At 41.4% G+C, this 57,671-nt stretch carries 52 protein-coding genes, 3 pseudogenes and 1 riboswitch (1 of these 56 running past the window's edge); of the genes and pseudogenes, 15 read left to right on the plus strand and 40 right to left on the minus strand.

The annotated features are described in order from the left end of the window. Nucleotides 1-202: pseudogene (locus H540_RS31960) on the plus strand (transposase); the annotation flags it as partial. Between the two features lie 147 nt (nt 203-349). On the opposite strand, the gene treR reads toward H540_RS31960, so the two are convergent. From treR to H540_RS0108555, 4 genes are all read right to left on the minus strand, one after another. Further along, nucleotides 350-1,054, minus strand: a complete 705-nt coding sequence (treR, locus tag H540_RS0108540) for a trehalose operon repressor (protein ID WP_028400276.1) — start codon at nt 1,052-1,054, stop codon at nt 350-352. A gap of 85 nt (nt 1,055-1,139) precedes the next feature. Then, entirely contained in the window at nt 1,140-1,955 is an 816-nt protein-coding gene (locus H540_RS0108545; protein ID WP_028400277.1) for an ABC transporter ATP-binding protein, read from the minus strand. Nucleotides 1,956-1,977: 22 nt separating this feature from the next. After that, nucleotides 1,978-3,036, minus strand: coding sequence for a FecCD family ABC transporter permease (locus H540_RS0108550; protein WP_028400278.1), 1,059 nt, complete (start codon nt 3,034-3,036; stop codon nt 1,978-1,980). Continuing rightward, nucleotides 3,033-4,037: a FecCD family ABC transporter permease gene (locus H540_RS0108555; RefSeq protein ID WP_028400279.1), complete on the minus strand. Its 1,005-nt coding sequence runs from the start codon at nt 4,035-4,037 to the stop codon at nt 3,033-3,035. Before H540_RS0108555 ends, H540_RS0108550 begins: the two co-directional genes overlap by 4 nt. Before the next feature lie 174 nt (nt 4,038-4,211). On the opposite strand from H540_RS0108555, the gene H540_RS0108560 reads away from it, so the two are divergent. Both H540_RS0108560 and H540_RS0108565 read left to right on the plus strand, forming a co-directional pair. Continuing rightward, the gene (locus H540_RS0108560; RefSeq protein ID WP_028400280.1) at nt 4,212-5,180 is read left to right on the plus strand and encodes an ABC transporter substrate-binding protein; all 969 of its coding nucleotides are present in this window, start codon (nt 4,212-4,214) and stop codon (nt 5,178-5,180) included. Between the two features lie 997 nt (nt 5,181-6,177). Beyond that, nucleotides 6,178-7,563 (plus strand): peptide MFS transporter, encoded by a 1,386-nt coding sequence (locus tag H540_RS0108565; RefSeq protein WP_028400281.1) that lies wholly within the window; start codon nt 6,178-6,180, stop codon nt 7,561-7,563. Between the two features lie 91 nt (nt 7,564-7,654). Here H540_RS0108565 and H540_RS0108570 read toward each other — a convergent pair whose 3' ends face one another. The 5 genes from H540_RS0108570 to H540_RS0108590 all read right to left on the minus strand — a co-directional run bounded on the left by H540_RS0108570 (nt 7,655) and on the right by H540_RS0108590 (nt 9,999). Beyond that, nucleotides 7,655-7,834, minus strand: coding sequence for an H-type small acid-soluble spore protein (locus tag H540_RS0108570; RefSeq protein ID WP_028400282.1), 180 nt, complete (start codon nt 7,832-7,834; stop codon nt 7,655-7,657). 246 nt (nt 7,835-8,080) lie between these two features. Continuing rightward, nucleotides 8,081-8,344: a metal-sensitive transcriptional regulator gene (locus H540_RS0108575; protein ID WP_028400283.1), complete on the minus strand. Its 264-nt coding sequence runs from the start codon at nt 8,342-8,344 to the stop codon at nt 8,081-8,083. A 133-nt stretch (nt 8,345-8,477) separates the two neighbouring features. Then, nucleotides 8,478-8,765, minus strand: a complete 288-nt coding sequence (locus H540_RS0108580; protein ID WP_028400284.1) for an ArsR/SmtB family transcription factor — start codon at nt 8,763-8,765, stop codon at nt 8,478-8,480. A gap of 21 nt (nt 8,766-8,786) precedes the next feature. Beyond that, nucleotides 8,787-9,101: a thioredoxin gene (gene trxA / locus H540_RS0108585; protein ID WP_028400285.1), complete on the minus strand. Its 315-nt coding sequence runs from the start codon at nt 9,099-9,101 to the stop codon at nt 8,787-8,789. A 124-nt stretch (nt 9,102-9,225) separates the two neighbouring features. Continuing rightward, entirely contained in the window at nt 9,226-9,999 is a 774-nt protein-coding gene (locus tag H540_RS0108590) for a nucleotidyltransferase domain-containing protein (protein ID WP_028400286.1), read from the minus strand. A gap of 206 nt (nt 10,000-10,205) precedes the next feature. On the opposite strand from H540_RS0108590, the gene H540_RS0108595 reads away from it, so the two are divergent. After that, nucleotides 10,206-11,831 carry a lactate permease LctP family transporter gene (locus H540_RS0108595; RefSeq protein ID WP_028400287.1) on the plus strand — a complete coding sequence of 542 codons (1,626 nt, stop codon included), beginning with the start codon at nt 10,206-10,208 and terminating at the stop codon, nt 11,829-11,831. 205 nt (nt 11,832-12,036) lie between these two features. On the opposite strand, the gene H540_RS0108600 is transcribed toward H540_RS0108595, so the two are convergent. The 4 genes from H540_RS0108600 to gloA2 all read right to left on the minus strand — a co-directional run bounded on the left by H540_RS0108600 (nt 12,037) and on the right by gloA2 (nt 15,593). Continuing rightward, complete coding sequence (locus H540_RS0108600; RefSeq protein ID WP_028400288.1) at nt 12,037-13,179, minus strand: acyl-CoA dehydrogenase family protein; 1,143 nt, start codon at nt 13,177-13,179, stop codon at nt 12,037-12,039. 306 nt (nt 13,180-13,485) lie between these two features. Then, nucleotides 13,486-14,814, minus strand: coding sequence for a hemolysin family protein (locus H540_RS0108605; RefSeq protein WP_028400289.1), 1,329 nt, complete (start codon nt 14,812-14,814; stop codon nt 13,486-13,488). A gap of 145 nt (nt 14,815-14,959) precedes the next feature. Beyond that, nucleotides 14,960-15,217, minus strand: a complete 258-nt coding sequence (locus tag H540_RS0108610; protein WP_034670626.1) for a hypothetical protein — start codon at nt 15,215-15,217, stop codon at nt 14,960-14,962. Then, nucleotides 15,207-15,593, minus strand: coding sequence for an SMU1112c/YaeR family gloxylase I-like metalloprotein (gloA2, locus tag H540_RS0108615; protein WP_028400291.1), 387 nt, complete (start codon nt 15,591-15,593; stop codon nt 15,207-15,209). The genes H540_RS0108610 and gloA2 overlap by 11 nt, the downstream gene beginning before the upstream one ends. Nucleotides 15,594-15,681: 88 nt before the next feature. Between gloA2 and H540_RS29270 the strand changes: the two are divergent. From H540_RS29270 to H540_RS0108630, 3 genes and pseudogenes are all read left to right on the plus strand, one after another. Next, nucleotides 15,682-16,236: pseudogene (locus tag H540_RS29270) on the plus strand (Na+ dependent nucleoside transporter N-terminal domain-containing protein); the annotation flags it as partial. A 238-nt stretch (nt 16,237-16,474) separates the two neighbouring features. Further along, a complete protein-coding gene (locus H540_RS0108625) occupies nt 16,475-17,488 on the plus strand; it encodes an LCP family protein (RefSeq protein WP_028400292.1) in 1,014 nt (337 codons plus the stop codon). Nucleotides 17,489-18,142: 654 nt separating this feature from the next. Beyond that, a complete protein-coding gene (locus H540_RS0108630) occupies nt 18,143-19,402 on the plus strand; it encodes a VanW family protein (protein WP_028400293.1) in 1,260 nt (419 codons plus the stop codon). A 1-nt stretch (nt 19,403) separates the two neighbouring features. On the opposite strand, the gene H540_RS29275 is transcribed toward H540_RS0108630, so the two are convergent. Together H540_RS29275 and H540_RS0108640 are read right to left on the minus strand one after the other, a co-directional pair. Further along, nucleotides 19,404-19,676 carry a hypothetical protein gene (locus H540_RS29275; RefSeq protein ID WP_034670628.1) on the minus strand — a complete coding sequence of 91 codons (273 nt, stop codon included), beginning with the start codon at nt 19,674-19,676 and terminating at the stop codon, nt 19,404-19,406. 1 nt (nt 19,677) lies between these two features. Continuing rightward, nucleotides 19,678-20,178, minus strand: coding sequence for an RNase A-like domain-containing lipoprotein (locus H540_RS0108640; RefSeq protein WP_028400294.1), 501 nt, complete (start codon nt 20,176-20,178; stop codon nt 19,678-19,680). Nucleotides 20,179-20,409: 231 nt separating this feature from the next. Between H540_RS0108640 and H540_RS0108645 the strand changes: the two genes are divergently transcribed. From H540_RS0108645 to H540_RS0108655, 3 genes are all read left to right on the plus strand, one after another. After that, nucleotides 20,410-20,955 carry a TVP38/TMEM64 family protein gene (locus H540_RS0108645; protein ID WP_028400295.1) on the plus strand — a complete coding sequence of 182 codons (546 nt, stop codon included), beginning with the start codon at nt 20,410-20,412 and terminating at the stop codon, nt 20,953-20,955. 187 nt (nt 20,956-21,142) lie between these two features. After that, nucleotides 21,143-22,612, plus strand: a complete 1,470-nt coding sequence (locus H540_RS0108650; protein ID WP_028400296.1) for a nicotinate phosphoribosyltransferase — start codon at nt 21,143-21,145, stop codon at nt 22,610-22,612. 445 nt (nt 22,613-23,057) lie between these two features. Beyond that, nucleotides 23,058-26,084: an efflux RND transporter permease subunit gene (locus H540_RS0108655; protein WP_028400297.1), complete on the plus strand. Its 3,027-nt coding sequence runs from the start codon at nt 23,058-23,060 to the stop codon at nt 26,082-26,084. A 263-nt stretch (nt 26,085-26,347) separates the two neighbouring features. Here the strand turns inward: H540_RS0108655 and H540_RS0108665 are convergent, their stop codons facing one another. The 3 genes from H540_RS0108665 to H540_RS0108675 all read right to left on the minus strand — a co-directional run bounded on the left by H540_RS0108665 (nt 26,348) and on the right by H540_RS0108675 (nt 29,146). Continuing rightward, the gene (locus tag H540_RS0108665; RefSeq protein ID WP_028400299.1) at nt 26,348-27,289 is read right to left on the minus strand and encodes a sporulation protein; all 942 of its coding nucleotides are present in this window, start codon (nt 27,287-27,289) and stop codon (nt 26,348-26,350) included. A 43-nt stretch (nt 27,290-27,332) separates the two neighbouring features. Then, nucleotides 27,333-28,652 (minus strand): hemolysin family protein, encoded by a 1,320-nt coding sequence (locus H540_RS0108670; RefSeq protein ID WP_028400300.1) that lies wholly within the window; start codon nt 28,650-28,652, stop codon nt 27,333-27,335. 74 nt (nt 28,653-28,726) lie between these two features. Next, entirely contained in the window at nt 28,727-29,146 is a 420-nt protein-coding gene (locus H540_RS0108675; RefSeq protein WP_081415070.1) for a MerR family transcriptional regulator, read from the minus strand. A 213-nt stretch (nt 29,147-29,359) separates the two neighbouring features. Between H540_RS0108675 and ytvI the strand changes: the two genes are divergently transcribed. Then, nucleotides 29,360-30,391, plus strand: a complete 1,032-nt coding sequence (ytvI, locus tag H540_RS0108680) for a sporulation integral membrane protein YtvI (protein ID WP_028400302.1) — start codon at nt 29,360-29,362, stop codon at nt 30,389-30,391. 31 nt (nt 30,392-30,422) lie between these two features. Here ytvI and H540_RS29280 read toward each other — a convergent pair whose 3' ends face one another. The 17 genes and pseudogenes from H540_RS29280 to kdpDN all read right to left on the minus strand — a co-directional run bounded on the left by H540_RS29280 (nt 30,423) and on the right by kdpDN (nt 44,763). Next, nucleotides 30,423-31,259 (minus strand): hypothetical protein, encoded by an 837-nt coding sequence (locus H540_RS29280; RefSeq protein WP_051317038.1) that lies wholly within the window; start codon nt 31,257-31,259, stop codon nt 30,423-30,425. Nucleotides 31,260-31,353: 94 nt separating this feature from the next. After that, nucleotides 31,354-31,913, minus strand: a pseudogene (locus H540_RS29285) (C39 family peptidase); the annotation flags it as partial. A gap of 356 nt (nt 31,914-32,269) precedes the next feature. Further along, nucleotides 32,270-33,553 carry a sensor histidine kinase gene (locus H540_RS0108705; protein ID WP_028400304.1) on the minus strand — a complete coding sequence of 428 codons (1,284 nt, stop codon included), beginning with the start codon at nt 33,551-33,553 and terminating at the stop codon, nt 32,270-32,272. 3 nt (nt 33,554-33,556) lie between these two features. After that, nucleotides 33,557-34,228, minus strand: coding sequence for a response regulator transcription factor (locus H540_RS0108710; protein ID WP_028400305.1), 672 nt, complete (start codon nt 34,226-34,228; stop codon nt 33,557-33,559). A 70-nt stretch (nt 34,229-34,298) separates the two neighbouring features. Then, on the minus strand, nt 34,299-35,489 hold the full coding sequence (locus H540_RS0108715) for an ABC transporter permease (protein WP_245592198.1): 1,191 nt from the start codon (nt 35,487-35,489) through the stop codon (nt 34,299-34,301). Further along, nucleotides 35,419-36,156 carry an ABC transporter ATP-binding protein gene (locus H540_RS0108720; RefSeq protein ID WP_028400307.1) on the minus strand — a complete coding sequence of 246 codons (738 nt, stop codon included), beginning with the start codon at nt 36,154-36,156 and terminating at the stop codon, nt 35,419-35,421. Before H540_RS0108720 ends, H540_RS0108715 begins: the two co-directional genes overlap by 71 nt. Continuing rightward, nucleotides 36,156-37,121, minus strand: coding sequence for an efflux RND transporter periplasmic adaptor subunit (locus H540_RS0108725; protein WP_028400308.1), 966 nt, complete (start codon nt 37,119-37,121; stop codon nt 36,156-36,158). Before H540_RS0108725 ends, H540_RS0108720 begins: the two co-directional genes overlap by 1 nt. Nucleotides 37,122-37,141: 20 nt before the next feature. Then, nucleotides 37,142-37,351, minus strand: a complete 210-nt coding sequence (locus H540_RS0108730) for a hypothetical protein (RefSeq protein WP_028400309.1) — start codon at nt 37,349-37,351, stop codon at nt 37,142-37,144. A gap of 119 nt (nt 37,352-37,470) precedes the next feature. After that, nucleotides 37,471-37,710 carry a hypothetical protein gene (locus tag H540_RS0108735; RefSeq protein ID WP_028400310.1) on the minus strand — a complete coding sequence of 80 codons (240 nt, stop codon included), beginning with the start codon at nt 37,708-37,710 and terminating at the stop codon, nt 37,471-37,473. 69 nt (nt 37,711-37,779) lie between these two features. Further along, nucleotides 37,780-38,361 carry a K(+)-transporting ATPase subunit C gene (gene kdpC / locus H540_RS0108740; protein WP_028400311.1) on the minus strand — a complete coding sequence of 194 codons (582 nt, stop codon included), beginning with the start codon at nt 38,359-38,361 and terminating at the stop codon, nt 37,780-37,782. Between the two features lie 22 nt (nt 38,362-38,383). Next, nucleotides 38,384-40,492, minus strand: coding sequence for a potassium-transporting ATPase subunit KdpB (gene kdpB / locus H540_RS0108745; protein ID WP_028400312.1), 2,109 nt, complete (start codon nt 40,490-40,492; stop codon nt 38,384-38,386). 13 nt (nt 40,493-40,505) lie between these two features. Next, nucleotides 40,506-42,173, minus strand: a complete 1,668-nt coding sequence (gene kdpA / locus H540_RS0108750; RefSeq protein ID WP_028400313.1) for a potassium-transporting ATPase subunit KdpA — start codon at nt 42,171-42,173, stop codon at nt 40,506-40,508. An 18-nt stretch (nt 42,174-42,191) separates the two neighbouring features. Beyond that, nucleotides 42,192-42,269: a K(+)-transporting ATPase subunit F gene (kdpF, locus tag H540_RS31965; protein WP_081415074.1), complete on the minus strand. Its 78-nt coding sequence runs from the start codon at nt 42,267-42,269 to the stop codon at nt 42,192-42,194. After that, nucleotides 42,266-42,370 (minus strand): hypothetical protein, encoded by a 105-nt coding sequence (locus tag H540_RS0108755; RefSeq protein WP_028400314.1) that lies wholly within the window; start codon nt 42,368-42,370, stop codon nt 42,266-42,268. The genes kdpF and H540_RS0108755 overlap by 4 nt, the downstream gene beginning before the upstream one ends. Nucleotides 42,371-42,465: 95 nt before the next feature. Beyond that, nucleotides 42,466-42,607: riboswitch (cyclic di-AMP (ydaO/yuaA leader) on the minus strand. 142 nt (nt 42,608-42,749) lie between these two features. Then, nucleotides 42,750-43,001, minus strand: a complete 252-nt coding sequence (locus tag H540_RS0108760; protein WP_028400315.1) for a hypothetical protein — start codon at nt 42,999-43,001, stop codon at nt 42,750-42,752. Between the two features lie 16 nt (nt 43,002-43,017). Beyond that, nucleotides 43,018-43,332: a hypothetical protein gene (locus H540_RS34465; protein WP_245592199.1), complete on the minus strand. Its 315-nt coding sequence runs from the start codon at nt 43,330-43,332 to the stop codon at nt 43,018-43,020. Between the two features lie 279 nt (nt 43,333-43,611). After that, the gene (gene kdpDN / locus H540_RS0108770; protein WP_028400316.1) at nt 43,612-44,763 is read right to left on the minus strand and encodes a KdpD-like non-kinase potassium sensor; all 1,152 of its coding nucleotides are present in this window, start codon (nt 44,761-44,763) and stop codon (nt 43,612-43,614) included. A 327-nt stretch (nt 44,764-45,090) separates the two neighbouring features. Here kdpDN and H540_RS29295 point away from each other — a divergent pair, with 327 nt between their 5' ends. Both H540_RS29295 and H540_RS0108780 read left to right on the plus strand, forming a co-directional pair. Continuing rightward, a complete protein-coding gene (locus H540_RS29295) occupies nt 45,091-47,418 on the plus strand; it encodes a transglycosylase domain-containing protein (RefSeq protein WP_081415072.1) in 2,328 nt (775 codons plus the stop codon). Nucleotides 47,419-47,904: 486 nt separating this feature from the next. Next, nucleotides 47,905-49,728 carry an APC family permease gene (locus H540_RS0108780; RefSeq protein ID WP_028400317.1) on the plus strand — a complete coding sequence of 608 codons (1,824 nt, stop codon included), beginning with the start codon at nt 47,905-47,907 and terminating at the stop codon, nt 49,726-49,728. A gap of 404 nt (nt 49,729-50,132) precedes the next feature. Here the strand turns inward: H540_RS0108780 and H540_RS0108785 are convergent, their stop codons facing one another. Beyond that, nucleotides 50,133-50,903 (minus strand): DODA-type extradiol aromatic ring-opening family dioxygenase, encoded by a 771-nt coding sequence (locus H540_RS0108785; RefSeq protein ID WP_028400318.1) that lies wholly within the window; start codon nt 50,901-50,903, stop codon nt 50,133-50,135. 42 nt (nt 50,904-50,945) lie between these two features. Next, nucleotides 50,946-51,365 carry a DoxX family protein gene (locus H540_RS0108790; RefSeq protein WP_028400319.1) on the minus strand — a complete coding sequence of 140 codons (420 nt, stop codon included), beginning with the start codon at nt 51,363-51,365 and terminating at the stop codon, nt 50,946-50,948. A 152-nt stretch (nt 51,366-51,517) separates the two neighbouring features. Here H540_RS0108790 and H540_RS0108795 point away from each other — a divergent pair, with 152 nt between their 5' ends. Beyond that, complete coding sequence (locus tag H540_RS0108795) at nt 51,518-52,063, plus strand: helix-turn-helix domain-containing protein (RefSeq protein WP_028400320.1); 546 nt, start codon at nt 51,518-51,520, stop codon at nt 52,061-52,063. Between the two features lie 809 nt (nt 52,064-52,872). Continuing rightward, entirely contained in the window at nt 52,873-54,279 is a 1,407-nt protein-coding gene (gene bcaP / locus H540_RS0108805) for a branched-chain amino acid transporter BcaP (protein WP_028400321.1), read from the plus strand. Nucleotides 54,280-54,584: 305 nt separating this feature from the next. On the opposite strand, the gene H540_RS0108810 is transcribed toward bcaP, so the two are convergent. The 3 genes from H540_RS0108810 to H540_RS0108820 form a co-directional block, all read right to left on the minus strand. Further along, complete coding sequence (locus H540_RS0108810; RefSeq protein WP_028400322.1) at nt 54,585-55,553, minus strand: carbohydrate kinase family protein; 969 nt, start codon at nt 55,551-55,553, stop codon at nt 54,585-54,587. Between the two features lie 18 nt (nt 55,554-55,571). Continuing rightward, on the minus strand, nt 55,572-57,044 hold the full coding sequence (locus H540_RS0108815; protein ID WP_028400323.1) for a glycoside hydrolase family 32 protein: 1,473 nt from the start codon (nt 57,042-57,044) through the stop codon (nt 55,572-55,574). Between the two features lie 65 nt (nt 57,045-57,109). Then, nucleotides 57,110-57,671 carry the 3' end of a sucrose-specific PTS transporter subunit IIBC gene (locus H540_RS0108820; protein ID WP_028400324.1) on the minus strand. The gene runs 887 nt beyond the window's last position, so 562 of the gene's 1,449 nt are visible here — the last part of the coding sequence; the start codon falls outside the window, past its right edge — the gene reads right to left on this strand; it ends in the stop codon at nt 57,110-57,112.

The following is a 57,671-nucleotide window of genomic DNA, read 5'->3' on the forward strand; positions in this document are numbered from 1 at the left end:
AGTCCGAGCCAATAAACGAACCAAAACAGGAAAGCGACTGTACAAGGTTCGCTGTTCCACGATTGAGCGGAGCTTCGCTGATGCCAAAGAGCTCCATGGCTATCGTTATGCTCGATTTCGCGGGCTGAAGTCTGTCCAAATGCAGGCATACCTCACAGCTGCCTGCCAAAACATGAAAAAAATAGCCCTTAACCTTACCAAAATAGGTAAGGTGAAGGACTATTCCTCACAATTTCTTCTGTATGTTATTCTATTTTATTATTTTGAAACAAATCGTTCTTTTAAGAAACGAGAAACCCTTTGGGTTTCTCGTCACTCTGAGCATACTCATCTATTGATGAGTATGCTCCTAACGGCGAGCTACGTCGGAAAAATAAAATTTATCTAGGCGGTGACGCGACTCTGTGTATTCAAATTGTCTTCCATCATATAAATGCGTATAGTTTTTGACAACAATTACATGATCCGTACCGTTCAAGTCCAAATATTTTCGATCCTCTTCTGTACAAGGCTGTGCTTCAATGACACGATGCGCATAGCTGATATGCAAACCGAGCTTTCTCTCTATATATTCGTAAATGGAGCTTTCCGCGACTTCTTTCGTCAAACCAGGAACGAGATCTGAAACGAAATAGTTCACATCCAAAATAACGTTCTCCCCGTCAATATTACGAACACGTTTAATAGTGTCTACTTTTGTTTTTGTTGTTACGTTTAGAAGCTTTGCTATCGAACGATCGGCGGATATATTATTCATTTCAATGACATGCGTAGCAAATTCACGGTTCAAGCGTCTGTTCTCCTCTTGAAAGCTCACAATGCCGCCAAGACGAAATTCAATCGTTTTCTTACCTAGCACAAATACGCCTTTTCCGTGTATCTTCTGTACGTAACCGCGCTCTTGCAGCAAATCTACAGCCTTACGCACCGTACCTCTGCTTGCTTCAAAATCTCTCATGAGCTCCGTTTCAGAAGGGATTTTATCTCCTTCTTGTAAGCTGCCCATTTCGATTCGCTTCATCACTGCATGATAAACTTCTTCGTACTTGCTCATTCGTAAACCCCTTTTTTTCAGTCGATACACTCATTATACTACCAACATGCCCAACAAAAAAAGACGACAACCAAAGTCATCGTCCTTACTTCACTAATACAGCCTTCTGCTTTACAACACAGCGCCCTTTTCCCTGCGGAATGCAAAGCGGCGTTCCGAATAGAGGGTCTTCTGTAATTTGACATTCCATACGGAACACATCGCGAACAAGCGCGCAGTTGATGATATCTTCCGGTTTTCCTTGTGCATAAATGTTCTTTTCGCGAATTGCCACAATATGATGCGCATAGCGGCACGCTAGATTCAAATCATGAAGCACCATGACAACTGTTCGCTTCTCTTTCTCATTCAGCTCAAACAGCAAATCCAAAATTTCGATTTGATGCGTCATATCTAAGTATGTCGTAGGCTCATCCAATAAAATAATATCCGTCTCCTGCGCCAATGTCATCGCAATCCATGCCCGCTGTCTCTGACCGCCGGATAAAGAGTCTACCTGCCGATCCGCAAACTCAGTCATTCCTGTGGACGCTAAGGCTTGCTGCACAACCTCTTCGTCGTGCTGTGACCATTGCTTGAACCATTTTTGATACGGATAGCGGCCTTGTTTCACAAGCTGCAGCACCGTTAAACCTTCAGGTGCAATCGGTCCTTGCGGCAAAATCGCAAGCTTTTGTGCCACTTCTTTCGTCGGAAGCTTTTCAATCGCTTCTCCTTCTAGTAAAACAGCACCCGCGGAAGGCTTTAATAGACGGGCAAGAGAACGAAGAAGCGTAGATTTCCCGCAGCCGTTTCCGCCGATAAAAACCGTGATTTCCCCTTTTGGGATCTCAAGGTTCAGTTCATCTATAATAAGAGCATCGCCATATGATAACTTTAAATCATTTGTTTTTAATTGCATAAGCTCATCTTCCTTTTCTTCATTATACATTTCGGCTCTTATACAGCAAGTAAATGAAGTACGGCGTACCGATCGCTGCCGTGAATACACCTGCTGGGACTTCAAGCGGTGAAAATGCCATACGTCCGATTAAATCGGCAATTAATACAAGTATAGCACCAATAAGAGCTGATACGGGCAATAAAGCACCAAAAGCCGAACCGACCAATCTTCGTGCAATATGAGGTGCCATCAGACCGACAAATCCAATGGCGCCCGCAAATGCGACCGCCCCGCCAATTAACGCTGTACAAAGAAGCAGCAAAAACAAACGTTGTCTTTGTACCTGGCTGCCAAGCCCGATTGCAAGCTCATCGCCAAACTCCTGCACATTTAATTTTCTCGCTGAAATTAATGTTATCACAACAAGAATGAGTGTCCAAGGTGCCAGGATCGCTATATTTTTCCAGCTCGATCCGTATACAGTCCCCGTCAGCCAAATGTTTGCCTTACTCGCTTGTTGAATCGTTCCTAAAATCATAAACAATGTAGTTAAAGCTTTCGCAAGGGCAGACATCCCAATTCCAATCAAAACGAGGCGAAGCGGAGGCACTCCGCCATCCTTCCAAGAAAGCGAATAAACAATGAGTGCAGCTATCGTCGCTCCTGCAAATGCTCCAAGCGGCAGCCACTCGATGCTGATAGTCAATGCACCGCTTCTATCGCTGAAGATGGCAAGAAATAATACAACCGCAACTCCGGCCCCGCCCGTGATACCGAGAATTTCAGGAGAAGCAAGCGGGTTGCGAATGAGTCCCTGCAAAATGCTTCCCGCGACAGCAAATGCAATCCCTACAAGAAGAGCTGCCACAATACGCGGCATTCGAAAGGACATGACAATTAAAGTATCTGTTTCTGTTCCGTTTCCAATAAGAGCTTGAAAAACAGCCCAAGGCGAAATATTCATGTCCCCCATTCCTGCGCTTGTAAGGAGAACAACTGTCGTTATTGCCAGCAAACTTAAAATTGTAAGGAGCGCTTTTCTGTCAAACAGGAAAGAAGCAAAATCCTTCCCGATTCGAACTGGAATGTATTTTTTCATTTCGCAAGCCCTCCTTTACGCGCAATGTAAATGAAAAACGGAGTTCCGATGAACGCTGTCATCACACCGACCGGCACTTCCTGCGGCATTAAGATATACCGGGCGCTGATATCAGCGGCCAACAGTAAAATCCCCCCAAATACTGCGCTGTAAGGAATGACCCAACGATAATCTGTACCGATAAACGCACGGGCAAAATGCGGAACAATAATACCGATGAATGCAATAGGACCCGCTACCGCTACGGAACTGCCTGCAAGAAGCACAACTAAGAGCGCCAATATTCCTTTTACAAGCAGCGTCCGCTGACCGAGACCGCGAGATACGTCATCTCCCATCATCAGGATATTTGTTTTTCCTGACATGATAAAGGTACCGATCCAAGCAACCACTAAGTATGGAAAAACACTCTCCAGCATTTCCAATTTTCGGCCTTGAACAGAGCCGGCCAGCCAGAATAAAACCTGATCCAGTGCCGTTTCATTCAGTACAAGCAATCCTTGTGTAAAGGAAGCAAAAAATGCGCCCATGGCAACTCCGGCAAGCGTAAGTTTAATCGGCGTCAGCCCTTCGCGACCGAGAGAGCTTATCATATATACTATAACAGCTGCTACAGCTGCTCCGGCAAACGCAATCCATGTAAATGCTTGAAACGACTGCACTGAGAATACCGCAACTGCTACTACGATAAAGAATGATGCTCCCGCATTGATCCCCATAATCTCCGGAGACGCCAGCGGATTTTTCATCAGTACTTGCAAAATCGTCCCCGCTAAAGCAAGACTTGCTCCTATAGCCGCTGCAATAAGAGCACGAGGCAAACGCACAGTTGTAACGATAATATGTTCGTTCGATCCATTATAATGCGTGAAAGCATCTAAGGCAGTTTTCGTGCTTGTATCTGTATAGCCGTAAATGATACTTGCCCAAATGCTATATAGCAGTAAAATCATGCATACTAATAATCCAACTGCTTTTGCCCTGTTCGTTTTTAAAATCATTCATGTAAACCCCTTCTATATATCCTACATTCAGTCTAACGAAGAATAGAACATGCGTCAATGAGAATGATAATATTTTTCATTTAGATGTTGACATCTTTATCCAAACACTATAATATTTTCGTTGTAAATGAAAATGATTATCATTAACATTTTTTTGGGGGGGGTACATACATGAAGAAGATTTCATGGAGCTTATTAATGCTGGTTCTATCTCTTGTCCTTATCGTAAGCGCTTGCGGCAAGAAGGAAGTAGCGAAGAAAGAAGAAGAAAAAGATGCGAAAGCAACGGAAACGTATACTGTACAGCATGCAATGGGTACAACTGAAATTAAAGGTACTCCAAAGCGAGTTGTTATTTTAACTAATGAAGGTACAGAGGCATTGCTTGCAATGGGCGTTAAACCTGTCGGCGCTGTAAAGTCCTTTACAAACACAACCGATTCATGGTATGCACATATTAAAGACAAAATGAACGGTGTCGAAGTAGTAGGAACAGAACATGAAGTCAATTTGGAGAAGATCGCTTCTTTAAAGCCTGATTTAATTATCGGCAACAAAATACGCCAGGAAAAAGTGTATGAGCAATTAAAAGCAATTGCACCTACTGTCTTCGCGGAGACACTGCGCGGTGACTGGAAAGTAAATTTCAATTTATATGCAAAAGCGTTAAATAAAGAAGCTGAAGGCAAGAAGGTAATGGATCAATATGAAGCTCGTATTAAGGAGCTAAAAGGTAAACTGGGCGACAAAGTGAACCAAAAGGTTTCTATGGTTCGTTTCATGCCCGGCGATGTGCGCATGTATCATAAAGACACTTTCTCCGGAGTTATTTTAGACGAGCTTGGCTTTAAGCGCCCAGAATCTCAAGATAAGCCTGACTTTGCTGAAAGAGGAGTTACGAAAGAACGCATTCCTGCGATGGACGGTGATATCCTGTTCTACTTCACATATGAAGAAGGTAACGGCAAAGCTACCAATGCCGAAAAAGACTTTGTTAACGATCCGTTATTCCAAAACTTACAGGTATCTAAAAATAAGAAAGTATACAAAGTAAGCGACACAATTTGGAATACTGCCGGCGGTGTATTGGCTGCCAACTTATGCTTAGATGAAATGGAAAAGTACTTTTTGAAAAAATAATCTCCTCCTATCCTTAAAATATGTACTCTGTCCAACGAAAAGTTCCCGTGCAAACGGGAGCTTTTTAATTTTAAATAAACCTCACCCACTCTCCCTTAAAGCGGGAAACTCTTGCTTAAATTGCAAAAACCCTTATAGGATGACTAAAATAATTATGTAAACAAGAAATAAAAAAGCGTAAAAGAAGTTGAGAAACTGATTGAAAGAACGGCAAAAGATTACGGTGTGGCAGGATTTGATAACCTGTACGGCAACGGTGAAGCGAATATCTACAACGCTTTGGTTAGAAAACGAATCAACAATTAATTTATGAAATGAAAAAGCAATAACATTTTTTTACAAAAATAAATTAGTTTTAATTTCATTATTCCCAGAAAATTTAAATAATAAAAATACATAAATTTATCACACTTTTCTAATAATCCATATAGGTAGAATAGTCAAAAAAATCAACATTCACGGCATTATATCAAATAAATTTAAATAAATGGGTACACTAAATTTGAATTTAATATTAATCTTCATGTTATTCCCATATAATTCTATTGACTTCTAAATATTTAGTAAATTAAAATAATGACTGTAGGAATTCTTAGAGAATTTATCAATTATGAGAATTCTCGGAAAATTTATAAATTGTGAGAATTATTAGAAAATTTATATGAGTCCAATTTAAAAATTCGATATACGAAACAAGCATGATCGTGTCCATTCCTGGATGAAAAAACCTATTTTTGCGGGAGGGGCTAAAGCATCCGCATGTAGAAGCGGTCAGACCCTTCAAGATACCCGCTGTACGGTTGCATGTTATGGATATCGTGTAAACGAGGAACTACCATTTTCACAGAACATGTTTACCTGTGTTGCATGCGTATATGGGACGAGCTTGGATATGTCGGAACATTAAGATGGATTTACATATAAATTGTGAGAATACTTAGAAAGTTTATAAATTGTGAGAATTCTTAGTAAATTTCACGAAATAGGGGGAAGAGAAATGGATGCAGCTTTAAAAGTACAGCAAGAGCAACACCCGACAAAGAAACATCCTCCAGGATTATATTTGTTGTTCTTTACTGAAATGTGGGAAAGATTTAGTTACTACGGAATGAGAGCGCTTTTAGTGCTTTATTTGACAACGCAAATGGTGAGCGGCGGCCTTGGTTTCAAGGACAGCTTCGCACTGCAGCTTTACGGAATATTTACTATGCTTGTATACTTCACTCCGCTGCTGGGAGGCTACCTCACTGACAAATTTATTCCAAGACGCCTTGCTATCACAATCGGCGGTATTACGATGGCAGCTGGGAACTTTACACTGTTCGCTTTGGATAATAGAACAGGTTTATGGGTTGGTCTAACCCTTCTGATTCTTGGAAACGGTTTCTTTAAACCGAATATCTCTACTCTTGTAGGCGAGCTTTATGGTGAGAACGATAAGCGTCGTGACAGTGCCTTTACTATTTTCTATATGGGGATTAACACCGGCGCACTATTTGCACCGCTTGTTTGCGGATATCTTGCGCAAACTTACTTTAAAACAACTATAAATGGTGTTGTACAATATGGATTTAAGTATGGTTTCTTGGCTGCTTGTATCGGTATGATTGTCGGTCAAATTATCTTTAATCTTCTTGCACCTCGCTATCTTGGAGAAGCAGGAACAAAGGTAACCGCAAAACAAGTAAAAACAGTTGCGAATAAAGCAGCTGCCAACACTCCTTTAACAAAGCAAGAAAAACAAAGAACATGGGCTATTTTAATTTTGACTTGCTTCGTGGTATTCTTCTGGGCTGGTTTTGAACAAGCCGGAAGTTCTTTAACACTTTATACAGACAGATTTGTAGATACTACAATATTCGGTTGGACAGTTCCTTCTTCTTGGTTCCAATCTGTTAACCCAGCATTCATCATTCTTTTGGCACCTCTTGTGTCTATGTTATGGACGAAGCTTGCTGCTAGAAAACAAGGTGACTTAAAAGTTCCTACGAAAATGGGCCTTGGCATGATCTTGCTTGGTTTAGGATTCTTGGTATTACTATTCGCTGTTATGCAAACAGGCAGCGATGAACATCATATTACAACAAAAGCGAATCTCATGTTTATTGTCGTAACGTATTTGCTTCATACGCTTGGAGAATTGTTCCTTTCTCCAGTCGGATTATCTATGGTAAGCGCAATCGCACCGGTAAAACTTGCTTCGCTCTTGATGGGTGTATGGTTGGCTGGTTCCGGTTTAGCAAACTACTTGGCGGGTGCGTTGGCTTCTTATACATCATCCTTAGGATACTTCGAAGTATTCTCATTAATTGGCTGCGCAACAGCTTTTATGGGAGTCATCCTGCTTCTTCTTTCCAAGAAGATTTCTCGTATGATGGCATAATCCAAAAGGGTGGGATGTTTAATTCCCATCCTTTTTCATTTATATTTTTGTAAAAAAACAGCCAGACAGATTCATTCTGTCTGGCCGTTTTTTATTGCTCTTCTAACTCCGTAATCTTCACCTGTACCGACTCTTTCGGATTCGCCACATCATGCACATTCGCGATTCCGTTTCCTTCATCGCAGCTTTCAATCCAAACCGGCACGCCATGATACTCCACACGAATGTTGGCAGGAGATGATAAAATTTGTTTTACTCGATTTGCGTCCATATGTATCCTCCTCTTTATTGAATCCTTCTTATCATTCCTTATTCTGCAGGAATTATAAGAAAACAAACAACAAATGAACAAGCCTAAACCTAGTTCCAGACTAAGCTTAGGCTTGTTAAACAGTTGAGTAATACTTAATATATGAACGTGCCGATAAAAGGTGAATCATTTTTGATAAAACACTTTCAATTTACCCTTGCAGATATTTGATAATCCTAAAAAAATTTGTCAATTCATTTTGACAAATTATCGGCTCTTAACAAGAAGCTGTACAGCTTCTTTTACGAGATCACGTTCCTCGTACTTACCCTTTTCCATTTGATCACGCAAGCACTGCTCCAAATTTGAACCCACAATAACGCCTATCGTGCGATCAATAGCTGAACGGGCAGCACTTAATTGCGTCACGACTTCTTTGCAATCCTTCTCTTCCTCTAGCATGCGAAGAACACCGCGGATTTGCCCCTCAATGCGCTTTAAACGATTCTTCATCTCTTGTGTATATTCCATACAATACCTACCTTTTCCGATACCTTTATAGGTATATTAATATACTTTATTCTAAATGTCAAAAAAGGGAAGAAATACAAACAGAAGCAGCCTAAACTCTCTTAGGCTGCTTCTGTCCGATCCTTCTTTTCAATTAAGCAAATAAAGTCCCCATCAAGTAGTTTACTTTATCATCCTGCACTTTATAATATACTTCTAAGCCGCGTCTTTGAAATTGCACGACTTTTGTTTGTTTTAATTTTGTTAAATGCTGAGATACAGTAGATTGCGGAATTTGCAGTACTTCCTGCAGCTGAGAAACGTTGCAAGTTCCTCGCTTTATCAGTTCCTTTACAAGACGCAAACGCAAAGGATGCGCTAATGCACGAAGCATTTGTACATCATCTTCAGAAATATTGTAATTAAATTGTTTTGGACACATGATTTTTTCCCCTCATTCTCTTTATATATGTTGTTGTAAAATTTCCGCTAATGCTTCTTTCGGCTGGAAGCCTACAATTTGCCCAAGAGGCTCACCGTCTTTGAAAAGAATCATTGTCGGGATGCTCATAATCCCAAATTGCGCAGCTGTTCCTTGATTTTCATCTACATTAACTTTTACAATTTGCACACTCTCGCCCATTTCGCTGTCCAGCTCTTCCAATACCGGTGCAACCATACGACAAGGACCGCACCAAGGAGCCCAAAAGTCTACAAGAACTAATCCGTTTTGTACGGAAGCTGCAAAGTTTGCATCTGTAGCGTTTAAAATAGCCAGCTCTGTTCCACCTGCTTTCTTCCGGGATTATCTTGTTATCCCTTTATTACATTTTCTGTTTATTATACTATACAGGGTATAAAATTGCAAAAGATATAAAGAGAAGAATATTGCTCTCCCTTGATTAACTTTGCCATACTTCCTGTAAAGCTGCTCTGAACAATTCATTGAGCTTATCTGTACTGACTTCTCCTCTGTCGGCCACCTCTTTTACATACTTTGGATAATACGCGAGCCTTTCTTCTATAAAATCATGAAGCGCCGTCCTGCGCGGCTCTAGATCTAGCTCCTCTCCAGCTTTCTTTCGCTGAAGCAGTTCATGAACTTCACAAAGAAAAGACGAAGACAGCCCTTCCATATGAAGAAGCTTCTCAAATTCTACAGGAGGCACTGTGTCTTCTTTTTCAAGCCACATACAGGCAAGCAAGGGCCGCAGCACATAAAAATACTTCTTGATTTTTACAATATCTCCTTGCAAATAATCCCGAAAATTCCCTTGTGCCATATGCAAATAATGATATATGCTCGCTTTCTTTGATATATAAGAAGTGCTAATTTCCCGCAGTTGTTCTGCTGTTGTATACTGCTCCTTATATATAATCGGTGAACGAAGCCATTCTATCAGTGCAGGATTAGATTTTAGCAGCAGCTGCAGCGATTTTCGAATGTCCCAGCCGCTTACATCCAACTGATTGCTGACAGGGTACTCCAGCACATCTCTCTTTTGATCAATAGATAAATACCATTCCGGCCGGTGCACATACAAAAACCGAACGTCGTAATCACTATCTTTGGATGGGAATCCCCATGCACGGCTTCCTGACTCCACAGCGTATACAATTTTCACATCGTTTTCTTTTTCAATGCGCTGCAATACATTTTGTATTTCAGTATACATACTTTTCCCTCTCTTCCATATATACCCTAAATTATAGCGATTTCGTTACACATCGTAAAACGCTGTATAAATTTACCTTTGTTACATTGACAATCCTGTTTAACGGAGATTATACTAAAAATGTAAATTTATTGTGAAGTTTTTCACAAATAAATATTCTTCTCTTAGAGGAATATAAAATTCTTTTACAAAGAGAGGTCCTTACAATGAATACGTGGACACAAATTTATGATCCGCTTCAAAACATTTGGCTGTCTGCTCTTGTAGCTGCAGTTCCCATTTTTTTCTTCATTCTTTGTTTAACTGTACTTAAGATGAAAAGTTATGTATCCGGCCTTTATAGTGTGATTTTAGCTGTCATATTAGCTGTATTTGTGTACGATATGCCGGCTGCAACAGCTGTATCAGCAGCCGCGTTTGGCGCAGCATACGGGTTCTACCCCATTTGTTCAATCGTAATTGCAGCCATTTTCCTTTATAAACTAACTGTAAAAACCGGTCATTTTAATGTGATTCGCAATAGCATTGCTACTATAACGAGCGACTCTCGTCTTCAGGTATTGCTGATTGCCTTTTCTTTTGGGGCATTTTTGGAAGGTGCAGCCGGCTTCGGGGTTCCAGTAGCCATAACAGCAGCTCTTTTGGTAGGCATGGGCTTTGACCCCCTTAAGGCTGCAGCAGTTTGCCTAGTAGCAAACATTGCCGGCGGCGCCTTCGGTGCGATGGGAATTCCAGTTACAGTTCCTGCGCAATTAACAGAACTCAATGCGCTGTCAGTAGGACGCCACACTGTTTCTATTCTTCCATTCATCAGCTTTATCGTACCATTCCTGCTTGTGTTCATGATCGACGGCTTTAAAGGAATCAAACAAACGTTGCCAGCTATTGTAGTAAGCGGCGGTTCTTTTGCAGTTACTCAATTTATCGTATTGTACTTCCTTGGTGCTGAACTTGGCGATATTTTCTCCGCAGTTGTGAGCATGGTTTCACTGGCCCTATTCTTGCGAGTATGGAAGCCGAAAGAAATCTATCATTTAGCAACAGATAAAACAGAAAAAGCAAAGAAATATACAATTGGACAAATCCTGTATGCTTGGTCACCATTTGCTTTCTTAACAGCATTAGTAACAATTTTCAACTTAAAACCGGTAAAAGCTTTATTTGCACCAGGCGGTTCCTTAGAAAGTCTTGTATTTAACCTTCCAGTGCCTGGATTAAACAATGCGGTAGTAAAAACTGTACCGATTGTAAAACAGAATATACCGTTTGCCGCAGTATTTAAACTTGATGTGTTCTCATCTACAACTACAGCCATTGTGCTCGCAATCATTATTTCTTTGATTATGTTCCGCGCGAAAGGAAATTTGGTTAAAGCGTTAACAATTGAAACTTTAAAAGAATTGAAAGCACCTATTTATACAATATGTAGCGTAATCGCATTGGCTTACGTTACAAACTACTCTGGTATGTCTTCTACTCTTGGGTTGGCGCTTTCTTCTACTGGCAATACGTTTCCGGTATTATCCCCAATCTTAGGCTGGATCGGTGTATTCTTAACAGGGTCTGTTGTATCCAGCGGTTCCTTGTTCGCTCCGCTGCAAGCTGTAACAGCAGCACAAATTGGTATGACACCGGCCAATTTAGTAGCATTGAACGTAGTAGGCGGCACAATGGCAAAAATGGTATCTCCGCAATCTATCGCAGTTGCATGTGCGGCAGTTGGACTTGTAGGGAAAGAATCTAATCTGTTTAAAACTGCGGTGAAATACAGCTTGGTGCTTCTTCTTTTCATTAGCTTACTGCAATTGAATGCAGTGTTCCACTTTATGTAAAACAACAGGAGGTTATGAGCTTTGGCTCATAGCCCCTTTTGTTTTACACATAATCAAATCTAAAAAGCTTACTGAAATGAAGTCATGCTTTGTTTCGTGTACCGCTTTTGACAATTTCTTCAAGATATTGTCAAGAGCTTCTGTATTTGTTGTTGCAAGATAACCGGTGGCATTCGTTATAATTCGTTTGTTAAGTTATAAAATTTCACTCGACCATTACCGCCCGCTCCGCTAACAGCGCCATTGTCATATCATCCATCGGCGGATTATGCAATCCTGCCCGCACATGCAAATAATAGCGTTGCAGCGGATTTTTCTTAGACAGACTTCTTGCGCCCACTATACGCATTGCCTTATCTACTACTGAAATTGCCGCATTTGTTGCCGTATATTTTACCCCAGCCAGTTCACCTTTTAGTTCTTCCCGATTTTCTGAACAGTCATATTTCTCTGCTACACTGTACATAAAATGCCGTGCTTTCATAAGCTCCAATTCCATTTCTCCGATCAGACGCTGCACATTTGGCAACGATGCAATTGATTTTTGAATACTGTTATTCTTATATGTTTTTGCATATTGCACTGCGTAATTTCTTGCCGCTCTTGCGATTCCTAAGTAACAAGCCGGTATGTGCAGAAGCCAGCCGCTGTTTTTCGGTTTGCCGCCTTTTTTCTCTACTAAGTACTCCAGTCGAACTTCTGCATTATGTAGGACCAAATCATGACTTGCCGTTCCGCGCATTGCCACACTGTCCCATGTTTCTTCAATGGAGACGCCTTCCGTATTGCGCGGAATCAAAAACTCTCCTGCTTCTCCAGTCTCTTCTATTGTTGCAGACACAAGAAAATAATCCAGTACAGGCGCCATTGTCGTAAATGTTTTGCGCCCGCTAATCAGCCAGGTATCGCCGTTTTTTTGTGCAATCGTCTCCGGCTTGCCGCCGCGTGTCGGACTTCCCGTCCCTCGCTCTGTTGCCGCGCGGTTTAAAAGCGCCCCTTTCTTTACTTCTTTGCACATCCACACAAACCGTTTTTCATCCCATTGGCGGTTTTCCGTTAACTCCTGCAATATTCCCATATGCCAGCCGATGGATAATGCAGTGGCACCGTCCCCTTCTGCAATTTTTTCCTGAAATAACAAAAAATCATATAAAGAAATTTCTTCTCCACCGTACTCCTTCGGTAGAGATAAAGACGTATATTCTATTTCTTTTAGTTCTTTTATGTTTTGAAACGGAAACGCTCCAAGCTCATCCAGCTCCGATTCCCGTTCTACAAAGTTTTTCCGCAAACCCTCCAATTGCTGGAGAACACTCCGCTGCAGCTCTGTTTTTATAAATACATCCATATCCTTCACCTTCTTCGTACGTCTTTCTTACTATTGTATGGAATATGATCGAAATTTTCAAAAAAAGTTTATAAGAAAAACCGCCCGCTCCTTTTTAAATGGGCGTAGAGCATCTGCAGAGTATGGTAGCGGTCAAACCCTTTAAGACACTCTCCCCTATGTCTTTTCACTAAGCACATAGGTTTACTGCATACCGCGAACAGAAGGAAGAAATAGACAGTATTATCGATGAATTTTATAATTCCTAAAAAAAAGATCGGCATATACCGATCTCTCTTGCGTTCGTTTCTGTTTGCCTGCTTTTTTCTATATAATCGGCACTTGCACCGATTCTTCTTTTTTGGTCTTTTTCTTAATCTCAATTTGCTTGATTTGGTGTGAATCTTTTTCCAGCACTTGAAATGTCCAGCCGTCTTCTTCAAATGTTTGACCTTCTGTAACTGTTGAATCCTGCATCATGATCCAGCCGCCGATTGTATCGACATCTTCCTCCTCCAAATGAATGCCGAGAAGGTCATTCACTTCACTTACAAGCACTTTCCCGTCAATCACTATATGCGCTTCGTTAACGTGTTGAATCGGCGGCCGTTCATCTTCATCATACTCATCTCGTATTTCCCCTACGATTTCTTCTAAAATGTCCTCAAGCGTAACAAGTCCAGCTGTGCCGCCGTACTCATCATACAAAATAGCAAGAGGAATTCGCTTTTTTTGCATTTGCAGCAGCAAACTATGAATCGGCATCGTCTCCATCACTTCAATAACGGGACGCATAAAATTTGTGACACCTTCAATTTTTTCTCCTCCTTCGCTTATATAACGGGAAAAGAAATCCTTTACGTTTACCATGCCGAGCACATCGTCTTTATCTTCTCCGAATACTGGATAACGCGTATACTTTTCTGTCCGGATTGTTTTCATATGCTCTTCCATCGGTTCATCTGCATACAAACCGATGATCTCTGTACGGGGCACCATGATTTCTTTAGCAACGCGATTGTCGAATTCAAAGATGTTGTTCACATACTTAAATTCCGTTTGGTTAATTTCACCGCTTTCATAGCTTTCTGAAAGAATAAGACGAAGCTCTTCCTCTGAATGAGCCACTTCATGCTCGGATGCAGGCTTTAAGCCGAACAAGCTTGATACGAGACGCGCTGAGCTGTTTAACATCCATATAAAGGGAAAGGCGATTTTATAAAAGTAAATTAAAGGCTTTGCACATAAAATTGTAATTTGCTCAGCCTTTTGAATTGCTAAAGTTTTCGGCGCCAGCTCCCCCACTACAACATGCAAAAACGTGATAATGGAAAATGCAAGAATAAGCGCAATTGTACTGGATAAGGCCGGAGCTATGTGCAGGCCTTCAAACAAAGGCTCCAGCAAATGGCTCACTGCAGGCTCTCCCAGCCATCCAATACCAAGCGATGTAATGGTGATACCCAGCTGTATGGCAGACAAATATTCATCCAAATTCGAAATCACTTTTTTCGCTGCAAGAGCACCGGGCTTTTTCTCAGCGACAAGTTGATCGATCCGACTGGTGCGAACCTTAACAATGGCAAACTCTGTTGCGACGAAAAATCCTGTGATGGCGATTAAAATAATAATCAATAGTAAGTTCCAAAGTTCCAACAAAGTCCCTTAGCCCTTGAACTAAGGTTCCACCTCCTATCGTGTTCAGTATTTATATTCTTTCTCATCTATTGTAAAGAAAATCATTATAAATTTCACCAATTGAAGCTGTATTGTAATGCACATGATTTTTTTAAAGCAATAATCAATGCTTTAAGCGGAAGTGACAATAGCCGTATGTTTTAAGATTCTGCAGCAAATCTCCCCATACATTATCTAAGCTGCAAAACAAAGGCATAATCTCTGAAGCATCATGTGCACGAAAGAAGTTATATATAGAAGGTTTATCAACAATCCAATGCTGATTCGTATTCACAATTTCTTTATAGTGCGCTTGGCTGTTTCTAAACGTTTCTTTGTTTACTTTCCTTTTTACCCCTTTTGCCGACCTTTTATTTCCCATAAATTTCCAAAGGTAACCCATCAGGATCTTGAAAAAACGTAAACTTCCTTCCAGTAATAGGATCTATCCGAATTTCCTCGACAGAAACACCCTTTTTACACAATTCTTCCGCTACCTCTTCTACATTATCTGCTTCAAAAGCTAAATGACGCAATCCTGCCGCCTCAGGAAAACTTGAGCGCTTCGGCGGATCAGGAAATGAAAATAACTCGATTTGATATGTTTCGCCTACGGCTAAATCCAGCTTATAAGAGTCTCGCTCTTCTCGATATACCTCATTTATGATTTGCAGTCCAAGCACATCTGCATAAAAGCTTTTTGATGCTTCATAGTCTTTGCAAATAATTGCAACATGATGAATCCGGTTCAGCCTCATTTTCTCCATCTCCTTTCTTTACATATTCTCATTGTAAATGCTCAACCTATAAAAAGGAATTTACCATGCTTCTAGGAGGCTACATAAAGTGAAATTTTTAATCTTTTTGCTCGGGCTTGTTGTGGTCTTTTTCCTTGCTTTTCTGGCAAGCAACAATAGACGCCATATTAAAATTAAACCTATGCTCATCATGCTGGTAATCCAGCTTATTCTGACATACTTGCTGCTAAATACAGAAGTTGGATTGATTTTAATCAGAGGCGTTTCAAACTTATTTGGAAAGTTGCTTGAGTACGCAGCGGACGGCGTGAATTTCGTATTCGGAGGTCTTGCCAATAAGGGAGCCATGGTATTCTTCCTTAACGTATTGCTTCCTATCGTGTTTATCTCCGTGCTGATCGGCATCCTGCAGCACTTCCGCATCCTGCCTTTTATCATCCGATATATCGGATTCGTATTAAGTAAAATTAACGGTCTTGGAAAACTGGAGTCTTATAACGCGGTAGCATCTGCCATCGTTGGCCAATCCGAAGTTTTCATTACCGTCAAAAAACAGCTTGGCAGAATTCCGCCGCCTCGTTTGTACACGCTTTGCGCATCTGCCATGTCTACAGTATCGATGTCTATCGTCAGTGTTATGCTTTAATATTTCCTAAGCAGGTGTTTGTGTAAACACCTGCTTATTATTTTGAAACCCCCTTTATGCAACAAAGGGAAATGATAAAAAAAGAGAATAGAGCCTTAATATTTCAATTTCATTTCAAATCAAAAATTTTAGTGAAATCAAACTTTATTTATGTAAAATAGAGAATGTGCCTATTCCATTTATTGTATAGACAGATGATAAGGTTGTAAGGATATTGCAAAAAGGAGACAAATAGATGAAAGCTAACTTACGGCAGGAGCGAAACGGCAACAACCGTTCAAAAAAACGACGCATCCTTTGGTTTATAGTTTTCCCTCTTATATTAATGATAGCCGGAGGGATTGGATATAGCTCTTATTTATATAGCAAAGCAAAAGCGGTTGCAAATGATGCATTTACAGAACTGAACCGCGGTGATAAATCAAAAAAGCGTGAAAAAACAGTGCAGCCTTTAAAAGACAACGTTTCTATTTTAATTATGGGCGTAGATGAAAGTGAGAAGCGAAAGAAAGAGTATGGAGAAGCAGTCCGTACAGATGCGCTTTTACTTGCAACGATTAATAAAAGCGATAAATCTATTAAACTCTTAAGTATTCCTCGTGATTCGTATGTGTATATCCCTTCCCGCAAAAAGAAGGATAAAATTAATCACGCTCACGTATTTGGAGGAGTAGACAGCACCATTACAACAGTGGAGGATTTTTTGGATGTTCCTATAGACTATTACGTAAAGTTTAACTTCGAATCATTTATGAAAATCGTGAACACGCTGGGCGGTATTGACATGAACGTGCCTGTAGCCTTTACAGAGCAAAACAGCAGCGACCAAGCGAAAGCTATTCATCTTGAAAAGGGTTATCAGCATTTAAATGGCGAACAAGCTCTTGCCTTGGCAAGAACTCGTCATATCGACAGCGATTATATGCGCGGCCAACGTCAACAGCTTGTTTTAGAAGCAATCGCCAAAAAAGCTTTATCTGTAGAATCTGTAAGCAAGCTTGGAAAGCTGATTGATGCAGTTGGAACGAACATGAAAACGAACTTAACGTTTGACGATATGATGGCTATTACAAAGAATATGATGGGAACACAATTAAATATGGAAAAAACGCAAGTTAAGGGTGAAGATAAATACATTGATGGTGTTTATTACTATGTGCCGGATCCGAAAGAACTGGAAAAAACCATTACCTCTTTACAAGAACATTTAGGAGTTTCCGGAAGTACAGAACACAAAACCATTCAGTAAGCTGCTTCGTACAGAAGCAGCTTTTTTCATGCTCTGAAAACGAAAAACACGACACGAAATAGAGAGAAGCAATTGAAAATAGCCGAAGATGAAGATAATGATTCAAAAGATGCTGACAAGAAATTAATGTAAAAACAGATACATATACGCGCTTGTTTTTCTACATACTATATACACGTAAATAAAAAAAACGTCTTTTTATAGTGGGGAGAGATCATCCGGCGACGTGCAGAAGCGGTCAAACCTTTGTAGTGGTTCATGCAAGGGTAAACCAGAGGGAAGAAGCATACAATACTCCCTTTTCGTTGCACATAGCACATGAACATGTCGAAATTATAATTCATTTATATAATTTATAAGATACCGTTCTTTACTTTAAATGCTTCTCTTTTATAATTCATTTTCTAGCATCTCCAATTTCGTACAAATAGTTACAAAAAAAATCCAAATAGTGCAACATTTCAGACAAGTTTTGTTTTATAATTAATCCAGAAGAACATCTCTATATATACTCAAATGAATATTACACGAATGTAACATTTTTTATTTTTTCATTACACAAACAAACACTTTAATAGTATACTAATACTTAATAAATTAGCTACTAACCTATATAACATAAAAAGTAGAAAAATGTTTTTTGGGGGGAAATAGATGAAACTGCGTAACTGGATTATTGGTTCCGTTGTCACTGGCAGCATAGGTCTTTGTGTTGCAGGTGGATTTGCCTATAATTACGTTAATAAGCTAAATAAAGAACTGGATACATACGTTTTACCTCGTACTACATTTGAAGGTGTTTCTCTTGATGGAAAAACGAAAAAAGAGGTTAATGACATCATTCAGCAAAAAGTGGAGCAACTCAATCAGCATGCAATTACGTATACATTAAATGAACAAAACAACACTTACACGTGGAAGAATTTAGGGGTTCAATACAAGGGGACTGAGATTGCTGACCAGATCTTCAAAGAACAACAGGGAAGCGTAACAGAGCGATATAACTTGCGCAAAAAAGCTGTCCAAAATGGATTGGACCGTAATTACCATCTTCAAGCTTACTTAAACAGCGCAAAATACGATGAGTTTATGAAGGATAAGTACAATGACTTTTTGAGCACGCCGGAAAATGCCTCCATTTCCATCACTGGCACCAATATTCAAATTACACAAAGCACAGACGGCTCTAAAGTAGATAAAAATCAATTAAAAGCCTTAACAGAGCAAGCCGTCAGCACAGTAAATCAACAGATTCAAATCCCTGTAGTCGCAGTAAAACCTGAGCGTACAACAGAAGATGTCCAGAACATGGGCATTAAAGAAGTCATCGCAGAATATCACACTCCGATGAATGGCCGAAATGGAAGCCAGCTTTTCAATGTACAGCGCGCAGCTAGCACTTTAACTGGCGCATTTATTGCACCTGATGAAGTGTTCAGCTTCAATGGACGCGTTGGTATTACAGATGCAGCGAACGGCTATCAATCCGCTGCTGTCTATGTCAACGGTAAAGTAGAACAAAGCGCTGGCGGCGGTGTATGTCAAGTCAGCAGTACGCTGTACGGAGCAATTTTGCGCGCTGACTTATCTATTGTAGAGCGCAGCAATCACTCTCTGCCGGTTCATTATGTTCCGCTTGGTCAAGATGCAACCGTTGCAGACTACGGTCCTGACTTGAAGTTTAAAAATAACACAGGGCACCATATTTATATTCAATCCTTTGTAGAAAACAATGAAGCAGTCGTACGCATTTTTGGAACAAGCACAGGGAAAAACGTACAGGTCTCTTCACAAGTTGTAAGTGAAACAGCTAAGAATGTTATCGTATACACTTATAAAACAGTAACACAAAACGGTCAAGTTCTTGAAAGCGACCGTATCTCAAAAAGCACTTATGCAAAACAAGGGGCGTGATTCACGCCCCTTGTTTTTGCAATTTGCCGGCCAGCTGTTTCACCCACTCTTCTGCCTCCGTTATTGTCAACTGCCTGTGACCGTATTCTTCTATCATCTGTTTCGCCTCTTTTAACTTGCCATTCACAAGCATTTCTTGCAGTTCTCCCTGCAGTACTCTTTGAATTTCTTGATTTTCGTGCTCTTTAAATTGTTCGATTGCCTGTAATAATGACTCTTCCTCTAGGCTCAATGTGCAATATGCTTCTAAAAAATATTGAAACTCTGGATACATGTTATTCCCCTCGTTTTAAGTTTGGATAAGAAGTAATGATTTTATATTTGAGCGCGCTCGATGAATCTCTTGCTAATACCGTAACTGTATTATGTACATCTTCGTGCACTCGCATATCCGACCGCAATACTGTTTTTCCAACCGCAAAGGAATGATGTGTATTGAGCACAAGACGGTCTCTCTTTGACTCATTCAGCCATTGCCTAATTTCTTTATCATGTATACGCAAGCTTTCTCGTACTGCTTTTGTCGCGGTTTCTTTATTATAGTATGTGCTTGCAGCTGTAACGTTTTCTTGATTGATTCGTTCTCTTAGCTGCTCATCCGTTTTGCCGACATGCTTCTCCAGTGTATGACCGTTCGACCTTTCCATCTCATCAAGAATCGTGTCGCTTGCTTGCTGAACGCTTGTATTTCCGCTTTGTTTGTCAATTATTTGACCGCATCCGCTTAGAATCATTACAGTAAGCAATGCACTCCATAATAGCCGAATCGTTTTCATTTTTGTCACCTCGTTTAAAAGTATACAAAAAAACACGGGCTCTTTCCAAAGACCCGCATTGTACTGTAGTCCTTCTTTTGTTTGCATGGGTGGCAGTGTTGATTCCTATGCCAAAAGCAGTGTTAGGGGATAGCGAATAGATGCTTTTTAAATACAGCTTGTATACTTTACGAAGGAGAATGAACCGCCATATGATAAAATAATGTCACATTACGAGATAAGGAGAAACAAATGGAAGCCCACATCGAAGATTTGCTGACCAGCTATCATATTCTGGCAGCACCGCTCAGTGTTTTCTTAAATATTTTAATTGGCATTTTCGGATTTATTCCAAGCATTTTTTTAACTGCTCTTAATATCAAGGTATTCGGTCTGATAAACGGAACTCTTCTCTCCATTTTGGGCGAAGCTTTAGGAGCAGCCGTTGCTTTTTTCCTGTACCGTTTTGGATTTCGCAACATTACAGAGCGAAAAATAACTAATTATCCGAAAGTGCAAAAGCTTCTTCATGCAGAAGGAAAAGAAGCTTTTTTGCTGATTTTTTCGTTGCGTCTGCTTCCGTTCGTTCCTTCAGGTATAATAACTTTGTTTGCGGCACTGGGAAGAGTTTCTACAGTTACATTTCTCTTCGCGAGCACACTAGGAAAAATTCCAGCTCAACTGCTGGAAGTGTATTCCGCTTACCAAGTAACAATCGGGACGCAACAGGCAAAGTGGATAATCGGGGTGCTTGGGATATGCACCGTGCTGTACATATGGAAGAAGTTCAGAGCATAGCCGCTTCACAATCTTTGCAAAAGAATAATTTTTCTGCTTGATTTACGGCGGCTTGTATTCTCTCCCTCCCGTTATAGATTTTTCTATTCTTTCTTCAGAAATCAACAGGAAAATCTATCTATACTATGGAATGTATTTTTAAATTCTATCCATACTATAACAAGGCAGTTTAACGGAGGCTTCAGATATGGAAAAAAGATATGAGGACGACAGCTTTGCACTGCATACAGATTTATATCAACTCAATATGGTCGAAACATATTGGGCGGATGAAATTCATAACCGGCGCGCGGTTTTTGAGCTGTATTTCCGCAAGCTCCCTTTTGGTAACGGCTATGTGGTTTTTGCCGGGGTAGAAAAAGTAATGGAATACATACAAAGCTTTCAATTTTCCGACACAGACTTGACGTATTTGCGTGAAGAACTGGGGTATGAAGAGACGTTTCTGGCGTATTTAAAAGATTTGCGTTTTACCGGCAACATTCGTTCCATGAGAGAAGGAGAGCTTGTCTTCAACAATGAACCTCTCCTGCGCGTTGAAGCTCCCTTGGCAGAGGCTCAGCTTGTGGAAACGGCTTTGCTCAATATTGTGAACTACCAAACATTAATTGCGACAAAAGCAGCGCGTATGAAGCATGCGGCAGGTGAGGATGTATTGATGGAATTCGGTACCCGGCGCGCACATGAATTTGACGCGGCGATATGGGGCACGCGCGCAGCTTTCATCGGAGGCTTTTCGGCTACAAGCAATGTCCGTGCCGGAAAAAAATTCGGTCTTCCGGTGGCGGGAACACATGCCCATGCGCTTGTACAAGCATATCGAGATGAATATACTGCCTTTTACAAGTATGCAAGTCGCCATAAAAATTGTGTATTTCTTGTGGATACATATGACACTTTAAAATCCGGTGTTCCGAATGCAATTCGCGTCGCAAAAGAATTTGGGGATAAAATCAATTTTATCGGAATTCGCCTCGACAGCGGAGATATGGCTTACTTGTCCAAAGAAGCACGAAAAATGCTGGACGAAGCTGGCTTTCCGCATGCGAAAATCATAGCCTCAAGCGATCTTGATGAATATACCATTATGAACTTGAAGTCCCAAGGAGCAAAAATTGATACATGGGGAGTGGGAACAAAGATTATCACTGCCTTTGATCAGCCAGCACTCGGAGCCGTATATAAACTCGTTTCCATTGAAGATGAAAACGGACAATTGGTTGATACAATTAAGCTTTCTTCAAATCCTGAAAAAATCAGCACACCCGGACTGAAAAAGCTGTATCGCATTATCAATACCGTAAACCATCATGCAGAAGGAGATTATATCGCTCTTGAAACAGAACAGCCGCAGAAGGAAGAACGTCTTCGCATGTTTCACCCTATTCATACGTTTATAAGCAAATTCGTGACCAACTTCGAGGCACGCGAGCTGCATCATGATATTTTCACAAACGGGAAGTCGGTCTACGAATTACCAGCCATTCAAAACATACAAGCTTACGCAACAGAGAATTTGCATTTGCTGTGGGATGAATATAAGCGTACAATGAATCCGGAAGAGTACCCTGTTGATTTAAGTCAGGCTTGCTGGGATAACAAGATGGCGCATATCCAGAGAGTTCGGGAGAACGTTACGAAAAAAATCAAAAAATAAAAAACAGCTGTGTCATAACTCACAGCTGTTTTTTATTTTGCTTTCTTCAGCAGTTGAGTAACAGCTTTCTTTTTTGAATAAGCCGCTCACAGTAATTATATACAAATGATTTATAATTTCGACATTTTCATTTGCTATTTCGAACAAAACGGCATTGGCACTTACTTCCTCTCTCTGATTTACCCTTACATGGACCACTACAAGGGTTTGACCGCTTCTACACGTTGCCGGATGCTCTCGCCCCACTATAAAAAGACGATTTTTTTATTCAGTTTTATATAGAAAACTTTAGCATAAAAATAAAAAATCCTTCTGTATCCCCCTGTACATATTCCAGTTAATTTATCGTAAAATTTACAAAAATTAATGTTCCCATATACCTTTGTTCCTTTAATGATGATATAATTCATTTGGTTAATTTTAGAAAAAAAGGAAGGGGTTATCTATGTCATTTTTTACAAAATGGTCCTTTGCGAATAAAGCCGCAGTTACTATCATGTCACTCTTAGTTCTTATCATGGGAATCGTGAGCTACACGACTTTACCAATGGAATTTCTGCCAGCAGCGGATCAGCCGCAGGTTTCTGTTGTCGTCATGGGGCAAGGCATGGACGCGAGCAGCATGGAAAAGCAGGTAACTGAACCGATTGAGAAAGCTGTTTCTCTAGTGAAAGGAAAACGAAATGTCTTTTCTACAATAGGCGACGGTTTTACACGAATTGATGTATTCTTTGAACCGAAAACGGATTTGAAAGAAGCAAAACGAGGCATTCAAGAGTCTTTGGATACACTGACGCTGCCGCAAAATGTCATGAAACCAAACGTAGTATTGCTGAACACCACTATGATTCCTGTGGCAGATGTAGCTATTACCTTTGACAGCGGCGTAACGCCAAGCAATCTGGAATTCGCTAAAAAGGATATCATTCCAATGTTTGAGGATATTAAAGGCGTATCCAACGTTCAAACTGCCGGTGTTATTGATACATACGTATCTATTAAACTCAACAGCTCAAGCATGGAGCAAAAGCAAGTTAGCCTTGAAAGCATCATGAACGTATTGCAAGGCCAAAATCTTGCGGTTGCGGTAGGCGAAAAAACGATTGATGGCAAAGCAAGCAACCTAAAGGTTATAGGCAACATCAAAAACGTAGATGATTTGAAAAAAGTGCTTGTAGCTCCGAATGTGAAACTTTCTGATGTTTCTGCAATCGAGCTGAAAAAACCGGAAAACACAACAACAAGAATTGACGGCAAGGACGGCTTGCTTCTTATTGTAACGAAGGACAGCCAATCTAATGCTGTTAAAGTGAGCCATGAGGTAGAAAAAACAACGAAGAAAGTAAATGAACAATTTAAAGGCGTACAATCCAACGTTATTATCGCAACTGGAAATATGGTCGAAACCTCTGTTACAAGCATGATGAAAGAAGTATTGTTAGGCGCGCTGTTCGCTACAATCGTTATTATGCTGTTCTTGCGCAATATTCGTTCTACTTTTATTACAATCGTTTCTATCCCATTATCCCTTTGTTTCACACTATTTTTGCTCTCGCGCTCAGGCATTACCTTGAATATTTTAACGCTGGGCGGCGTAGCTGTAGCTGTAGGACGTCTCGTAGATGACAGCATCGTCGTTATCGAAAATATTTTCCGAAAAACGCAAACTGAACCATTTTCAAAGAAGCTTATTATTGAGGCGACAAAAGAAGTAGGAACGGCTATCACATCTTCTACATTAACAACAGTTGCAGTATTCTTGCCGATCGGCTTAGTAAGCGGGCAGCTGCAGGAATTTTTACTGCCGTTCGCTCTTACAGTCACTTACTCTTTGCTTGCATCCTTAGTTGTAGCTTTAACGGTTGTGCCGCTGATGAGTGCAGCATTGCTGAAAAATGCGAAGCTGAAGGAGCACAGTCCTTCCGTCCGCTTCTCTAGATTTTTAACATGGTCCCTAAATCATAAATGGGTCGTGCTGCTAGTTGCATTTTTCATGTTCGCCGGTTCTATCGGCGCATATTTCACAATGCCTAAGGGCGCTGTCAGCAAATCAAAAGCAGACGCAGTTGTAGCGACTTTAAGCTATCCGAATGAAACGCCGATCCAGGATGTGAAGAAAAACGCAATGGAATTGGAAAAGTTCATTTTGGATCAAAAGCAAGTGAAATACGTATACATGCAAATCGGCAACTCTGCGGATGCAGCGAAATACGGCAGTGTTACTTCACCAACAGATGCAATTTTCACTATCATTCTAAAGGATGATAAGGAGCAGGATGCATTTGTAGAGGAAGTGAACAAGCAAAAGGGCAAATATACTGGTGCTAAATTATCTGTAATTGCTACCGCCGTTATGGGAGGAGGCGCCACTTCTATTACAATAGACGTAATAGGGGATAAATTAGATGAGCTTGAGAAAACAGCAAATGACATTAAAAATAAAATCAAAGATGTAGAAGGCGTTACATCTGCAGAAACGAACCAGGAAAAGAAAAAGACCGTATATTCCTTTATCGTTAACCAATCTGCTGCCAATACAGAGCAAGTGGCTCGTCAGCTTGCGATCATGCTGAATCATACGCCGCTCGGCACCGTAACTGTAGATAATCAAGATGCGCTTGTTCAATTAGAAGCCGTTGCGGACCTGAAAACAAACAGTGACTTAAACAATATTCCGATTGCTACGCCAGCTGGAATGGTACCAATTTCTAAGGTGGCGGAAATCAAAAAGGAAGAAAAGCCGACAAGCACATTCCATAAAGACGGTAACTCTTATATTCGCATAACTGCTGCAGTGGAACCGTCTAAGCTATCCGCAATCTCGCAAGAAGTAAATAAAATCATTTTTGGTGATAAAAAGAACAAAGGAATGACGATTCCAAAAGACGTAAAAGTATATATCGGCGGAGCCAGCGCTCAGCAGGCCGAAGATTTTACAGACTTGTTCATGACAATGCTCGTTTCCATCGGGCTTGTATTTCTCATCATGGTTATTACCTTTAAAACGGTTCGCGCGCCAATCGCAATTCTGTTCTCCTTGCCGCTTGCAGCGGTCGGCGCTGTTCTCGGCTTGCTGATCAGCCGAATTTCCGTTGACGTAACATCATTGCTCGGTGCGTTAATGCTGATTGGCATCGTCGTAACAAACGCAATTGTATTGCTCGACCGCGTTAAGCAAAATGAAGAAAAAATGATAATACGCGATGCCATTGTAGAAGCCGCTGCAGTACGGATGCGCCCAATTTTAATGACAGCAGTCGCTACAATCGGCGCTATGCTTCCTCTCTTATTCAAAAAAGCAGAAACTGGGAACCTTGTATCGCAAAGCCTTGCGATTGTCGTAATCGGCGGCTTGAGCATCGCTACACTTCTGACGCTTGTAGTGATTCCAGTTGTGTACGAATTGTTACACTTCCGAAAAGCAAAGAAACAGCGGCAAATGAAGCAAACTTCCAAAGAGATAAACATGTAACATTAAGAAACTCAGCACGGAAGAAAACCATGCTGAGTTCTTTTTAGCTGGGCATAGTGCACCTGCTGAGTATGGTAACGGTCAAAGCCTTTAACATGCCCTTCCCTGTGTTTTTGGACTAAGTATGCTGGTCTGTTCTTTTGTGCCTGATGTTCAAAAGAAGAAAAAGAATGGGAAGCTTTGCCGCGAAATTTTATAACTTCATCATTACAAAAGAGAGTATCCAATCATCGGATACTCTCTTTTATTTTTCTTTACACGTATTAAAATTCATCGTCTCCGCCGAAGAAGTCACCAAATCCGGATTCATCATCTCCGCCGAATGTCTCTTCATCGAATCCGAGCGCTCCGGCAGCACCTTCCATTGCTTCTTCAAACAATTCTCCCAGCAGCATGCCGCCGACAATTCCAACGGCTAAACCGCCAATCATCCCCGTAAGACTTCCTTGATGAGAATGATGAGATGTGTAGGAGAATGGATTTGTGTATGCATGAGGCTGCTGCACCGTCTCAGTAATAGTTTGATAGAGCAGTCCTTTTAGCTTCTCTTTATTTTGCAGCACTTCATGCTCCACAAATAATTCACGCTTCGCTTCAGCTTCCCCGAAGGTACTTGGGCAATCGACCTCCAACCAAATCCGAAGGCCACTTTCTTCATAAGCAAAACGCAGCTCTAACTCGTTAACATGCCCCGTAAAGGCATGAGCAGGGAAAAAGGAAAATTCCTGACCGTACTTATCCAGTTTGCCGGAACGCGGCTTTTCACGGAAGCCTATGCTTTCCAATGCTTGAAAGACAGCCTGTACCTCTTGCGGCGCCTCAATGATAAGCGGATCCACATCCGTGCGGTCTACACCCGCTTCAATGTCTAGATGTGTGTCAAAATAGTAGGAAACGGTTCCGCGTGATAACGGTAAACTCACAGGAATGGTATACGTAAACGGAATGACTCTTTGCTCTTTCGGACGAATGATAAGCGCACCGCTTAAAGAAATCGCAGTGACTTCTCTCATAACCGTACCTTCCTTAGCTGCCAGACTCATAATAAGACGCACAGATACATGGTTAATATTTTGCTCTGCCTCGCCGCCTTGCAGGATTACCTCACCTTGCACAGTTTCTCCTGCACGGTACGGACGATTTTCAAAACGCAAATCTACCGTTGCGGCACCTTTTCCTAAGCGAGCTAAAAATTTTTTCAGCATTTTTCTTATCTCCTTTTGGCATTATGTATAAAAGAAGCAGCAACTATATAGTTGCCGCTTGCTCTTCCGCCTTAATCTTACGAATCTCCACTCTCTTAATTTGATGGGAGTCTTTTGATAGAACCTTAAATTCATAGTCGCCCGATTCTACAGATTTTCCCTCTTCTATTTCGTGGTTCTGCATCATAATCCAGCCGCCGACCGTATCAACTACTTCCTCATCCATATGCAAGCCGAACAAATCGTTAATATCGCTGACAAGCACCTTGCCATCCACGATTTTATGATATTCGTTAATATGCTGAATCGGAGGATGCTCATCCTCATCATATTCATCCCGAATTTCCCCTACAATTTCTTCCAGGATATCTTCAAGAGTCACAAGTCCTGCTGTGCCGCCGTACTCGTCATACAAAATCGCCATCGGAATTCGTTTTTTCTGCATTTGCAGCAGGAGATCATGAATTGGAATTGTTTCCATAACCTCAATCACCGGACGCATATAATTACGGATGGAAGCAAGCTCTTCACTCTTTCCATTCATATAACGAATGAAAAAGTCTTTCACGTTCACCATACCGATAATATCATCTTTATCTTCCTTAAAAATCGGATAGCGCGTATATTTTTCGCTTTGAATGATTTTCATGTGCTCTTCTACAGGATCTTCAGCATAAAGACCAATGATTTCTGTTCGCGGCACCATAATTTCCTTCGCAATGCGATTATCAAATTCGAAGATGTTGTTTACGTATTTAAACTCTGCTTGATTAATTTCTCCGCTTTCATAGCTCTCAGAAAGAATTAAGCGCAATTCCTCCTCCGAGTGAGCCACTTCATGCTCAGAAGCTGGTTTAAGGCCAAATACCCCAGTAACAAAACGCGCTGATCCATTCAAAGCCCAAATAAAAGGATAAGCTACCTTGTAAAATATCATCAACGGCTTTGCAAACAATACAGTTACTTGCTCCGCTTTTTGGATTGCCAATGTTTTTGGCGCAAGCTCTCCTATTACAACGTGCAAAAACGTAATAAGCGCGAACGAAATAATGAAAGATAAAGTGCTTGCAACGGCACTTGGCAAACTTAAACTTTTCATCACAGGCTCTAATAAATGATGTACTGTCGGTTCCCCAAGCCAACCGAGACCGAGTGCTGTGACAGTAATGCCAAGCTGACACGCTGATAAATATTCATCCAAGTTCGTTGTTACTTTCTTTGCGGCTAAAGCCCCGCGTTTTCCCTCTGCCACAAGCTGATCAATACGGCTGCTGCGCACTTTTACAATTGCGAATTCTGCTGCTACGAAAAAGCCTGTGAGAGCGATTAAAAACGCTACCATGACTAAATTAAATATGTCCAAGCAATCCCCTTAGTCCAATGAACTAAGGTATCCACCTCCTATAATGGTTATCCTCTCATATCTTGTTTATATGTTTATCCTAAAAATAAAACGAGCGTTTGCATCAATGTTGCTGCTCTTCCTGATACATATTTCATCATCGTTTGACGCTGATCATCTGTTAATCCGTCCAAAAGCGGCTTTAAGTGAGACAACTCCTGCTCAAGCTTCTGAATGTGGCGAGAAATTTCATCAACTTGCTCAGCGACCGAATGATTCGCGTCAACGTTAGTTTGCTTCCGTTCCAATAATTGTTTAATTTCGCAAAGCGGCATATGCATTTTTTTGCATTGTTCAATGAAATTCAGTACATTGACCGCGCTTTTATCATAATAACGATAATTAGAATCCGAACGGTGCGCAGCCAAAAGTCCTAAATTCGTATAATAATCAATGGTTCGTTTCGAAACTTGAGCCAGCTCAGCCAACTCTCCGATTCGGTATCCGTTCCCAATGAAGCCGCCTCCTTTATTATAAAAGTAATTTTATGGTATCATATATAAAAGCGTACAGTCAAACGTTACAGTTTTATATTTTATTAATAATTATTGTTTATACAGCTGCTGAAAAAATGAAGATACATTTCATCTTATTTTCGTAAAGAATAATAATAGAGAAAAGAACGAAAAGGCCCTTTGGGGCGAGAGAAGGAAAGGAGAACATTTTTCATGTGGAAGAAATGGGTATTTATTGCTTTATTAGTAGTTATTATTATCTTTTTGATTCCATATAGCTTGCCTGTTATCTTTGCTTTGCTGACAGCTATTTTATTAGAGGGTGTTGTCAAAAGACTGCAGCAGCACGGACAATTTTCACGTTTATATGCTGTTTTGACAACGTTTATTCTTTACCTAGCTTCATTGGCATTGATCGGTTATTTTATGATACACACGATTTTCAAACAAATCGTCTCTTTATCCCATAAAGCTCCGACTTTTGGAAAAGAGTTTTATTCTACAACAATTCTGTCGATGAGTAACAGCTGGCATAAATACTCTGAAACACTGCCGAATGAAGTGCTGTCTTCCGTGGAACGAGCTTTGGAGAATAGCATCAATTCCTTAGACTTGCTCGCAAAAAATCTCATTCAAGGAACAATCGGATTTGTCGCTGTTGTCCCAGGGTTTTTACTTGAGTTCTTAATTTACCTTGTCGCCTTGTTCCTCATCAGCTTGGAACTTCCGCGCTTAAAGACAAAACTGGAGAGTTATCTTACAGAAACCTCCAAGCATAAGTTTCATCTTGTAATGAGTCAATTGAGCAGTGCAGGAATCGGTTTTATTAAAGCCCAGTTCTTTTTAAGCATCTTAACATTCATCATGGCTTATATCGGATTATGGCTTTTAAATATTCCGTATACTGCATTGCTTTCTCTTTTGATTGTTGTTGTCGATATTCTACCGATTTTAGGAACGGGATCCGTGCTTGTTCCGTGGGCTGTTGTTTCTATTTTACAGGACAATCAGACACTCGGGATTGGATTGCTCATTCTGTTTGCGGTAATGACAGTCGTACGCAGAATTATCGAGCCGAAGGTATATTCAAAAAGCATGGGTATTTCTCCGCTTGCAGCCTTAGTCAGTCTATACATTGGCTTTAAGCTGCTTGGGTTTGTCGGTTTGTTCCTTGGTCCGTCTCTTGTTATCTTATACGAATCATTGAAAAAGTCCGGCGTAATCCGCATACGCTTTAAAATCTAAGGAAAAGAGGCTGAATTTGCAGCCTCTTTTCTTATTCGCTCCCAGCGTCCGGCAGCAAATAATAGTATAAAGATTCATTTGAAGAGTCCGCCCAAGGAGAAAGTTCAAAGCTCTTCGCCTTTTCCTGATCCTGTTTTGCAATTTCTTGCGCAAGCTCATCAATGCTCTTTCCCTTGGCGGAGATGTTCAATTCCTTTGCGGCTTGTAAAACCTTCTTCTCACGCACTTCCTTTACAAGCTGAAATACATCTTTTCCATAGGCATCAATTCCAAGCTCGTCTGCTTCCTTGACAACTCTCGTTTGCCCCACTTCTTTAACCAATGCTTCCAAATCTTTTCCGTCTGTTTGAATTCCCAACTGCTCCGCTTCTTTCTTAATTTTTGTTCCATATATTTCATCTGCAATATCAGATACCGCTTTCCCCTTTGTAACAATTCCAAGATTCTCCGCTTCTTTCAATACTTTTATATTATTAATTTCTTGAATTAAAGCGGTAGATTCTTTTCCTTCCGTGGAAATACCGAGCCCTTCTGCTTCTTTTCTCAGCTTTGTCTTATAAATCGCTTCAAACAGCTCTGCCAAACTTTTGCCTTCTGTATCAATCCCAAGCTGTTTCGCTTCCTTTTTCACTTCTGTCTCGTTAATCTCTTTTTCTAATATTAAATTGTCTTTTCCCTCTGTCTGGATGCCCAGCTCCTTTGCTTTCTGTTGAACGGATTTATCGCTTACAGCTGTACCTGTCTGCTGTATGTTCGATGATACAGTATGGGAATTTGACTCTTTCTGCTGCGCCCATACATCGATGCTGCCAGCAAGACTGATTGCAAACATAGAAACCGCAAAGAACCAGATTGCCCTTTTTTTCATGATATTCCCTCCTTATTTTTTTAGTTTATCCTTTTAACATGTCAGTTAAATGTCAAAGAGCTCTCATTAACATGAAATTTTTTCTCTTTTAGCCCTATATTGTCACATAGCTAATAGCTTGACTGCCCATTTGCACCCACGCCTCTTCGAATTCTTTTCTATCAACTGCCGTACGCGGCTCTTCTCCGAGCGGATCGTTACTATATGATTCTCATCATAACCGACAATTACAACACTATGCTCACGATACGTAATGGAAACTTCTCCTGATTTGGTGTCCCACACCTCGAATGCAGCCGCGGGGCAAAGGTTCCATTTGTAATGACCCAAACGGGCGCTCCCGCCTGCAAAGCTGCATAAATATCATCTATGTTTTTCCCGCTTAAATCTTGTACTTTATCACCCAAATACCGCTTTGCCAACTGAAAAACAGGACTGTGATACACACCGTAGCCCGACTCAGAAAATGCACATATCTCCTACAAACCCGTCATTCGGATTTCTGTGAAAATCACCCTTCCGAAACGGTACCTTGCTGATTTCTTCAGCTAAGGTCATTTTATCTATCGAAACGCCTGCATACTGCAGCATGGTCAGGCTTATAACCTCACAACCTCTTTCCAGCTCCGGAAGCTGTTGAATAAAGGGAGCATCCTATTTTTTGAGAAGCAGCCTTTCCGTCCTCCTGCTGGATAAATTCGTTTTCAACCTCTTGCCTTACAGATTTATACACCTGCATTTCTGTGCTGTCTTCTCTTGTTTGAGAACTTTAGTTAGAACCGAAGATATTTGCTACGAGGATATGAATGCCAAACAATAAAAGCGTCACACCTATATACCGAAACCATGCTTTTCTCCTCATATTCCTTCCTCCGTTCTCTGATTACGTTTAGATTTCCTCCGATGTATGCTTTGTTATCATATAAGCTTATTATGAACACCATTCCTTAACTTTTTCTTAAGACAGAATTAAAAAATAAAAAGCACACTGCCATCATGCAGCGTGCAAATTATACTCTTTGATGTTTCGGAAACACGATTTCAAAGCTCGTTCCTTCACCAATCGTGCTGTAAACCTTCACTTTCCCGTGATGCTTTTCGATAATCCATTTTGCGATAGAAAGGCCCAATCCAGCTCCCTCTGACATAGTACGTGCCTTATCGCTTTGATAAAAACGATCAAAGATTTTTGGAATTTCTTCTTCTGCTATCCCGATTCCGTTATCCTGCACACGAATGGTAATGGAAGAAGCTGTTTGCTGGCATTGGAGTAAAATTTCTCCCCCCGCTTCTGTATACTTCATTGCATTATCAAGTAAAATGACCAGAAGCTGGTGCATTCTTTCCTTATCCCCTATAAAGCGTATGTCTGAAGAGGTTTGTAATTGAAGCGTTTTTTCTTGATACGCTGCAATCTCCTCATAATGCTCTACAAGTTCATGCAGGAGCTGATCCAGGAAAAACTCTTTTTTCTCCATTTCTAGCTCGTTTGAATCCGAACGTGCGAGCGTAAGCAAATTTGCAACAAGCTTAGCCAATCGGCGGCATTCATTTGCAATAATAGAAATATCAATTGCTTTCTCCTGAACCGTGGATGTTGGAGACCGAAAGAGCACATCAGCTTTTGACTGTATAACCGCTAAAGGCGTACGCAATTCATGCGATGCATCAGATACGAACTGCTGCTGTTTCTGCCAAGCCTTTTGTATCGGTACAAGAGCGCGTCCCGCCAGAAAATATCCTGCAGCGACCGCACAAATAATTCCAATACCGCACCCGACCACCATAATGATCAGCAGGTGCTTAAGCAGCTCTTGTTCCGAATTCACATTCCGAAGAACTTGATACGTAACAACCCCGCTTTCTGTTTGTACCTTTACAGCATATGTGCGAAAAAAATACTTTTCCACTTTTACGTCGTATAGTTCGTTAAACACTTTAGGCTGAATAGCAGCTTCGTTTTGCTCAAACAAAAAGGAATTCGGCGTTGAATACTCAGGCTGATTTTGTTCGTTCCACTTGATAATGTCTATACGAGGATCCATTCTCGAAAATCCAAAGCCTTTAGGACCTCGATCCATATGACCGAGCTGATTTGATCGTTCAGCTTGATTTGGATGGTCCGCTGAATTTATACTCTCTAATCGCCCTGCCGTCTCTAAAATTGCCCTATCCACGTCTTTATATAAACGCTTATCAGTGTAAGAATAAATAACGAAGCCTAACGCACCGATCAATATAATAAAAACCAAAGAATTGATAAGGGTAAGCCGAATATGCGTGCGTCTGAACATACTCTATTGCTCCTTCAGCATATATCCGACACCGCGAATCGTTTGAATATCTTTATGATAGCCGAACGGCTCCAGCTTTTTGCGAAGATGATGCATGAAGACCTCTACGATGCCAATTGTCGTATCAGAATCGAATCCCCATACGCGGTCGTAAATTTGCTCTTTCGTTAAAATGACGCCTTTATTTTGAATCAAATACTCCAGCACCTCATATTGCTTTAATGTAAGCTTAATAGGCTGCCCGCTCACATGGATATCTTTTTCTTTACCGAACAATTCAATATCTTGATATTGGATTGTTTGACTCGTCGTTAAGCTGCCGCTTCTTCTTAACAAAGCACGGATTCTGGCTTGCAGTTCAGGCCCTTGAAACGGCTTGACCAAATAATCATCGCCTCCAAAATCCAAACCTTTCACCCGATCCTCCAATGAATCTTTAGCAGTAAGGAACAGCACTGGCGTTTTAATGTTTTCGCTTCGTATCGCTTGAATCACTTCAAAACCATCCATTTCAGGAAGCATCACATCAAGCAAAATGACATCATAAATATTTTGCAGAGCCAGAAATAGCCCTTCTTCTCCGTCCGTTGCGCAGTCCACCTCAAATTCGCCTTCCAACATTTGCTGAATGGACTGCAATAATGCCTTATTATCTTCTACCGCTAACAATCGCATAACTTCTCGCCCCTTTCCTTCTTATAATAACAAAATGAAGCGGCCGCAACACGCGAACGCTTCATTTTTCTTATTCGTAACGAAGTGCCTGAATCGGATGCAGCTTGGACGCCTTATTGGCTGGAAACACACCGAATAAAATACCGATTGCCAAAGAGAATAAGAAAGCAAGCAACGTAACAGACGTAGAGAATGCAATGGCTGTTCCTGTTGCAGCTGAAAAGATTTTCGCAACCGCAAGACCTATACCAACACCCGCTAATCCGCCTAATGCGCTCAGCACAATTGCTTCAATGAGAAATTGCAATAAAATATCTCTCCTTTTTGCACCGATCGCTTTTCGTATTCCGATTTCTTTTGTTCGTTCCGAAACGGACACAAGCATAATATTCATAATGCCGATGCCGCCGACCAGCAAGGAGATGGCTGCGATGCCGCCGAGCATCATCGTCATTGTATTCGAGACAGAGCTCACCGTATTCATTAAATCTTGCTGATTGAATACGCTGTAGCTGTCTTGATTGTTCGGGAACATTCCCATTAGAATCCCTTGAGCTCGTGCCATTACAAAGTTCAATTGCCCCTCGCTCTTAGCCTGGATATATACAGACTGTACGTTCATATTCTTCACAACGCGCTGCGCCGTACTTAACGGCATGATGATAACATCATCCCCGCTTTGTCCAAGCGACCCACCTTTTGAAGCAAGGACGCCCACCACTTTATAAGATGCTCCATTCACTTGTACCGACTGTCCAACCGGATTGGAAAATCCGAATAGGGTTTGTGCCGTATTGGAGCCTAGCACAGCAATCTTTTGTCTGTATTCTACATCTATATCCGTGATGAAGCGTCCCCGTGTTACCTGCATATCTCGTATCGTTTGGTATGCTTCATTTGTTCCAGTCAAGGATACCTGTGTAGAAGTATTTCCATTTTTCACATTCACACGACCAGATACAGCAGGAGCAATCGCCTTCACACCTTCAATCGTTTTGAACTTCTCTGCTTTTTCTGCTGAAAGCTTTGCGATCTCAGAGTTATTTACATTGACTGTAATCAAATTCGTGCCGAGGCTATTGATTTGGCTTGCGACCGCTTTACTGGATCCTTGCCCGATCGAGATAAGAACAATGACAGACGCAACTCCTATGATAATGCCGAGCATTGTCAAAAATGCCCGCATTTTATTACCTTTGATACTCCGAAGCGCCATCCTGATAGATTGCGTGAGACCCAAACCAATCACCCCCATTTTCATACAGCTGTCCATCCTGAATACGAACGATCCGACTTGCTTGCTGTGCGACTTCCAAATCATGTGTAATTAAAATAATCGTATGACCTTGCTTGTGTAAATCCTTCATTACCTGCATAATCTCTTCACTTGTCTTGCTATCCAATGCTCCTGTCGGCTCATCTGCCAGCAAAATAGGAGGATTTCCAACAAGTGCCCGTGCGATGGCAACACGCTGCTGCTGTCCGCCCGAAAGCTGGTTCGGCAAGTGCTGCGCCCGGTCGCGAAGCCCAACTTTATCCAAGCATTCGTAAGCAATATTGCGCCGTTCTTTCGTTCCCAGTCCTCGATATAATAAAGGAAGCTCCACATTTTCCAGCGCCGTCAGCTTCATCAGCAAATTGAAATTCTGAAAGATAAATCCGATTTTCTCGTTTCGAATCGAAGCAAGCTTGTTGTCGTTCATTTCCCCGACTTCTTCTCCATCGAGAAGATATTGTCCTGAGTCAGGGCGATCCAAGCAGCCAATCATGTTCATAAAAGTGGATTTCCCGGAACCAGAAGGTCCAATAATGGAAATGAAGTCACCTTTATAAATATCAAGAGAAACTTCTCTGAGTGCCATGACCGTTTCGCCACCCAGCTCGTATGAACGCACCATATTTTTAATTTGAATAATAGGTGTTTTCATTATTGTCCTCCTCTTGTACCCGTTCCGCCAGTGCGCCCTGAACCGCCAAAGCCACCTCCAAAGCCACTTCCGCCTCCAAAGCCGCTCATTCCACCTTGTCTCATGCCTTGTCTTGTATTATTTCCTGTTGTTGCTACAACTGCAGGCAATTGTACCTGTTCCCCTTCTGTAAGTCCTTCTGTAATCTCTACATAATCTTCATTATGAATGCCTGTTTTCACAACTTTCCGTTGTACAGCTGTCCCGCTTCCATCTGAAGAAGACGCTTGAACCAGTACAACTTTCTCGTTGCCTTGTGTACGTACGGCTGCAACCGGAACGTATAAAGCATTGTCTTTACTTTCTGTCAAAATGCTAGCTTCCGCTGTCATTCCTACTTTTAAGCTTTTCGCATCATCAATTCCAATCGTTACATCGAATGTAGAAACACCATTAGAAACTGTACCTTCTTTAGCTACTGCTGTTACCTTACCCGTAAATGCTTCATCCGGATACGAACTTGCTTTTATGCTTACAGTCTGTCCTACTTGCACCTTCGGAATATCGAGCTCATCTACTTGAATTACGGTTTGCAATTGCTTGTAGTTCGTAAGATGCGCAACAACCTTTCCTGGTGTTAAATGATCCGCAGCTTTTACACCTACTGACGTAATGGTACCGTCTGCCGGTGCTGTAATAGGATCGCTTCCATCTGTAAAGGTTACGAGCTTCTGCCCGGCCGTTACATCCTCATTCGCAGACACAAGCACCTCGTCTACCACTTTAGATGTATCTGCCGTCACATCTGTATTTGTTACAGACTGAATAGAGCCCGACGCGCTTACCTTTACATCTAGCTTTCCTTTTTGCACAGCCACGGCTGCCACTCTCGTCGTTGCCGCTTGCGATTTACCTTTCAGCATAAACCATGCTCCTGCACCGCCAACAATTAAAACAATACTTATAATTGCAATCCACTTTTTCAAAATGATAATTCCCCTTTCATTTATTGGCTTTGAGCTGGCTGCTCCTGCTGATTTTGTTTATTGACGCCGCCCTGTATCGTCGGCCATCCTCCATTACGATTCATTCTCGTAATATTTGTTTTTTTACTGTCTTTATAAACTAAATAGCCTACTCCGATTACAGCGACAGAGCTAAGAACCAGATTGATAACCAACAGCATTTTTATGAATTTTTGTGAGGTTTGCTCCACAATGACTCCTCCTTGTTCGATTTGGATAAACCTATTATGGGAGGCATTCCTTAACTTTCTCTTAAGAAAACATAACCCATTTTAAAAAACTACTATATAAATAGGAAGAAACTCTTCATTCACAGAGATATAATTTGATTTATCTTATAGACACAGGGGTCTCCTACCAAAAATCCTCCTTGTGCTTCATCTCTCTGAAATTGTGTAAGCATAACATACTCAACCTTAGGCATTTCTGTTCTTATGTGACAAGTCCGCTCAAGTTTGAAGCCTGTTACAACGTACAAACCATCGTCTCCCTGTATTTGTACAATTTGAAACAACTGTACTCCGTCCGCGCCTTTCACATTCAACCTCATTCAATCCCGCCTTTTCATCGATTTCCTTGTTCTAAAAATCCCCCAGTTTTGCAACTGGGGGAAATCAACTTATTTTTTTAATTTCTGTAACGCAAGATTCAATTCCAGTACATTCACCTTTTCTTGACCAAACATGCCAAGTTCAGGTTCTTCAATATGACTCTTAATTAAATCCTTCAATTTCTCCTCTGAAATATTTGTGTATTTTGCCACACGTTCAATTTGTACATATGCCGCTTCTGGACTAATATGCGGATCTAAACCGGAACCGGAGTTCGTCACAAGATCTATCGGCACTTCAGTAACTGGTACAGTTGGATCTTGCTCCTTCCATTTTTGAATCGTTTCTTCCGTACGCTCTAACAAATTCGGGTTGGATGGTGCGTAGTTGTTAGAACCAGATGCCTCAGATTTATATTCAATGCTTGAAACACGTCCATGGAAATAACTCGGGTCTTGAAAGTTTTGACCAATCAGTTTAGAACCGACAACTTCATTTTCACTATTGTAAATCAGGCTTCCGTCTGCTTTATCAGGCATAACTGCTTGCGCCACTCCTGTCACAACAGCCGGATATACAAGGCCGCATAATACAATCGTTGCAGCTGTCAATCGAAGGACGGGTGAGAATATGCTTTGCTTATTTTCCATCTTTCATTTCTCCTTTTTCCGCTTATACGAACAAGCCAACTAGCAGGTCGATGATTTTGATGCCAACGAACGGAACAATTACACCGCCAAATCCATAAATGAAAAGGTTACGGCTCAATAGCGCATTTGAGCTCATCGGCTTATATGCTACCCCTTTCATCGCCAACGGAATGAGCAGCGGGATAATGACGGCATTGAAAATCAATGCCGATAAAATCGCAGATAGCGGAGAGTGCAGCGCCATAATATTCAAAGCGTCCATTTGCGGAATTGCAGCTGTGAACATTGCTGGAATAATCGCGAAATACTTCGCTACGTCATTTGCGATACTGAATGTTGTCAAAGCACCGCGTGTCATCAGCAACTGCTTGCCGATTGCGACCACTTCAATAATTTTCGTCGGATTGGAATCCAAGTCAATCATGTTTGCCGCTTCTTTTGCAGCCGCAGTACCGCTGTTCATCGCAAGACCAACGTCGGCTTGTGCAAGAGCCGGGGCATCGTTTGTTCCGTCACCTGTCATGGCTACTAATTTTCCTTTTGCTTGCTCTGCTTTAATAACCGCAATCTTGTCTTCTGGTTTACATTCTGCAATAAACTCATCGACACCGGCTTCTTTTGCAATTGTTGCGGCTGTTAACGGGTTATCACCTGTACACATAATTGTTTTAATACCCATGCGGCGAAGCTCTTCAAAACGCTCGCGCATACCCGGTTTAACCGTATCTTTCAAATAAATCAATCCACAGATTTTATTATTCACAGCTACAGCCAGCGGCGTACCGCCTTCTTTTGCAATTCCGTCCGCCTTTTGATTCAAGTCTCGCGGAATTGTGCCGCCTTGTTCCTTCACCCATTCTATTACAGCACTTACTGCGCCCTTACGTACCTTTGTGCCGTCTTGCAAGTCCATGCCGCTCATGCGTGTCTCAGCTTTAAATGGAACAAATTCCGCACCTTCTGTTACATTCGCATTATAAAGAAATCCTTTATTTACAACATATTCTACAACTGAACGCCCTTCTGGCGTTTCATCTAATAAGGAGCTCACTGCTGCCCACCTTGCAAGCTCTTCTGCTTTCTCTCCTACTACTGGTACAAGGTTATGCGCCATGCGGTTACCAAATGTAATCGTGCCTGTTTTATCAAGGATGATTGTATTGATGTCCCCTGCGGCTTCTACTGCTTTACCGGACATCGCCAAGACGTTGAATTTCGTTACACGATCCATACCCGCAATACCGATAGCGGATAATAAACCGCCGATTGTCGTTGGAATCAAGCAGACAAGAAGCGCCACAAGAACTGCTGTATCAATAGTAAAACCAAGATACTTTGTAAATACAGGAAGCGTTACAACAACAAGTAAAAATACTAATGTTAAGCTCGTCAATACTGTGTTAAGCGCAATTTCATTCGGTGTTTTTTGACGTTGTGCGCCCTCTACTAAAGAAATCATCTTATCAAGGAAGGATTCACCTGGATTGCTTGTAATACGAATTGTAATTTCATCACTCACTACCAACGTTCCGCCTGTAACAGAGCTGAAATCACCGCCCGCTTCTTTAATAACAGGTGCGGATTCACCTGTTATAGCGGATTCATCTACTGACGCCAAGCCTTTAATTACTTCTCCGTCACTTGGGATCATTTCTCCCTGTTTCACGACAACAATATCATCCTTGCGCAGATCTGTTGCAGCAACCTGTACAATGCTGCCGTTTTGCTTCAAAACATTTGCAAAAACATCTTTTTTCGATTGCTTCAACGAGTCAGCCTGCGCTTTCCCGCGTCCTTCCGCCAATGCTTCTGCAAAGTTCGCGAATAGAACCGTGACTAAAAGGATTAAGGACACAGTAATATTGAACCAACCAGGCAGATTTTCTGAAGCGCTCGGCATGAATGCCAGCACAAGAGTAATGATGAAACCGATCTCTACCACGAACATGATTGGATTTTTTGCCATCGTTCTTGGATTCAGTTTTGTAAAAGACTGTTTTAAAGCATTTTTTACGATATCAGAATCCATTGTCTTCGCTTGCCGTATTTCAGCTCCTCCTTCGGCTTCTCTTACAGTAGAAAAAGGACGAGTTTCTTCTTTTTCTTTTATTAATACAGATGATTTACTCATGTCTAATCCTCCATCACTTCAAAGTGAGAAATTCAGCAATTGGTCCTAATACTAAGATTGGAAAGAATGTTAATGCGCCAACTATAAAGATCGTACCGACAAAGATTCCTCCAAACAAGCTGTTGTCTGTGCGGAATGTACCCACAGTTTCTGGCACCAATCTTTTTTCTTTTAATGACGCTGCAACTGCAAGCATTGTAACAAGTCCGAAGAAACGACCTAGATACATTACTATTGCGGTTGAAATATTCCAAAAAGGTGTATTATCTCCCAAACCTTCAAAGCCTGATCCATTATTCGCTGCAGATGAAGTATATTCATAGACTGCTTGAGTTAATCCATGAAACCCTGGATTAGATATAGCATCTGTTCCTAAAGATGTTGAGAATGCAATGGCAGATGCGCCAAGAATTAACAAAGGTTGGAAAAGGAGCGTTACCGCGATAAGCTTCATTTCTTTTCCCTCTATTTTCTTACCAAGAAATTCTGGTGTACGTCCTACCATTAATCCTGAAATAAAGACTGCAATCATCGCATACATAATGACGTTGATAAAACCAGCCCCTACCCCGCCGAATACTGTGTTCAGCATCATGTTTACAAGAGGGATCATGCCGCCGATTGGCGTTAACGTGTCATGCATTGTGTTAACCGCTCCTGTTTCTGCGGCTGTTGTCACTGTCGTATACAAAGCGGACCAGACTGTTCCGAATCGAACCTCTTTTCCTTCCATGCTTCCTTGATCATGCTGAATGCCTAAATCATTCAATACCGGGTTTCCGGAAAATTCAGCGGTAACAAGCGTTCCAAATCCAATCAGAAACAGCATCAGCATGGATACAAATAAGATGCGTCCTTGCTTTTTGTTTCCAACCATTCTGCCATATGTGAAAGGCAAGGAAGTCGGAAGAAGCATCATCAAAATCATTTGTAAAACGTTGCTTAAAGCAGTTGGATTTTCAAACGGATGCGCTGAGTTGGCTCCAAAGAATCCGCCGCCGTTGTTCCCTAATTCTTTAATAGATAAGAAGGAAGCAACAGGTCCGCGCTGAATAACTTGCTTCGCACCTTCGACTGTTTGTGCCGTTACAGCTGAATCAAATGTTTGCGGCACGCCAAACGCTACAAAAACGAACGATGTTAGTAACGCAATCGGTAACAATACACGTGTAATGGATCTAGTGAAATCTACAAAGAAGTTACCAAGCTCTTTACCCGCCAAGCCGCGAATAAATGCAATGGCTAATGCCAGCGTGGTTGCAGGCGCTGCGAACATCATGAATGTAAGAAACATTTGCGTAAGATAAGAAGCACCGGTTTCTCCACTGTAATGCTGCAAATCTGTATCCGTTATAAAGCTGATTGCTGTGTTGAATGCCAATGTAGGTTCCATACCGGCTATCTTCATTGGATTTAGCGGCAGAATACCTTGCAAACGGAAAACGAAATAAGCAACGACAATCATAAATGAGTTTAATAGAACTAAAGAAACCGCATATTGCTTCCAGCTCTGATTGCCGCCTGTAATGCCGGCTATTTTGAAAATTGGCTTTTCGATCCAGCCGAACACCTTGTTTATGCGGGGACTGTTAGAACGTAGTGCCTTTTCTAAATACGTCCCCATCGGTTTTGCTAGAATAATAAATAACGCAATGGTAATGACGACTGCTATCCAAGTCATTTTTGTGTCTCTCCTTATCTAAAACTTCTCTGGATTGAGTAATGCATATACTAGGTACACCGTGACTGCTGCAACGATTCCCAACAATATGATCATTGCTTTTTCCCTTCCTTCACTACGTTATCTGACCATTTTGCCAATCCAACCATAGATGCCGTCAGCAGAATAAATGCGCTCACCATAATTACATCTAACATGACAACCTCCTAAAATGTAAAATTTTACCATTAAGAACACAAAAAAGAACACTGAGAGGTTACTCAGTGTTCTTTAAAAGCCGACACGAAAGTAGACCCCCTCCCGAAACGCTTACGAGGTTAGCTGTCGGATTCGGGCCTTGGAAGTAGCCCTACCTTCACTAAAGAAGGATTCACCCCAAGTGCTTAGCACAAAATTGGGTCCCCCGTTCCTAATGGACTCAGCGATAAAAGGTTGCTTTGGTAAATTCATTTGTGATTTATGAAAGTAAATATACTCCTCCAAATTTTACTTGTAAAGAGATTTTTTCGTAAAAATAAAAAATTTACTTTAGAGCGCTTACATTTATATATCCTTCAAAATCGAAAGTTTATTCACTTAATTTTCCAATTGGTAAAAGAATGTTCGAATGCTTCTGCCTCGAAAGCAAATGTGCAACAGTTCTTGATGCCGTTTCTCGTATTCTATGATGTCTTTCTCCAAATATAGGGGTATATTTCCATTAGGCAAGACCATAGCCGGCTTCGGAAAATCCGAGTGTATTTCTGCCAGCTCCTGTACCCGTTCATACGACAAAGCCCACCTCTGAACTACATCACTGTATAACAATATCCTTAACGGCTCCTTCATGTATATTCCCCCCTGCTCAACTCTTCGCTTCGTTCAGAAAAAATAGAACAACGTTGTCGCAATTTGTGTAAACAACATATTTTGCTCCAATCGTTTTATAAAGTTGAATAGAATATTGCCTGTTATGTGTTACAAGAGTAACTGGAACATTCAAGTTAAAGCGAACTAATTCCACGAAAAAGCTGATTGTCGGCAGCATGTCGCTCAGTACGATGACCTTAGAGATAGGCTCCGGTGTGTATAGCAGCGCCTGCGGATTTTTCGTACAGCGAATTACATGCTGAAATCCCAGCTCATTTGCTGTCCATTCAATCGATTTGTATGTTGTCATAATAATTATATGCTCGGCATGCTCTCTCAAGCTATGCAGGCAAGCTGCTTTTGTTCATCCCCCACACAAACCAATATGAACCCTTTATCCTCCGTCATAAAAAGCTCCTCCTTAAGTAAAAAAACGCGAAAGAGGGGTGCTCCTTCGCGTTTTCAGACATCACAAAATAAATTATGAAAGCTATATTACTCTTCGATTCTGAAAAGTAAACAACTATAATACATTTTGATATATACGCAACATGTCTTTTTAATATATATACTGATATAACTTGAATGGTTACTTCCGACTGTCAGCTACAATATGAATATCAATATTCTTCGTTTTTCTCATAATTGCATTAACGATAGATCCCTTCGTCGCTTCTTCCCAACGCGTTCGGGCTGATTGACCGAGGAGAACCTGCGTCACCTTATGCTCGATGGCAATATCAATAATGACATCAGCCGGCTTTCTCCCGCGCGACGGCTCCGCGATGAACATCGCACCGAACTGCTTCGCAAGCGCCTCCCATTCCTGCAAAGTTTGATTCCTGCTTGCGGAGTTGAAATCCCCGCCTTCCATTCTGACGTTCAGCACATATAAATCAGCGTTTAACCGGCTTGCCATGCGCCCTCCGCGCCGAATGAGCTTTTCGGCCGTGGAACCATACTGCACGCAGACCAAAATCCGCTCCTTAATGCCGATTGGCCCCGTGTCTTCCAGTTCCTGCGGAAGCAAAATTTTCTCATCCACATCATCCGCTACTTCACGTAAAGCAAGTTCACGTAAAGCGCCTAAATTTGTTATCGTAAAAAAATTATTTAAACTTTGCCGGATTTTCTCTTTTCTATAAATCTTTCCTTCTGATAAACGCTTCTGCAGTGTTTCCGGCGTTACGTCAATGAGCTGAATTTCAGTCGCTTTTTGCAAAACTGAGTCCGGTACCCGTTCCCTCACAGCCACGCCTGTAATTTGCTGTACAATATCATGAACACTTTCAAGATGCTGAATATTCATGGCAGAAAGGACATCGATGCCCACTTCTAAAATTTCTTCAACATCCATGTACCGTTTCTTATTCTTCGATCCCGGTACATTCGTATGCGCCAATTCGTCAATCAGCACAACTTGAGGAGCACGTTTAATTACAGCTTCTGTATCCACTTCATAAAGCACTTTTCCCTTATAATTGATTTCTTTTAAAGGAACTCTTTCCAGCTCGCCAAGCTGTTTGTCAGTATCTGCACGGCCGTGCGTCTCAATCAGTCCGATGACGACATCGACTCCCTCTTTTTGCAGATCGTGCGCATCTTGGAGCATTTTATACGTTTTCCCGACACCCGGAGCTGCTCCGACATACAGCTTTAATTTCCCTCGCTGCATCTTTCTTATTTCTTCCAGATATTCTTCCGGCGTTCTTCGCTGGAAGGGCGTATGTTCCCCATTCATTGCTCTTCACCTCTATAGGCTTAATAAACCTGCTTCAATGTATAAGACAGGCTGCTTCAGTAAGTATGTTATATGGATTTCATCATAAATCATGGACTCAATATTTGCCAAGATATCTTTTATTCAAGCTTCCCTTTGGACTTCTTTCTCTTCTGTATAATGAGTGCTGTAATGGCCAAGATTGACAAGCAAGAAATAGCCGTCTACATGTTTTATAAAAGCATGGATTTGTCCTCTTTTAACATTCTATTGACTATAACCCTTTCCTATTTAACAATATAGATTGTGCAACCAAACACATATATACAAAAAAAGGTGGTACTTAATATGGGGAGAATGGAAAGAAGACAGCAGCAAAAAGCTTCAAAAAAGAAATGGCAGCTGTCATTTTCAAAAGGTTTGTGGTTTAAAATTACTTCGTCGGCTATCGGAGTTATGCTTTTAGGGTTGCTGATTCTGAATATTTTCATCTGGACAAGCGATGTAAGCAAGCTGAACACACCAGCACCGCAGCCGACCATTATTTATGATCAAAAAGGCAAGGTCGCAAGTGAAGTTTCTGCTTCCAACATTGAAGGAGTCAGTCTGAAGCAGATTCCAAAAGATATGGTTCACGCCGTTGTCGCTACAGAAGATCAACGCTTTTATAAGCACGGCGGGATTAATTATTTCGGTGTTGCTAAGGCCTTGGTGCAAAATACGCTCAGCGGTGAAATCGTCGCAGGCGGCAGCACCATTACGCAGCAGCTGGCAAAAAATGCTTTCTTAACGCAGGAACGTACATATACGAGAAAGTTCAAAGAGCTTATTTTAACGAAAAAAATTGAACGCACCTATTCCAAAGATGAAATCATGGAAAGATATTTAAACCAAATTTACTTCGGGGAAGGTGCATGGGGTATTCAGCGTGCGGCTCAAACATACTTTGGAAAAAATGCCAGCGATTTGACCCTGAGTGAATGTGCAACATTGGCAGGATTGATTAAGGCTCCTTCTACGCTTTCGCCTTTTAAGAACATGGAAAAATCGAAAGAGCGCAGAGACGTTGTATTGAGCTTGATGAAAAATGAAGGTTATATCAGTAAAAGTGAATTAGCAAAGGCAAAGAGCGAAACCGTTGCACTCGCTAAAAAGGAAGATAACAGCTATAACGGAACATATCCGCATTATGTAAACCATATTATTGATGAAGCAATCAACAAATATGACTTAACTCCCAACGAGGTGCTCTCAGGCGGTCTGCATATTTACACAGAATTGAATCCGACGATACAGCAGGCCGCAGAAGACGTATACAAAAACAGTGCCTTATTTCCTAAAAGCACGAAGGATCAGCTTCTGCAAAGCAGTGCCGTTTTCATCAATCCAAGCACAGGGGGCATTCAGGCACTTATCGGCGGAAGAGGCGAATATCAATTCCGGCAATTTAATTTTGCTACGCAGCTGAAGCGTCAGCCGGGTTCTTCCATGAAACCGTTAGCTGTATATGCACCTGCTTTAGAAAAAGGTTATGATGTCTTTGATACACTAGAAGATAAACCTCTTAACATTAACGGTTATCAGCCTCTTAACTATGATAAGCAATTCCGCGGGAAAGCTACGATGTACGAGTCGTTGATTGATTCCCTTAATGTACCAGCTGTTTGGCTGTTCCAAAAGATAGGACTCCAATACGCAACAGATTCGGTAAAACGCTTCGGCATTAAACTTGACGAGAAAGATTACAACCCGGCACTTGCGCTTGGCGGTATGAGCGAGGGTACGTCTCCACTGGCAATGGCACAAGCTTTCTCCGCTTTTCCGAACAACGGGACAATGGTAGAAGCACATGCCATTCAACGAATCGAAGATGCAGACGGGCGAACGATTGCCAAGTGGAAAAAGAAAAAGACAGAAGTGATCAAACCGGAGACAGCTCAAAAAGTGACGTATATGCTACGAGGCGTTGTAAATGAGGGAACAGGTACAAAAGCAAGAATTTCAGGCCGGGAAATTGCAGGTAAAACCGGCACAACACAGCTTCCGATTGCCGGTATGGACGCTGCAAAGGATCACTGGTTTGTCGGGTATACGCCGCAAGTAGTAGGCGCTGTTTGGCTTGGGTATGAGAAAACAGACGCGGCTCACTACCTTTCCTCATCAAGCGGCGGCACATCTGCGGTCATTTTTAAAGAAATTATCGCAAGGTCTGCGAAAGCACTTCCTGCTAAATCGTTTGATTTGTCTCTTCTAGGTAAAGACTTTAAACAACAAACTGAAAAACAAAAGAAACAAGAGGACAATTTACAAAAGAGACAAGAAGAATTGAAGAAGCCGGAGGAAGAAAAAGCTCGAAAAGAAGATGATGATGAAAAAGTTAAAAAGGAGAAAGAGAAAAAAGACAAAGAAGAGCAAGAGAAAAAAGACAAAGAGGAGAAAGAGAAAAAAGATAAAGAAGAGAAACAGTCAGAAAATAACGGGGGAACGCCTGGCGGAACACCTGGAGGAACACCTGGAGGAACACCTGGAGGAACACCTGGAGGAACGCCTGGAGGAACACCTGGCGGAACGCCTGGAGGAACACCTGGAGGAACGCCTGGAGGAACGCCTGGAGGAACTCAAGGTAATGGCAACGGAACTGGAAATACCCCTGCAGGATCCCAAGGTACACAATAAAACTAGTCTTCTTCTGCTTTTCCAAACAAAAAGGAACGGGCGATCCGTTCCTTTTTTGCTATTTAACGAATAATGCTAGTACCTAATTTTACCGAGCAGGCGTTTTTCCATAGATGGGTATAGTAAACAAGAGGAGAAGGTTCATTTAATATTCTCAATCAAGCAGTTCTTGCTCCCTATAGTTATTTCAGTTGAAAAGCACATACTATATATGAGTGAATTATAATTTCGACATTTCCATGTGCTCTGCGCAACCAAAAGAGATTATTGCATGCTTCTTCTCTTTGGTTTTCCCTTGCATGAACCACTACAAAGGTTTGACCGCTTCTGCACGTCTTTTGATCTCTCCCTCCTATAAAAAGACGGTTTTTTATTCATTTGTATATAGCTCTACCATAAAAATATTTACTGCAAAAAGTTTTTCTATCCTTGCTTATCAAATAATGGTACAATTCCCATGAACTTTTACATAATGGTGGTGCTAACATGTATTCTTCCTTAAAGCGTTTTCTCATTGGAAAACCGCTGAAATCAACTGAACTGGGCGAGCAAAAGCTGACCAAGCTGAAAGCGTTGGCCATTTTGTCTTCGGATGCTCTTTCCTCTGTCGCATACGGTACAGAACAAATTTTACTTGTACTGGCAACAGTAGGAACAATTGCGTTTTGGTACTCTTTGCCGATTGCTGTAGGCGTATTGATTCTGCTTGTTGCTTTAATTCTATCGTATCGTCAAATTATTTATACGTACCCTCATGGCGGCGGCGCCTACGTCGTCTCTCGCAGTAACTTGGGGATAAACCCCGGTCTTATCTCGGGCGGTTCTTTGCTTGTAGACTATATTTTAACGGTAGCGGTGAGCGTGTCAGCCGGCACGGACGCAATTACCTCAGCATTCCCGAGTCTTCATCAGTACACAGTAGAAATTGCAATTGTTTTTGTTATTTTCATTACCATTTTGAATTTGCGCGGTGTGACAGAATCAGCATCTGTGCTTGCCTATCCTGTATATTTGTTTGTTTTGGCGCTTATCGTGTTAATTGGTTTCGGTATGTATCGGATCGCTACCGGACAAGTGCCGGCGGATGTGCACACACCAGTTGGCACAGCTGTCTCAGGGATTACGCTGTTTTTATTGCTGCGCGCATTTTCATCCGGCTGTTCGGCACTGACCGGTGTGGAAGCTATCTCAAACGCGATTCCGAACTTTAAAGAGCCGGCAGCCAAAAATGCGGCGACAACACTAGTAATGATGGGAGGAATTTTGGCAGCCCTATTTTCTGGCATTACCTTCTTGGCTTACTGGTATGGCATTGCGCCAAAAGCTGACGAGACAGTTGTCTCTCAAATTGCAGCCGATGTGTTCGGCCGAAACTTTATGTATTATTTTGTACAGGGCACAACTGCACTCATCCTTGTATTAGCTGCCAACACAGGCTTTTCCGCATTCCCGCTGCTCGCGTACAATCTCGCGTCTGACAAGTATATGCCGCGCATGTACTTGATGCGCGGAGACCGTTTAGGATATTCAAACGGCATTATCACGCTCGGTCTTGCGTCTATTGTACTGATTATCGCTTTTAAAGGCGAAACGGAACAGCTTATCCCGTTATACGCTGTCGGGGTATTCATTCCGTTTACCTTATCGCAAACAGGCATGACTTTAAAATGGCTGCGTGAAAAACCAGAAGGCTGGATGGGCAAAATGCTCACTAACTTTTTGGGCGCACTTATTACCTTAACTGTCTTAATCATCTTGTTCTTAACAAAATTTGGTCAAGTGTGGTCTATCCTTATTTTCTTGCCGATTATCGTCTTTATCTTTCATCGCATTCGAAATCACTATGATGATGTGGGAGAACAATTGCGTCTGAATCCATCGGAAACGCCGGAAAAAATTGAAGGCAATGTTGTTGTTGTACCGGTTGCCGGCATTACAAAGGTTGTAGAACAATCGTTAAACTATGCGGAATCTATAGGAGATTATGTTTTTGCCGTATACGTGGCATCCGATCATGAAAGCGAAATACAAATGAAGGAGAAATGGGAGAAGTGGAAACCGGATATACGTCTTGTGACCGTCTCTTCTTCTTATCGTGAGCTTACCCGCCCTCTCATACGTTTAATTAACATGATTGAGGCAAAGGCAGAAGAAAATGACTATACGGTAACTGTTGTAATTCCGCAGTTTATCACAAAAAAAAGCTGGCATAACATTTTGCACAATCAATCCAGTGTATTGCTGCGCACTTATTTGCTGCATAAAAAGGGTGTAATTGTGACGACTGTTCCGTATCGCTTTAAGAAGTAATATAAGAAAAACTGAGCACGGGAGTGCTCAGTTTTTTTAGATGGGCATAGTGCGCCTGCTGCGTGTAGTAACGGTCCAACTCTTTTAAGACGTCCTTCCTATGTTTTTAACGAAACATACAAGTTGATTCGTTTGTTTGTCGTATGCTGCGAGCATGATACTCAAAAGAAGAAAAGTAACTATATATGAGTGAATTATAAATTCGACATGTCCATGTGCGATGTGCAACCAAAAGGGAGTATGGTATACTTCTTCTCTCTGGTTTACCCTTGCATAAACCACTACAAAGGTTTGACCGCCTCTGCACGTCTTTTAATCTCTCCCCACGATAAAATTTCTTATCATTTTCACAAAGAAGCCCCAAGCTGCTTACAGCTTGGGGCTTCTTTCATCATAAATCGCTTTTAGAATGCAAAGCACGTATAACTAAATGTGCCAAACTCATATTTTCCCCGAAACAGCAGTTCCGGCTTTCTATCAGAATTCCCGCTCCCCATCGCGATAAAGAGCGGTACCAAATGCTCTTCCCTCGGAATGGCAATGCGGGCATGAGGCGCTTGTTCCTTATAAGCAAATAAAGAAGCAGTATCTTGCCCCATGATTTTCTCAATCATCCAATCATCAAATTCGACTGCCCAAGGCTCAGGTGTTGTTTGACCGAAATACAGCGCCCGTAAATTATGAACCGTTGCACCGCTGCCGATGACTAGAATATCTTCTTCACCTAACCCTTGCATCGCTTCCCCAATCTTACACTGCTCTTCCAGCGGCAAATACGGGTTTACGGAAACTTGCACAACAGGAATATCCGCCTTGGGATACATGCGTGATAAAAGCACCCAAGATCCATGATCCAGCCCTCTTGCAATATCTTTTCGAGTCGGAATTCCTTTTGCGGCAAACATAGTTTGCAGCTTAGATGCAAGCTGTACAGATCCCTCAGCAGGATATTGAATCTCATACAGTTCCTGCGGAAAACCGCCAAAATCGTAAATCATATCATATGTGCCGTTTACCGATGAAACCGTAAGAACCTGGCTTTCCCAATGGGCCGTAAAAATAACGATTGCCTTTGGACGTATCTCTTGTCCCGCTTTTTGGAGAAATGCTGTGTAATCACTTTCTTCCACTGCCAGCATAGGTGAACCATGGTTTAAAAATAATGGTCGAATCATCTATTTCCACTCCTCTGTTTCAAGAAGATAAGAGTTCTTCCCTTACATCGCTTTTGTATATTCTGTTTCTTTATTTTTTCCAATCAGATTGTCTAAAAATCCTTTTACCCCAGCAACCGCCAAGTAAGCATTCATTGCCAATAACGCCAATTCAAACTCAAATCCTGCGGCTTTTCCGTTGCCAAATAGACCCGCTGATAATTTCACCTTAATGATTGCGCCGGCCATAATAATCGCAAATAATGCCGCAACATAGCGCACTCCCAAACCAACGATAAGCATAACACCGCCTGCAACCTCCGCAATTGCGACAATATAAGCTAGAGCGCCGGGAAGCCCCATGCTTGCAAACCATCCTGCCACTCCGCCCAATCCATTTTGAAACTTCATAATGCCATGTCCCGCAAAAATAATTCCTAATACGACTTGAACAATATAATTTGCTGCTTGCTGTTTTCTCATTGTTCTCTCCTTTTATGTTTTGTTATATATAATTTTTATTTTTATTACAAAACAATCATAATAGAGACATATTGAATTGTCAATTACAAGATGGCAATGTAAGTATGAGGTTTGCTATGATACAACTAAGATGCAGATAAAGGAGCATTAAAATGAATGTAGGATCAACTATTCGTGAAATACGCCAGCGAAAAGGCATTACGATTGCACAGCTATGTGAGGGAACCGGATTATCAAAAGGCTTTATGAGTCAGGTGGAAAATAATAAAACCTCACCTTCTATCTCAACTTTGGATACAATTGCAGCATTTTTAAACGTTCCGCTTCCTTATTTTTTGCTTGAGAAAAAAGACCGCTTGAAGGTTGTGCGCAAGGATGAACGAAAGTACAGCATTCACGGAAAATATGAAAATAAAATCGAGCATGTGGCGGAGCAAGCAGGACTGCGGATTTCGCTTATTGAAATTCCAGTAGGCTTTCCGAAAGAAAGCAAGCCGAATGTTCACGAAGGAGAAGAGTGTCATTTAGTGCTGCGCGGAACATTAGAGGTGCAGCACGGTGAAGATACTGAGATTGTAAAAGAGGGTGATTCTTTTTCTTGGAATGCTTGCGTGCCTCATCTTGTCCGGAATATCGGGGACGAGCCTGTACTGCTGCTGATTTCGAGTTATGCTGAGAATAGAACACGCATTTACTAATATGTACCGTAACAAAAGGGAATCATGATTCCCTTTTGTTATTTCATTTAATCACCTCTTCTAAAATAGAAAGAGCTTGCTCCATTTCTTCTTTTGTAATTATAAGCGGCGGCGATGGCAACGATTGATGCAAAAACATTTATCAGAATCTTTTTAAGTACGTCCAGGTTTGACAGATTTCTCATAATATAACCTTTTCTTTCTCCAAAAAACTTTTATAAATTTTTAGAAAACATAAAATTTTTTGTAGTTTTTTGTCGGATAATGTAGTCTTCGTTATAAATTACAACCATGTCGTTTTTTCTTTATTCTAATTACTCTGATTTGTTTTATGTTGAATGTGCTACTGATGTAAGGGAATAATAAGCATCTAAAAGAACAATGACTGTACGACCTCTGAATAGGGAGGAGAAGACGGGAGGGAAATACAAACGAAAGTATATACAAGTGAATAAAAAAACCGTCTTTTGATAGCGGGGAGAGATTAAAAGACGCGCGAAGCGGTCAAACCTTTGGTTCATGCAAGGGGAAACCAGAGAGAAGCAGCATACCATACTCCCTTTTGGTTGCACATCGCACATGAAAATGTCGAATTTATACTCCACTCGTATATAGAAACAAATGTGTCTGATGCACTCGTACACCGAACGGAACATTCCATAATCTAGAGCAAAACGAAGAAATTTTCGTATAAACAGGATTCAGCAAATCTATATAATGTAAAACTGTACGCCTTAATTTTTCTGAATATTTAAAAAGACTATATATTTCTTTTATTCAAAATGAATTACATCAAGGAGAGATGCATGATGAATCTTTTTCGCAAAAAATCTATTGAAGGGTTACTCGCTAATGCAGAAAAAAAAGAAACAAGTCTGAAAAAAGCACTCGGCGCCTTTGATTTAACGATGTTGGGAGTGGGTGCGGTTATCGGGACCGGGATTTTCGTCCTGACTGGTGTCGTTGCTGCACAACATTCAGGACCGGCTATTATTCTTTCCTTTATCTTGTCCGGTTTAGCTTGTGTCTTTGCTGCCCTCTGCTATGCTGAATTGGCTTCTGCCGTGCCTGTATCAGGAAGTGCCTATACTTACGGTTATGCTGTGTTTGGAGAACTAATCGCTTGGATTCTTGGATGGGACCTGATCCTAGAATACGGACTAGCCTGTTCAGTAGTCGCCAGCGGATGGTCCGGTTATTTCCAAGGGTTGCTTGCGGGGTTTGGTATCCATATACCGACTGTTATCAGCAGCGCTTATAATCCCGCACAGGGAACGTATGTTGATGTTATGGCTATTGCAATTGTCTTGATTCTTACCTTCATCTTAACTCGAGGCGTAAAAGAATCGACGCGTTTGAATAATGTTATGGTGTTACTGAAGATCGCTGTTGTACTTTTATTTATTATTGTAGGTGTAAACTATGTGAAACCGGCAAACTGGACTCCGTTTATGCCATTTGGTTTTTCTGGAGTTGTGAGCGGGGCCGCTACCGCATTTCTTGCTTATATCGGGTTTGACGCTGTTTCTTCAGCTGCAGAAGAGGTAAAAAATCCGCAGCGCAACATGCCGATTGGAATTATCGCATCCTTACTCATTTGTGTAACCCTATACGTTAGTGTATCCGCTATTCTTACCGGTATGGTCCCTTATACACAATTAAATGTGAAAAATCCGGTTGCCTTTGCACTTCAATATGTACACCAAGATTGGATTGCCGGTTTTATTTCTCTCGGCGCCATTATCGGAATTACAACGGTATTATTTGTTATGATGTATGGACAAACTAGACTTTTCTTCGCCATTAGCCGCGACGGTTTACTTCCTAAGGGATTGTCTAAAGTGAATCAAAAAACAAAGACGCCGACGAAAAGCATCTGGTTAACCGCTATCATGGCTTCCATCTTTTCAGGCCTTGTTCCTATTAACCATTTAGCTGATTTAACCAATATCGGTACTCTGTTTGCTTTTATCGTCGTATCAATCGGTGTCATCGTACTGCGCAAAACACAACCGGACTTAAAGCGCTCGTTTAAAGTACCCTTCTCACCGGTATTACCACTTTTATCGATTTTATCTTGCGGCTACTTAATGTTCAGTCTTTCATCTTTGACATGGCTTGGTTTCGCTGTATGGTTTGTCATCGGTCTCGTACTGTACATGAGTTACGGATATAAACATAGCCTTCTATCTAACAAGAATATCGAGAGGGGTTAAAAAATAAAATATTTAATCAATTTTAAGTTTCAATTAGGGTCAAGGCACACATAACTGTTGATGTGTGCCCTGACCCTCCAAACATATTATGAGTGAATTATAAGTTCGACATATCCATGTGCTATGTGCAACCAAAAGGGAGTATTGCATGCTTCTTCTCTCTGGTTTAGCCTTGCATGAACCACTACAAAGGTTTGACCGCTTCTGCACGCCGCCGGAGGATCTCTCCCCACTACAAAAAGACGGTTTTTTTATTCACTTGTATATAGTTTAGAAAACCAGCTCTTCTTTTGTTCAGTTACTTATCAATCTTGCAGCAGCTTATAGATTTCGTCTTTTTTCGGAAGAGAAGAAATTGCTCCCTTTCCTGTTGTCGTAAGCGCACCGCTTGCATTCGCAAACGTTAGTATCTCTTGATAATGCATATGAAGCACTTCTTCTAATCTTTGTTGGCTCACGTCTTTTTCTAGCAATTGATACAAGAAACCGCCAATAAACGCATCTCCTGCACCTGTTGTATCCTGCACCTCCACACGATATCCTATTGAATCGTACTTTCTATCCTTCAGGTACAGCTCTGCACCTTGAGCCCCTTTTGTATAAATAACCGCTATTACATCTCCTGTGAATAAGGAGCCAATTGCTTCTTTTATATCGGAAACGCCAGTAATAAACTCCAGCTCTTCATCAGAAATTTTCACGATATGAGCCATCGGAATAAATTCTAAAATCGTTTTTCTACAATCTTCGGGATCGCTCCAAAGGGGAAGCCGCACGTTAGGATCAAAGCTGATGATTCCTCCTTTAGCTTTTGCAGAACGAATTGCTTTCACATGTGCATGCTTCATTGGGCTCTCTACTAAATCAACGGAACAAAAATGGAGAATATCACCGCTTTCAAACCAGCTTTCTTCTATTTCATCTTCACTAAGCAGCAAGTCTGCGGAAGGATTGCGATAGAAGGAAAAGTCACGCTCGCCGTCTTCGCGTAACGATACGAAAGCCAGTCCTGTATTCGCTTCATTCGTTCTTGTAATTTTATCTGTATTGACTCCCGCTTGCTGCAATTGCTCTAAGAGGACGTCGCCAAACGCATCCATGCCTAGCTTCGTAATCATAGATGCTTTGCCGCCGTATTTCGCGACTGCGGCTGCGACGTTCGCAGGTGCGCCTCCTGGAGCGCGCTCAAATTCCAATACGTCTTTTAAAGCTCTTCCTTTTTGCAGAGGAATAAAATCAATTAATACTTCACCGATTGAATATAAGCTTTTCATACATTTCACCTCTTATTCTCATTCATAATTCCATTTTACAGCTTGAAACGATGCACTTCCATCTGCTGCGAAGAAGCGAATTTCTTTACTTTCACGACTAGGGAAGATACGGCTTGTAAAAACCTCTTCGCCGTCATTCACAAAGATTTCAACAGAGGACGTATCTACAAACATATGGAACTTGATTTTCTGTGCGTCTATAGCGCATTTTCTTATTGTTCCATAAGACTCCCCGACTGCTTCTCCTGAAGATGCGCGGTCAAGAATTACTTTTTTCTCGATAGCATCATATTTAATGATGGTTTTTTCATGGTTATCCGCTCTAAATTCGATTCCAAATGCAGCTGCATTTTCATTTTCAAATTCACAAACCATCTCATATGCTGTTCCGGCAAATCCATCGTACATTTTCTTTTCACCACAAACAGTATCTTTTACTTCATGTTGCTGCTTGCGCAGTGTTTGAAGCTCTTCTACCGGCTTTTGAATTAACTTCCCGTTGTGAACAGATAATTCTCTAGGCAGCGTCAAACAATGTGCCCATCCATTTTTGTCGGTGGGGTAATCGATTTCCGGCAAGCCCATCCACCCAACTAAAATTCGACGCCCGTTTGAATCAACCGTTGTTTGAGGTGCGTAAAAATCAAATCCCCTGTCCAACTCTTGAAAAAAACTATGCGACATAGACAATTGATTTACATCCAGTTTGTCTCCAATAATATATCCGGACTGATAAATATTTTGATAACAATCTTTTTCCGGCTCTAGTCCCTGCGGTGAGAAAATGAGAACGCCTTTGTTCTGCAGTTCAAAATAATCCGGGCACTCCCACATATATCCGAATGTTTTCAGCGCTGTTTGCAGCTCGCCTTTACATTTCCAGTCTAGTAAATCTGATGAACTATACAATACGACACAACCTGTTTCATCCTCCCGCTGTGCCCCAATTACTGCATAGAACGTATCTCCTTCTTTCCAAATCTTCGGATCACGGAAGTGCTCTGTATATCCTTTTGGAACTTCATGAATAACAGGCTCTTCCAGTTTTTCAATTTTTCCTGTTTCATCCATAATAGCGATGCATTGATAAGGGTGTCTGATCCAATTTTCATCACGGGCATTGCCCGTGTACAGTAAGTACAATTTTCCTTCGTGCTCGATTGCACTGCCTGAATAAGCGCCATGGCTGTCATAGTAATGCTTCGGCTCAATTCCTATACCGACGTTTTCCCAATGAACTAGATTCTTTGATTTCGTATGGTACCAATATTTCAAACCGTGCACTGGTCCTAGTGGAAACCATTGATAAAATAGGTGATATTCACCGTTATAATAAGAAAATCCGTTCGGATCGTTCAGCAGCCCAGTGTCTGGCTGTATATGAAACGTTTGCCGCCACGGACATCTGCTTACTCTTGTTTTTAGCTCTAGAAGTTCTTCATCGCTTGCATCCTTTATTTGACGATACCTTTGTTCTTTTGTCCATTCCATTTTGATCAAACTCCTTAAACAAAGAGAGGAGAATCGAGTGATTCTCCTTCTCTCATTATCGTAAATTAAGCTGCTTCCCTTTGAGAAGGGTTGACCGTTTTTTTATCTGCTCGCTTTGCTAAAACAATTGTTACTGCAAATGAAACTGCAAAAGAAATCGCCATTCCTATTACATAGAAAACAATTGTTCCCGGTTTAATAGAGATAATTCCCGGCAGCCCTGCCGCTCCTAACGCAATTGCTTTCACTTTATACAGTGTAATAAATGCAGAAGCAGCTCCCGCTCCAATAATAGCGCCGATAAACGGATAACGAAGCTTTAAGTTAACACCGAACATCGCCGGCTCTGTAATGCCGAGAAGTGCTGAAATACCGGCAGCTGAAGCTACGCCTTTTACCTTTTTGTCTTTTGTTATAAGAAAAACGGCTAGTGTTGCCGCACCTTGTGCTACGTTTGACATCGCAGCAATCGGGAAGATAAAAGAGCCGCCTGTTTTCGCCATATCAGCCAGCAGCTGTGTTTCTACTGCGATAAAGCTGTGGTGCATCCCCGTAATAACAATCGGCGCGTAAATCAATCCAAAAAGGCCTCCGCCGATAAAACCTGCTGAATCATATAACCAGACA

It is taken from the genome of Ectobacillus panaciterrae DSM 19096, assembly GCF_000430785.1.
Lineage (GTDB): Bacteria > Bacillota > Bacilli > Bacillales > Bacillaceae_G > Ectobacillus > Ectobacillus panaciterrae.

Bases quoted from the DNA above. Each gene is read 5' to 3' on its own strand.
- H540_RS34465 (WP_245592199.1), bottom strand. From the start codon at position 43,332: ATGACAACATACAAATCGATTGAATGGACAGCAAATGAGCTGGGATTT.
- H540_RS0108630 (WP_028400293.1), top strand. From the start codon at position 18,143: ATGAAACTGCGTAACTGGATTATTGGTTCCGTTGTCACTGGCAGCATA.
- H540_RS0108600 (WP_028400288.1), bottom strand. From the start codon at position 13,179: ATGGATGTATTTATAAAAACAGAGCTGCAGCGGAGTGTTCTCCAGCAA.
- H540_RS0108790 (WP_028400319.1), bottom strand. From the start codon at position 51,365: ATGAGAAAACAGCAAGCAGCAAATTATATTGTTCAAGTCGTATTAGGA.
- kdpDN (WP_028400316.1), bottom strand. From the start codon at position 44,763: ATGAATGGGGAACATACGCCCTTCCAGCGAAGAACGCCGGAAGAATAT.
- gloA2 (WP_028400291.1), bottom strand. From the start codon at position 15,593: ATGAGGCTGAACCGGATTCATCATGTTGCAATTATTTGCAAAGACTAT.
- H540_RS0108715 (WP_245592198.1), bottom strand. From the start codon at position 35,489: ATGAAAATGGGGGTGATTGGTTTGGGTCTCACGCAATCTATCAGGATG.
- H540_RS0108665 (WP_028400299.1), bottom strand. From the start codon at position 27,289: ATGCTGAAAAAATTTTTAGCTCGCTTAGGAAAAGGTGCCGCAACGGTA.
- H540_RS0108720 (WP_028400307.1), bottom strand. From the start codon at position 36,156: ATGAAAACACCTATTATTCAAATTAAAAATATGGTGCGTTCATACGAG.
- treR (WP_028400276.1), bottom strand. From the start codon at position 1,054: ATGAGCAAGTACGAAGAAGTTTATCATGCAGTGATGAAGCGAATCGAA.
- H540_RS0108780 (WP_028400317.1), top strand. From the start codon at position 47,905: ATGTATTCTTCCTTAAAGCGTTTTCTCATTGGAAAACCGCTGAAATCA.
- H540_RS0108755 (WP_028400314.1), bottom strand. From the start codon at position 42,370: ATGTTAGATGTAATTATGGTGAGCGCATTTATTCTGCTGACGGCATCT.
- H540_RS0108655 (WP_028400297.1), top strand. From the start codon at position 23,058: ATGTCATTTTTTACAAAATGGTCCTTTGCGAATAAAGCCGCAGTTACT.
- H540_RS29280 (WP_051317038.1), bottom strand. From the start codon at position 31,259: ATGAAAAAAAGGGCAATCTGGTTCTTTGCGGTTTCTATGTTTGCAATC.
- H540_RS0108560 (WP_028400280.1), top strand. From the start codon at position 4,212: ATGAAGAAGATTTCATGGAGCTTATTAATGCTGGTTCTATCTCTTGTC.
- H540_RS0108650 (WP_028400296.1), top strand. From the start codon at position 21,143: ATGGAAAAAAGATATGAGGACGACAGCTTTGCACTGCATACAGATTTA.
- kdpA (WP_028400313.1), bottom strand. From the start codon at position 42,173: ATGACTTGGATAGCAGTCGTCATTACCATTGCGTTATTTATTATTCTA.
- H540_RS0108545 (WP_028400277.1), bottom strand. From the start codon at position 1,955: ATGCAATTAAAAACAAATGATTTAAAGTTATCATATGGCGATGCTCTT.
- ytvI (WP_028400302.1), top strand. From the start codon at position 29,360: ATGTGGAAGAAATGGGTATTTATTGCTTTATTAGTAGTTATTATTATC.
- kdpC (WP_028400311.1), bottom strand. From the start codon at position 38,361: ATGGAAAATAAGCAAAGCATATTCTCACCCGTCCTTCGATTGACAGCT.
- H540_RS0108810 (WP_028400322.1), bottom strand. From the start codon at position 55,553: ATGAAAAGCTTATATTCAATCGGTGAAGTATTAATTGATTTTATTCCT.
- H540_RS0108610 (WP_034670626.1), bottom strand. From the start codon at position 15,217: ATGGGAAATAAAAGGTCGGCAAAAGGGGTAAAAAGGAAAGTAAACAAA.
- H540_RS0108550 (WP_028400278.1), bottom strand. From the start codon at position 3,036: ATGAAAAAATACATTCCAGTTCGAATCGGGAAGGATTTTGCTTCTTTC.
- kdpF (WP_081415074.1), bottom strand. From the start codon at position 42,269: ATGATCATATTGTTGGGAATCGTTGCAGCAGTCACGGTGTACCTAGTA.
- H540_RS0108735 (WP_028400310.1), bottom strand. From the start codon at position 37,710: ATGAGGTTGAATGTGAAAGGCGCGGACGGAGTACAGTTGTTTCAAATT.
- H540_RS0108565 (WP_028400281.1), top strand. From the start codon at position 6,178: ATGGATGCAGCTTTAAAAGTACAGCAAGAGCAACACCCGACAAAGAAA.
- H540_RS0108625 (WP_028400292.1), top strand. From the start codon at position 16,475: ATGAAAGCTAACTTACGGCAGGAGCGAAACGGCAACAACCGTTCAAAA.
- H540_RS0108705 (WP_028400304.1), bottom strand. From the start codon at position 33,553: ATGTTCAGACGCACGCATATTCGGCTTACCCTTATCAATTCTTTGGTT.
- H540_RS0108795 (WP_028400320.1), top strand. From the start codon at position 51,518: ATGAATGTAGGATCAACTATTCGTGAAATACGCCAGCGAAAAGGCATT.
- H540_RS0108570 (WP_028400282.1), bottom strand. From the start codon at position 7,834: ATGGACGCAAATCGAGTAAAACAAATTTTATCATCTCCTGCCAACATT.
- H540_RS0108595 (WP_028400287.1), top strand. From the start codon at position 10,206: ATGAATACGTGGACACAAATTTATGATCCGCTTCAAAACATTTGGCTG.
- H540_RS0108590 (WP_028400286.1), bottom strand. From the start codon at position 9,999: ATGTATACTGAAATACAAAATGTATTGCAGCGCATTGAAAAAGAAAAC.
- H540_RS0108710 (WP_028400305.1), bottom strand. From the start codon at position 34,228: ATGCGATTGTTAGCGGTAGAAGATAATAAGGCATTATTGCAGTCCATT.
- H540_RS0108645 (WP_028400295.1), top strand. From the start codon at position 20,410: ATGGAAGCCCACATCGAAGATTTGCTGACCAGCTATCATATTCTGGCA.
- H540_RS0108815 (WP_028400323.1), bottom strand. From the start codon at position 57,044: ATGGAATGGACAAAAGAACAAAGGTATCGTCAAATAAAGGATGCAAGC.
- H540_RS0108640 (WP_028400294.1), bottom strand. From the start codon at position 20,178: ATGAAAACGATTCGGCTATTATGGAGTGCATTGCTTACTGTAATGATT.
- kdpB (WP_028400312.1), bottom strand. From the start codon at position 40,492: ATGAGTAAATCATCTGTATTAATAAAAGAAAAAGAAGAAACTCGTCCT.
- H540_RS0108785 (WP_028400318.1), bottom strand. From the start codon at position 50,903: ATGATTCGACCATTATTTTTAAACCATGGTTCACCTATGCTGGCAGTG.
- H540_RS0108580 (WP_028400284.1), bottom strand. From the start codon at position 8,765: ATGTGTCCAAAACAATTTAATTACAATATTTCTGAAGATGATGTACAA.
- H540_RS0108760 (WP_028400315.1), bottom strand. From the start codon at position 43,001: ATGAAGGAGCCGTTAAGGATATTGTTATACAGTGATGTAGTTCAGAGG.
- H540_RS29295 (WP_081415072.1), top strand. From the start codon at position 45,091: ATGGGGAGAATGGAAAGAAGACAGCAGCAAAAAGCTTCAAAAAAGAAA.
- H540_RS0108555 (WP_028400279.1), bottom strand. From the start codon at position 4,037: ATGATTTTAAAAACGAACAGGGCAAAAGCAGTTGGATTATTAGTATGC.
- H540_RS0108575 (WP_028400283.1), bottom strand. From the start codon at position 8,344: ATGGAATATACACAAGAGATGAAGAATCGTTTAAAGCGCATTGAGGGG.
- bcaP (WP_028400321.1), top strand. From the start codon at position 52,873: ATGAATCTTTTTCGCAAAAAATCTATTGAAGGGTTACTCGCTAATGCA.
- H540_RS29275 (WP_034670628.1), bottom strand. From the start codon at position 19,676: ATGTATCCAGAGTTTCAATATTTTTTAGAAGCATATTGCACATTGAGC.